Annotated in this window: 53 protein-coding genes (2 of these 53 running past the window's edge); 24 read left to right on the top strand and 29 right to left on the bottom strand. The window is 66.2% G+C overall.

Translation table 11 applies throughout. The features are described from left to right. The 3 genes from epsC to Herbaro_RS15155 all read right to left on the bottom strand — a co-directional run. Window positions 1-447, bottom strand: the 5' portion of a protein-coding gene (gene epsC / locus Herbaro_RS15165) for a serine O-acetyltransferase EpsC (RefSeq protein ID WP_275010449.1). 492 nt of this gene lie to the left of the window's left edge; the window shows 447 of its 939 coding nt (coding positions 1-447); the start codon lies at window positions 445-447; the stop codon falls past the left edge of the window. A 99-nt stretch (window positions 448-546) separates the two neighbouring features. Further along, window positions 547-774 carry a DUF4148 domain-containing protein gene (locus Herbaro_RS15160; protein ID WP_275010448.1) on the bottom strand — a complete coding sequence of 76 codons (228 nt, stop codon included), beginning with the start codon at window positions 772-774 and terminating at the stop codon, window positions 547-549. Between the two features lie 62 nt (window positions 775-836). Next, window positions 837-1595: an SDR family oxidoreductase gene (locus Herbaro_RS15155; protein ID WP_275010447.1), complete on the bottom strand. Its 759-nt coding sequence runs from the start codon at window positions 1593-1595 to the stop codon at window positions 837-839. A 291-nt stretch (window positions 1596-1886) separates the two neighbouring features. Between Herbaro_RS15155 and Herbaro_RS15150 the strand changes: the two genes are divergently transcribed. The 4 genes from Herbaro_RS15150 (at window position 1887) to Herbaro_RS15135 (ending at window position 4754) form a co-directional block, all read left to right on the top strand. Then, window positions 1887-2861 (top strand): GlxA family transcriptional regulator, encoded by a 975-nt coding sequence (locus Herbaro_RS15150; protein WP_275010446.1) that lies wholly within the window; start codon window positions 1887-1889, stop codon window positions 2859-2861. A 470-nt stretch (window positions 2862-3331) separates the two neighbouring features. After that, a complete protein-coding gene (locus Herbaro_RS15145) occupies window positions 3332-3829 on the top strand; it encodes a Csu type fimbrial protein (protein ID WP_275010445.1) in 498 nt (165 codons plus the stop codon). A 217-nt stretch (window positions 3830-4046) separates the two neighbouring features. Further along, window positions 4047-4367 (top strand): hypothetical protein, encoded by a 321-nt coding sequence (locus Herbaro_RS15140; RefSeq protein ID WP_275010444.1) that lies wholly within the window; start codon window positions 4047-4049, stop codon window positions 4365-4367. 150 nt (window positions 4368-4517) lie between these two features. Next, complete coding sequence (locus tag Herbaro_RS15135) at window positions 4518-4754, top strand: hypothetical protein (RefSeq protein WP_275010443.1); 237 nt, start codon at window positions 4518-4520, stop codon at window positions 4752-4754. 24 nt (window positions 4755-4778) lie between these two features. Here the strand turns inward: Herbaro_RS15135 and Herbaro_RS15130 are convergent, their stop codons facing one another. From Herbaro_RS15130 to Herbaro_RS15120, 3 genes are all read right to left on the bottom strand, one after another. Beyond that, window positions 4779-6509, bottom strand: coding sequence for a chloride channel protein (locus Herbaro_RS15130; protein ID WP_275010442.1), 1731 nt, complete (start codon window positions 6507-6509; stop codon window positions 4779-4781). A 536-nt stretch (window positions 6510-7045) separates the two neighbouring features. Then, a complete protein-coding gene (locus tag Herbaro_RS15125) occupies window positions 7046-8782 on the bottom strand; it encodes an acid phosphatase (protein WP_275010441.1) in 1737 nt (578 codons plus the stop codon). Window positions 8783-8903: 121 nt separating this feature from the next. After that, entirely contained in the window at window positions 8904-9620 is a 717-nt protein-coding gene (locus Herbaro_RS15120) for a Pr6Pr family membrane protein (protein ID WP_275010440.1), read from the bottom strand. An 805-nt stretch (window positions 9621-10425) separates the two neighbouring features. Here Herbaro_RS15120 and Herbaro_RS15115 point away from each other — a divergent pair. Both Herbaro_RS15115 and purU read left to right on the top strand, forming a co-directional pair. Then, window positions 10426-10950 carry a bactofilin family protein gene (locus Herbaro_RS15115; protein ID WP_275010439.1) on the top strand — a complete coding sequence of 175 codons (525 nt, stop codon included), beginning with the start codon at window positions 10426-10428 and terminating at the stop codon, window positions 10948-10950. A 274-nt stretch (window positions 10951-11224) separates the two neighbouring features. Continuing rightward, entirely contained in the window at window positions 11225-12094 is an 870-nt protein-coding gene (gene purU / locus Herbaro_RS15110) for a formyltetrahydrofolate deformylase (protein ID WP_275010438.1), read from the top strand. A gap of 203 nt (window positions 12095-12297) precedes the next feature. Here purU and Herbaro_RS15105 read toward each other — a convergent pair whose 3' ends face one another. From Herbaro_RS15105 to Herbaro_RS15075, 7 genes are all read right to left on the bottom strand, one after another. Then, the gene (locus tag Herbaro_RS15105) at window positions 12298-12582 is read right to left on the bottom strand and encodes a GIY-YIG nuclease family protein (RefSeq protein ID WP_275010437.1); all 285 of its coding nucleotides are present in this window, start codon (window positions 12580-12582) and stop codon (window positions 12298-12300) included. Between the two features lie 214 nt (window positions 12583-12796). Beyond that, window positions 12797-14434, bottom strand: a complete 1638-nt coding sequence (locus tag Herbaro_RS15100) for a fatty acid--CoA ligase (RefSeq protein WP_275010436.1) — start codon at window positions 14432-14434, stop codon at window positions 12797-12799. Between the two features lie 145 nt (window positions 14435-14579). After that, window positions 14580-14894, bottom strand: a complete 315-nt coding sequence (locus tag Herbaro_RS15095; protein ID WP_275010435.1) for a copper-binding protein — start codon at window positions 14892-14894, stop codon at window positions 14580-14582. Window positions 14895-14933: 39 nt separating this feature from the next. Further along, window positions 14934-16271 carry a multicopper oxidase family protein gene (locus Herbaro_RS15090; RefSeq protein WP_275010434.1) on the bottom strand — a complete coding sequence of 446 codons (1338 nt, stop codon included), beginning with the start codon at window positions 16269-16271 and terminating at the stop codon, window positions 14934-14936. Then, window positions 16268-17653: a TolC family protein gene (locus Herbaro_RS15085; protein WP_275010433.1), complete on the bottom strand. Its 1386-nt coding sequence runs from the start codon at window positions 17651-17653 to the stop codon at window positions 16268-16270. Before Herbaro_RS15085 ends, Herbaro_RS15090 begins: the two co-directional genes overlap by 4 nt. Window positions 17654-17744: 91 nt before the next feature. Next, window positions 17745-18158 carry a DUF2946 family protein gene (locus Herbaro_RS15080; protein ID WP_275010432.1) on the bottom strand — a complete coding sequence of 138 codons (414 nt, stop codon included), beginning with the start codon at window positions 18156-18158 and terminating at the stop codon, window positions 17745-17747. Between the two features lie 13 nt (window positions 18159-18171). Further along, window positions 18172-20496: a heavy metal translocating P-type ATPase gene (locus tag Herbaro_RS15075; RefSeq protein WP_275010431.1), complete on the bottom strand. Its 2325-nt coding sequence runs from the start codon at window positions 20494-20496 to the stop codon at window positions 18172-18174. An 85-nt stretch (window positions 20497-20581) separates the two neighbouring features. Here Herbaro_RS15075 and cadR point away from each other — a divergent pair, with 85 nt between their 5' ends. After that, window positions 20582-21034 (top strand): Cd(II)/Pb(II)-responsive transcriptional regulator, encoded by a 453-nt coding sequence (gene cadR, locus Herbaro_RS15070; protein WP_275010430.1) that lies wholly within the window; start codon window positions 20582-20584, stop codon window positions 21032-21034. 16 nt (window positions 21035-21050) lie between these two features. Here the strand turns inward: cadR and Herbaro_RS15065 are convergent, their stop codons facing one another. From Herbaro_RS15065 to Herbaro_RS15050, 4 genes are all read right to left on the bottom strand, one after another. Further along, entirely contained in the window at window positions 21051-21947 is an 897-nt protein-coding gene (locus Herbaro_RS15065) for an alpha/beta fold hydrolase (protein WP_275010429.1), read from the bottom strand. 140 nt (window positions 21948-22087) lie between these two features. Further along, window positions 22088-23065 carry a Gfo/Idh/MocA family protein gene (locus Herbaro_RS15060; RefSeq protein WP_275010428.1) on the bottom strand — a complete coding sequence of 326 codons (978 nt, stop codon included), beginning with the start codon at window positions 23063-23065 and terminating at the stop codon, window positions 22088-22090. Beyond that, on the bottom strand, window positions 23062-23487 hold the full coding sequence (gene cueR / locus Herbaro_RS15055; protein ID WP_275010427.1) for a Cu(I)-responsive transcriptional regulator: 426 nt from the start codon (window positions 23485-23487) through the stop codon (window positions 23062-23064). The genes Herbaro_RS15060 and cueR overlap by 4 nt, the downstream gene beginning before the upstream one ends. Before the next feature lies 1 nt (window position 23488). After that, window positions 23489-25951 (bottom strand): heavy metal translocating P-type ATPase, encoded by a 2463-nt coding sequence (locus Herbaro_RS15050; RefSeq protein ID WP_275010426.1) that lies wholly within the window; start codon window positions 25949-25951, stop codon window positions 23489-23491. Window positions 25952-26123: 172 nt separating this feature from the next. Between Herbaro_RS15050 and Herbaro_RS15045 the strand changes: the two genes are divergently transcribed. Further along, window positions 26124-26324 carry a heavy-metal-associated domain-containing protein gene (locus tag Herbaro_RS15045; RefSeq protein WP_275010425.1) on the top strand — a complete coding sequence of 67 codons (201 nt, stop codon included), beginning with the start codon at window positions 26124-26126 and terminating at the stop codon, window positions 26322-26324. 451 nt (window positions 26325-26775) lie between these two features. On the opposite strand, the gene Herbaro_RS15040 is transcribed toward Herbaro_RS15045, so the two are convergent. From Herbaro_RS15040 to Herbaro_RS15030, 3 genes are read right to left on the bottom strand one after another with little or no spacing between them, the layout of a single operon-like run. Further along, a complete protein-coding gene (locus Herbaro_RS15040; RefSeq protein ID WP_275010424.1) occupies window positions 26776-27945 on the bottom strand; it encodes a vWA domain-containing protein in 1170 nt (389 codons plus the stop codon). A gap of 22 nt (window positions 27946-27967) precedes the next feature. Next, the gene (locus Herbaro_RS15035) at window positions 27968-28555 is read right to left on the bottom strand and encodes a GNAT family N-acetyltransferase (protein ID WP_275010423.1); all 588 of its coding nucleotides are present in this window, start codon (window positions 28553-28555) and stop codon (window positions 27968-27970) included. 50 nt (window positions 28556-28605) lie between these two features. Then, window positions 28606-29472 (bottom strand): AAA family ATPase, encoded by an 867-nt coding sequence (locus Herbaro_RS15030; protein ID WP_275010422.1) that lies wholly within the window; start codon window positions 29470-29472, stop codon window positions 28606-28608. Between the two features lie 259 nt (window positions 29473-29731). Between Herbaro_RS15030 and Herbaro_RS15025 the strand changes: the two genes are divergently transcribed. The 3 genes from Herbaro_RS15025 to Herbaro_RS15015 all read left to right on the top strand — a co-directional run bounded on the left by Herbaro_RS15025 (window position 29732) and on the right by Herbaro_RS15015 (window position 32940). Then, complete coding sequence (locus Herbaro_RS15025; protein ID WP_275010421.1) at window positions 29732-31921, top strand: transporter-like protein; 2190 nt, start codon at window positions 29732-29734, stop codon at window positions 31919-31921. Between the two features lie 328 nt (window positions 31922-32249). Then, a complete protein-coding gene (locus Herbaro_RS15020; RefSeq protein WP_275014033.1) occupies window positions 32250-32570 on the top strand; it encodes a c-type cytochrome in 321 nt (106 codons plus the stop codon). 13 nt (window positions 32571-32583) lie between these two features. Continuing rightward, on the top strand, window positions 32584-32940 hold the full coding sequence (locus Herbaro_RS15015; RefSeq protein ID WP_275010420.1) for a c-type cytochrome: 357 nt from the start codon (window positions 32584-32586) through the stop codon (window positions 32938-32940). Window positions 32941-33012: 72 nt separating this feature from the next. Here the strand turns inward: Herbaro_RS15015 and Herbaro_RS15010 are convergent, their stop codons facing one another. Beyond that, window positions 33013-33444, bottom strand: coding sequence for a DUF1841 family protein (locus Herbaro_RS15010; protein WP_275010419.1), 432 nt, complete (start codon window positions 33442-33444; stop codon window positions 33013-33015). Window positions 33445-33697: 253 nt separating this feature from the next. Here Herbaro_RS15010 and Herbaro_RS15005 point away from each other — a divergent pair, with 253 nt between their 5' ends. Beyond that, window positions 33698-34942 (top strand): branched-chain amino acid ABC transporter substrate-binding protein, encoded by a 1245-nt coding sequence (locus Herbaro_RS15005; RefSeq protein WP_275010418.1) that lies wholly within the window; start codon window positions 33698-33700, stop codon window positions 34940-34942. Between the two features lie 39 nt (window positions 34943-34981). Here Herbaro_RS15005 and nth read toward each other — a convergent pair whose 3' ends face one another. Both nth and rsxB read right to left on the bottom strand, forming a co-directional pair. Then, the gene (nth, locus tag Herbaro_RS15000) at window positions 34982-35632 is read right to left on the bottom strand and encodes an endonuclease III (protein ID WP_275010417.1); all 651 of its coding nucleotides are present in this window, start codon (window positions 35630-35632) and stop codon (window positions 34982-34984) included. A gap of 36 nt (window positions 35633-35668) precedes the next feature. After that, window positions 35669-36382 (bottom strand): electron transport complex subunit RsxB, encoded by a 714-nt coding sequence (rsxB, locus tag Herbaro_RS14995; protein WP_275014032.1) that lies wholly within the window; start codon window positions 36380-36382, stop codon window positions 35669-35671. A gap of 225 nt (window positions 36383-36607) precedes the next feature. Here rsxB and Herbaro_RS14990 point away from each other — a divergent pair, with 225 nt between their 5' ends. Next, complete coding sequence (locus tag Herbaro_RS14990) at window positions 36608-37747, top strand: OpgC domain-containing protein (RefSeq protein WP_275010416.1); 1140 nt, start codon at window positions 36608-36610, stop codon at window positions 37745-37747. A 75-nt stretch (window positions 37748-37822) separates the two neighbouring features. Here Herbaro_RS14990 and Herbaro_RS14985 read toward each other — a convergent pair whose 3' ends face one another. From Herbaro_RS14985 to fdxA, 3 genes are all read right to left on the bottom strand, one after another. Next, window positions 37823-39058, bottom strand: coding sequence for a polyhydroxyalkanoate depolymerase (locus Herbaro_RS14985; protein ID WP_275010415.1), 1236 nt, complete (start codon window positions 39056-39058; stop codon window positions 37823-37825). A 352-nt stretch (window positions 39059-39410) separates the two neighbouring features. Beyond that, window positions 39411-40484, bottom strand: coding sequence for an NAD(P)/FAD-dependent oxidoreductase (locus tag Herbaro_RS14980; RefSeq protein WP_275010414.1), 1074 nt, complete (start codon window positions 40482-40484; stop codon window positions 39411-39413). Window positions 40485-40774: 290 nt separating this feature from the next. Beyond that, window positions 40775-41098: a ferredoxin FdxA gene (fdxA, locus tag Herbaro_RS14975; RefSeq protein WP_079214266.1), complete on the bottom strand. Its 324-nt coding sequence runs from the start codon at window positions 41096-41098 to the stop codon at window positions 40775-40777. A gap of 363 nt (window positions 41099-41461) precedes the next feature. Here fdxA and Herbaro_RS14970 point away from each other — a divergent pair, with 363 nt between their 5' ends. From Herbaro_RS14970 to Herbaro_RS14955, 4 genes are all read left to right on the top strand, one after another. Continuing rightward, window positions 41462-42706, top strand: a complete 1245-nt coding sequence (locus tag Herbaro_RS14970) for an ABC transporter substrate-binding protein (protein WP_446719274.1) — start codon at window positions 41462-41464, stop codon at window positions 42704-42706. Window positions 42707-42854: 148 nt separating this feature from the next. Continuing rightward, the gene (gene pncB, locus Herbaro_RS14965) at window positions 42855-44030 is read left to right on the top strand and encodes a nicotinate phosphoribosyltransferase (RefSeq protein WP_275010413.1); all 1176 of its coding nucleotides are present in this window, start codon (window positions 42855-42857) and stop codon (window positions 44028-44030) included. A gap of 228 nt (window positions 44031-44258) precedes the next feature. Beyond that, complete coding sequence (locus Herbaro_RS14960; protein ID WP_275014030.1) at window positions 44259-45608, top strand: sodium:proton antiporter; 1350 nt, start codon at window positions 44259-44261, stop codon at window positions 45606-45608. Between the two features lie 77 nt (window positions 45609-45685). Next, window positions 45686-46666: a 2-hydroxyacid dehydrogenase gene (locus tag Herbaro_RS14955; protein WP_275010412.1), complete on the top strand. Its 981-nt coding sequence runs from the start codon at window positions 45686-45688 to the stop codon at window positions 46664-46666. A 74-nt stretch (window positions 46667-46740) separates the two neighbouring features. Here the strand turns inward: Herbaro_RS14955 and Herbaro_RS14950 are convergent, their stop codons facing one another. Together Herbaro_RS14950 and Herbaro_RS14945 are read right to left on the bottom strand one after the other, a co-directional pair. After that, window positions 46741-46998: an acyl-CoA-binding protein gene (locus tag Herbaro_RS14950; protein WP_275010411.1), complete on the bottom strand. Its 258-nt coding sequence runs from the start codon at window positions 46996-46998 to the stop codon at window positions 46741-46743. Between the two features lie 20 nt (window positions 46999-47018). After that, complete coding sequence (locus Herbaro_RS14945) at window positions 47019-47375, bottom strand: FKBP-type peptidyl-prolyl cis-trans isomerase (RefSeq protein WP_275010410.1); 357 nt, start codon at window positions 47373-47375, stop codon at window positions 47019-47021. Between the two features lie 385 nt (window positions 47376-47760). Between Herbaro_RS14945 and Herbaro_RS14940 the strand changes: the two genes are divergently transcribed. The 5 genes from Herbaro_RS14940 (at window position 47761) to Herbaro_RS14920 (ending at window position 52359) form a co-directional block, all read left to right on the top strand. Next, window positions 47761-48702: a YncE family protein gene (locus Herbaro_RS14940; protein WP_275010409.1), complete on the top strand. Its 942-nt coding sequence runs from the start codon at window positions 47761-47763 to the stop codon at window positions 48700-48702. Between the two features lie 21 nt (window positions 48703-48723). Continuing rightward, complete coding sequence (locus tag Herbaro_RS14935) at window positions 48724-49539, top strand: polysaccharide deacetylase family protein (protein ID WP_275014029.1); 816 nt, start codon at window positions 48724-48726, stop codon at window positions 49537-49539. A gap of 80 nt (window positions 49540-49619) precedes the next feature. Next, a complete protein-coding gene (locus Herbaro_RS14930) occupies window positions 49620-50609 on the top strand; it encodes a sterol desaturase family protein (protein ID WP_275010408.1) in 990 nt (329 codons plus the stop codon). Continuing rightward, window positions 50609-51463 (top strand): EI24 domain-containing protein, encoded by an 855-nt coding sequence (locus Herbaro_RS14925; RefSeq protein WP_275010407.1) that lies wholly within the window; start codon window positions 50609-50611, stop codon window positions 51461-51463. The genes Herbaro_RS14930 and Herbaro_RS14925 overlap by 1 nt, the downstream gene beginning before the upstream one ends. Before the next feature lie 89 nt (window positions 51464-51552). Then, window positions 51553-52359, top strand: coding sequence for a competence/damage-inducible protein A (locus Herbaro_RS14920; RefSeq protein ID WP_275010406.1), 807 nt, complete (start codon window positions 51553-51555; stop codon window positions 52357-52359). 399 nt (window positions 52360-52758) lie between these two features. On the opposite strand, the gene Herbaro_RS14915 is transcribed toward Herbaro_RS14920, so the two are convergent. Continuing rightward, entirely contained in the window at window positions 52759-53325 is a 567-nt protein-coding gene (locus Herbaro_RS14915; RefSeq protein WP_275010405.1) for a phasin family protein, read from the bottom strand. A 411-nt stretch (window positions 53326-53736) separates the two neighbouring features. On the opposite strand from Herbaro_RS14915, the gene Herbaro_RS14910 reads away from it, so the two are divergent. Next, window positions 53737-54651, top strand: a complete 915-nt coding sequence (locus Herbaro_RS14910) for a histone deacetylase family protein (RefSeq protein ID WP_275010404.1) — start codon at window positions 53737-53739, stop codon at window positions 54649-54651. 42 nt (window positions 54652-54693) lie between these two features. Continuing rightward, window positions 54694-54783: the 5' end (the start) of a DMT family transporter gene (locus tag Herbaro_RS14905; protein ID WP_275010403.1), read on the top strand. It continues 810 nt past the right edge of the window; only the first 90 of its 900 coding nucleotides appear in the window; its start codon is at window positions 54694-54696; its stop codon lies off the right edge, out of view.

Here is a 54783-nt window from a genome sequence, read left to right as displayed (position 1 = left end):
GGCGGGGTCGCCGTGATAGGCGGCCTGGATGTCGCTGACCAGCACATCGCGGATGGCCGGCAACTGGTGCGCGAAATCGCGCGTGATGGCGGCGGCGCGCGCGTGCAGCTCGTCTTCGCTTTGCGGTTCGTCGGCGGCGAAGTACAGGCCGCGGCGCACTTGCTCCTTCAGCGTGCACAGCGCAGCGTTGAGCTGGCTGCCGACGAAGTAGTCGATGGTCTCGTCGGACAGGTCGGTATGGCCGTAGTGCGTCGGGAACAGCGCCGCCTGCAGGTTCTGCAGCAGCTTTTGCATCGCCTCGCGCGAGGGCAGTTCGCGGATCTCGCCGCGATGGCGGATCTTGTTGGTGACTTCACGCGAGGTGCGCAGCCCGGCCACGACGGCAGACAGGCCCAGCCCTGCGATATCGGCCAGGGCGCTCAGTTCGGGAGTGTTCGAGGTATCCATGTCGGCATGCTATCAAAAATGCGCGCACGGCGTCGGCGCCCACGTTAATGCGTTGCGGCAACTTCGCCGCCGGACGTTCCTTCTTCTCCCTTTTCCATCTTATTTTGCCGCGTCCTTGGCGGGCGCTTGCCGGCGTTCATTCCAGCTGCGCTCGAACACCGGGTAGTAGTCCGGCTTGTTGAGCTGGCCGGCGGCGCGCGCGGCTTGCATCTCGGCGATGACTTCGGCGCGGGTCTTGCCGGCCGGCTTGCCCGGGGCGGCGTCTTGGGCGTGGACCGCGGAGCAGGCGAGCGCGGCGGCGAGGGCGGCGATGTGGAGCAGTTTCATGATGGTTCCTTTCCTTGGGGATGAAAATGCCGGCCGCCCGGAGGGACGGCCGGCGCGCTTGCTCAGAGCTCGATCGGGTTGTCGACCAGCATCTGGTTGAATCCGTGCACCAGGCCGTGTTCCTTGGGGCCGGCGTTGTCGCGCAGCGGCCGCGCCGCTTCCACCACGGCTTCCTCGGCGTCGGTGGCCAGCGCCTGCATGGTTTGCTCGATGAACGGCGCCAGCGCCATGGCGCGCGGGTCGTCGGTCTTGCCGATCAGGTCGGTGTTGACCCAGGGCGGCGCGATTTCCTGCACCTTGACCGAGCTGTTGCGCAGCATGAAGCGCTGCGACAGCGAGTACGAGTGCAGCGCCGCCTTGCTGGCCGAATACACGGCTGAGGCCGCCAGCGGCGTGAAGGCCAGCACCGAGGTGTTGTTGACGATCACCGCGCGCGGTTGCCGCTTGAGGTGTTCGATCAGCGCCGAGCTCAGGCGGATCGGGCCGTACAGGTTGGTGTTGATGATGTTCTGCATCACGGCGTCGTCGATGGCGCCGGCGGCGTCGTCGAAGGGCATGATGCCGGCGTTGTTGACCAGCACGTTGAGAGTGGGGAACTCCTTGATCAACCAGTCGGCCACGGCGCGGATGTCCTGCGGATCGGCGATGTCCAGCTCCACGCTGCGCATGCCCGGGTTGGCGGCGGTGACTTCGTCCAGCAGCGCCTTGCGGCGGCCGGCGATGATCACCTGGTTGCCGAGCTTGTGGAAGGCCTCGGCCAGGCCGCGGCCGATGCCGGAGGCGCCGCCGGTGATGAAGATGGTGTTGTCGGTGAGTTGCATGACGGGTTCCTGTTCCTTTGGTCAGTGTCGGCGGCATGGTTCCCGGCCGCAGCCGTTTTGCGACGAAGCGCTCCGGCGGCGGCGTGAAACGCATGGCGGGTGTCCCGGCCCGGCGCGATAAAGGGATGCGCCGATGCCTTGAATCCATTCTGGGGATGGAGATGGATATCCGAAATGACCAATTTCCCTCGTTTTATGCCATTATTGCCGCAAGGCGCTTGCGGTGAGGGCGGCAGGCGCGCCAGACTGTCTCAATTAGCCAACATCCCTCGGAAAAGGACAGGTCTCGCCATGGCTCGCGAACATTCCAAACGCATTGCATTCGTCGTCTTCCCCGGTTTCCAGATCCTCGACCTGGCGGCCATGACGGTGTTCGAGATGGTCAACCTGGAGCTTGGGCGGGCGTATTACCAGGCGGAGCTGGTGTCGACGGCGGGCGGCATGGTGGCCTCGTCGGCAGGGGTGCGGGTGGAAACGCTGGCCATGGGCCGGCGCGCCTGGGACACCGTGCTGGTGGGCGGGGCGCTCGACGTGCCTGGCGGCATGCCTGAGCTGACCGCCCAGTTGCGGCGTGCGGCGGCGCAGGCGCGGCGCACCGCCAGCATCTGCACCGGCGCCTTCCTGCTGGCCGAGGCCGGCCTGCTGGACGGCCGGCGCGCCACCACGCACTGGGCGCACGCGCTGGAGCTGCAGAGCCGCCATCCGCAGGTGCAGGTGGACGAGGACCGGATCTTCGTCAACGACGGCGGCGTCTGGACCTCGGCCGGGATGACCGCCTGCATCGACCTGGCGCTGGCCCTGGTGGACGCCGACCTTGGCGTCGAGACCACCAGGACGGTGGCACGCAAGATGGTGGTCTATCACCGGCGCACCGGCGGCCAGTCGCAGTTCTCCACGCTCTCCGAACTGGAACCGGCTTCCGACCGCGTGCGCGACGCGCTGAGTTTCGCCAAGGAAAACCTGCGCGAGCCGCTCACCATCGAGCAACTGGCCGCCCAGGTGCACTGGAGCCCGCGCCATTTCAGCCGGGCCTTCCAGCTGCAGACCGGCTACTCGCCGGCCAAGGCGGTGGAAAAGTTGCGTCTGGAGGCGGCCAGGGCGCTGATCGAGGCCGGCCACAGCGGCATTGCGGCGATCGCAGCCGATACCGGTTTCGGCGACGAGGAGCGCATGCGGCGCGCCTTCCTGCGCGCCTTCGGGCGGCCGCCGCAGGCGATGGTGCGTGAGGTGCGGGCGCGGCAGGATGCGCTGGAGGAGCTGGCCTAGGATTGGCCGGCAGGAGGCGGATGCATGGCGACGGCGCCGGGACGATGTTCCGGCGCCGTTGTCTTTGCGGCAAGGGAGAAATGCGGAAGGGGAATTCGGGGGAGCGATTCGGCGGCGCCCAGTTCTATCTGAAAAGTGGCGCCGCGCGGGTGAATCGGCTCTGGAATGGACTTTATCGCGTGACCGGAAATTACGCCAATGCTGTTTGGAAATATCCATATGCGAAAGCGTGAAATGCCCTGAATGCCTTTATCCATCAGGGTTGTCGGCGAGCAGGCCGCCTGTGGTCGATGGGCGGCGCGTGTTGCATTTCAGCGTAACTAGGGAATTCCCTGAAGCGAATGGCCGAGGCCTCAGGAAGCTCCCGATACTTGACGAGACGGCAAAAAACTAAAGTACATCCATACCCGCTGCACACAGAAGTTCTCGCACAGGGCGAGGACAGCGCAGGGATCCCCAGGAGAATCAACATGTTTTTTGCCAAGAAAAATCGCTTCGTCTGCGCATCCATCGCCGCTGTCATGCTGGCTTCCTCGGCCCCGTCGCACGCGGCCACGGCCAGCGCCTCGCTGACGATCAGCGCCTCGGTGGTCGCCGCCTGCACGGTGGTCGGTTCGGCGATCGCCTTCGGCGCCTACACCCAGGCGCTGGTGAACCAGACCGGCAGCATCACGGTGCTGTGCACCAACGGCACCAGCTACAACGTCGGCCTTGACGCCGGCACCGGCAGCGGCTCGACGGTCAACAGCCGCAAGATGAGCGCCACCGGCGGCGGCACGCTGAACTACGCGCTGTACCGCGACTCGGGCCGCACCAACAACTGGGGTTCGACCATCGGCACCGACACCCAGACCGGCACCGGTTCGGGCCTGCTGCAAACGCTGACGGTGTACGGCCAGATCGCGGCCGCGCAGACGCCCCTGGCCGGCGCCTACTCGGACACTGTGACCGTCACGCTGACCTACTGAACGACTGATTTCTGGATGGAGAGGTGGCAACGTCCGCCTGCAGGACGCACGGCTTGATATCGTTTTGACCCGGAGGGGGGCTGCGGCGCACTTCGTTGAGAGGTGCGCCGCTTTTTTTGGTCGGGCTTGGCGTTGCGCGATGAACGAGGTTCGGGAATGATTCGGAAATCCGCCGGTCAGACCCGCATCCGACAATCATTCCAACAAAGGAGGAAACGTGACCCGACTGATCGCCCTGTGCGGCCTGTTCGCCTGCATCCTGCCGCTGGCTTGCCAGGCCCAGACCGCCGCCGCCCCGCCGCCCACGCCGGTGTCCAGCGACCTCACGCGCACCTGCACGGCCAATGGCGGTTGCGTGTTGACCTGCCTGAACCAGCAGGGCCAATCCATCCTGACCGAACAGGCCGCGCGCGCGGTGCGCATCATTTCGCTGAGCAACGGCAATACCGAATTCCGCATGGACAACGGCACCGCCGGCGTGAATGTGGTGTTGGTATCGAAGGACAACCTGGTCTGCAAACTGGCCGGCGGCGTCTGATTCCGGCGCTTTCGTTGGCAGGCCGGCAAGCTTCGGCGCGCGCTTCGATGTCGCCCTGACAAGGGCGGCGCATTTATCTTGCGCGGCGGTGTCTTGCCGCGTTCCATGGCGATTTTCGCGCCGTATAATGCTTGCTCGCGAAAGTTGCCCATGGAAAACAAGAAAATACATTCGCTCACCTACGCCGCGCAGTATCGGAACTTCGACATCAGCATCGTCGGCCTGCAGATGGTCGACGGCTGGCGCCTGTCCGTGCAGATCAACAAATGGGGGCGTCCGCCGATGGCCTTGTGGCGCGACGGGGACAACCTCTACCCCGATTTCAATTGCCTGCGCACCGCGGGCCTGCAGTGGTCCAAGGATTTCATCGACAACAGCATGCACTGAGCGCATGCAGGGCTGCAGCCGGCATTACCATCCCAGCAGTTTTTCCCTCACCGATTCCTCGTCCGCATGCGCCGCGCCGGCGCGCGCCAGGTCCGACAGCGAAACGATGCCGACCAGCTTCATGTGCCGGCGGTCGGCCACCACGGGCAGGCGCGCCGTGCCCAGCCGCGCCATCAGGCCGGCCGCGGCGCGCGCGTTCATCTGCGGCAATGCGATGGAGACGGCCGCCGCCTCGGCGCTCGCCAGCAGCGCGCCGCAAGACTGCCCGGGAGCAGCCTGCTCCAGCGCGCGCAAGGCCAGCATGCCTGCCAGCCGGCCCTGTTCCAGCACCGGATAGTAGCGATGCGCGTGCGCCGAGGCGCGGCACGCCGCCAGCGCCTCGGCGGCCGGCAGCGCCGCATCGAGCGTGTGCGGCGCACGCGTCATCAGCTCCTCCACATGCACGCGTTCGAGCGGATCGACGCCATATTCGCGGTGCACATGCAGGCCGCGTCGGGCGATCTTCTCGGTCATGATGGAGCGCTTCATCAACAGTACGTTGACGCCGTGCGCCACCGCCACGGTGGCCGTCAACGGCAGCAGCGCCTCGCCCGCGTGGGTGAGGCCGAAGGCGAACACGATGGCGGTCAGCGGCGCGCCCAGCACGCTGCCCAGCACGCCGGCCATGCACACCAGCGCCCACAGTTCGGGCGAGGCGCCCGGCAGCAGCGGGGACAGCAGCAGGCCCAGCCCGGCGCCCATCATCAGCAGCGGCGCCAGTACGCCGCCCGAGGTGCCCGAGCCCAGCGCCGCCAGCCAGATCACCGCCTTCACCGCCAGCAGCGCCAGCGCGGCCGAGAGCGCGAAGTGATGGTGCAGCAGGTCGCCGATCACGTCATAGCCCACTCCCAGCGCGCGCGGCTGCAGCAGGCCGCCGGCGCCGACCACCGCGCCGCCGATGGCGGGCCACCACATCCAGTGCAGCGGCAAGCGATGGAACCAGTCTTCCACGCGATACAGCGCCAGCGTCAGCACGGCCGCCAGGATGCCGCTGGCCAGGCCGGCGGCGAGGCAGGAGAGCAGGGCGGCGCTGGACGGCGCGGCGATCTCCAGCGGGAACAGCGGCCCGGCGTCGATCGCCAGCGGCCGCAGGAAGCCCGCCACCGCGCAAGCCAGCGCCACCGGCAACAGGCTGCGCGGTTTCAGTTCGAACAGCAGCAGCTCCACCGCGAGCAATACCGCCGCCACCGGCGTGCCGAACACCGCGGTCATGCCGGCGCAGGCCCCGGCCACCAGCAGCGTCTTGCGCTCGGCCGCGGTGAGGTGCAGGAACTGCGCCAGCAGCGAGCCCACCGAGCCGCCGGTCATGATGATCGGCCCTTCGGCGCCGAACGGCCCGCCGCTGCCGATCACGATGCCCGAGGACAGCGGCTTCAACACCGCCACCTTGGGCGACATGCGGCTCTTGCCGAACAGGATGGCCTCGATGGCTTCGGGGATGCCGTGGCCGCGGATCTTCTCGCTGCCGTAGCGCGCCATCAGGCCGACGATGAGGCCGCCGGCCACCGGCAGCAGCGCCGCGATCCAGCCCAGTGCATGCGTGGCCGGCGAGGCCGGCGCCACCGACAGGCGCTGGAAGTAGAACAGGTTGGTGAACAGCGCGATGAGCTTGAGCAGGATCCACGCCGCGCCGGTGGCCAGCGCGCCGATCGCCAGCGCCAACGCGGCGAGGAAGGGCAGGCGGCCGTCGGCCGTGTAGTCGCGTTTGTGTTTCATCGTAGAAGGGATGTGGGGCATCGTCCTGCCCGGTAAGGTGACGGCGGAACGATGCGCATAATGGGAAAGAAGGTGAATATATCACAATGTGATATAAATTGATGCGCGACCGGGAGTGATCCGGTCGCGCATCTTTGATGCCTTATTCACCTATCGATGGCCGCTGAACGACACTGGGTCCTGGCCTTCGTCAGGACGACAGTGAGGAAGTAGCGTGAACCTTCATCTGCTTGATTCACTAACTACTTGTCGCCCGGGCGCAGGCCGGAGCCCAGTGGCGTTTGTCGCGAATAGATGGTCGCTGAACGACACTGGGTCCTGACCTTCGTCAGGACGACAGTGAGGAGATAGCGAACCTTCACCTGCTTGATTCACTCACTACTTGTCGTCCCGGCGCAGGCCGGGACCCAGCGACGTTTGTCATGCCTCGATAGCGGTCGCACGATGCTGGGTCTGTGCGTACATGGAGCGGATAAAAAGAAAAACGCCGCCGCGATCAACTCGCGGCGGCGTTTTCATTCAGCGGCCAATAACGCTCAGGCCTTGAACTGCAGGGCGTTGGTCAGGTCGCCCATCGGCTTCTGGCCGCGCGCGATCATGGCGTCGTCGCGTTGCTTCATGCCGTCCAGCTTCTCCAGGCCGAAGGTGCGGGTGATCAGGCGCAGGATGGAGGCGGTGTCGTAGATCGTGTGGTCCACCGTGCCCTTGCGGGCGAAGGGCGACACCACCAGCGCCGGCACGCGCGTGCCCGGTCCCCAGCGATCGCCCTTGGGCGGGGCTACGTGATCCCACCAGCCGCCGTTCTCGTCCACGGTGATCACCACCACCATGTTCTTCCACTGCGGGCTGGCCTGCAGGCTCTTGACGATGTGCGCGATGTGGCGGTCGCCCGAGGCGACGTCAGCGTAGCCGGCATGCATGTTGAGGTTGCCCTGCGGCTTGTAGAAGGTCACCGGCGGCAGGCGGCCGGCTTCGACATCTGCCAGGAAGCGGTTGGTGCGCGCCTCGTCGCCCAGGCCGCCGTCGCGCAGGCGCTTGTTGCGCTCGGCGGGGTTTTCCGGACCCAGGTTCTTGAAGTAGTTGAACGGCTGGTGGTGATACTGGAAGTTGGGGATCTTGGGAATGCCCTTGGAGTCCTTGAACTCGTCCAGCGTGGCCTGCCAGGCGCCGGCGTACCAGGCCCATTCGATGTTCTTCTTGTTGAGCTTGTCGCCGATGTGCTCGTGCGTCTGCGGCACCAGCACGCTGGGCTGGTTCGGTTCGGAATAGGCCGGGTTGTTCTTGTCGCGGGCCCAGGTCGGCCAGTACGGCGGCGCCATGGTGTTGACCGCGTAGCCGTCGGGCGTGAGTGCGCTGGGGCCGAACTTGGGTGCGCCCTGCATGGCGCTGGCCGGGCTGTTCTCGGCCGGCACCAGTTCGGCCGACAGCGGGTCGTTATCCTTGGTCTTGGCCACCTGGGTGCGCGAGACCGAACTCATCACGTTGGGGTAGTAGCCCGGCGTGGCGGCGATCAGGTAGTGGTGGTTCATGAAGGAACCGCCGAAGGCGCCCTGGAAGAAGTTGTCGCACAGGACGTACTCGCGGGCGATGTCCCACAGGCGCAGGTTGTATTGGGTGTCGCCGTAGTTGCCCATCACCAGGCCGCCGGAGTCGGCCCAGGCGACGAACTTGTCGTTCTTGCCGCCGTTGATCTGCATCTGGTTCTGGTAGAACACGTGCCACAGGTCGCGCGTGACCAGGCCCAGCGGCAGCGCGTCCCCCTGCGGGCCCTTGAGCGCGAACGGGGCGTTCGGGCGGTTCGGGGTGTATTGGGTGCCGGCCGGGTAGGTCACGCCTTCGATCACCTGCTCCTGGCCGACGGTGCCGCTCCAGTCCTGCGGCAGCTGTTTCAACAGGCTGCCGTCGCGGTCGCGCTGCTGGTACTGCTCGGGCTTGAGCTTGGACAGCGGCTGTTCCACACCTGGGAAGTCGCCGAACAGGTTGTTGAAGCTGCGGTTCTCGGCATAGATGACGACGATGGTCTTGACGTTGTCGCGCAAGGCGCGGTCAAGCGCGGCGGAATCGGCGGGATTGCCCAGCGGGTAAGGCACGCCGCCGTCGGTGGCGCAGGCCGACAGCGTGCCGCCGGCGGCGCCCATGGCGGCCACGCCGCCCATGCTGCCAAGGAAGCGGCGGCGGCTGTTGCTCTGCGGGGCTGCATCATGCGTGGCGTCGCGTTCACGGTCGGGGGATGCGGGTTTGCCGCCACCGGCGGAGTCGTCGTGGATGCTCATGGATGATCTTTCCTGTCGGATATTGTTGTGGACGAGGGGCGCGGAACAGGAGGAGGATAGCGCGACCGTATGACAGGAATGTGTCTTTTTTTTCGAAGAAACGCGCTTTTTTCGCGCCCGCCTACTTGCGCAGGAAGGCCGGCTTGCCCGAGCGATTGACGGCCACGAACAGGATCATCAGCGCCAGGAAGCCGGCGAACAGCAGGCTGGCGTTGAGGATCACGCGAGGGTAGCCGAGCTTGTTGACGTCGATGAAGGGATAGGGATAGAAGCCCGACAGCGCGCCGCGCCACAGGGTGAGGAACAGGTAGCCCAGCGGGTAGGCCAGCCAGAGCAGGGATTTCCTGATCGAATGCTGGAACACCGGCACGAAGAAGATCCAGTACACCATCGCCAGCAGCGGCGTCACGGTATGCAGGCTTTCGTTGACCAGCGCGCGAAACCCGGTCGGCGCCCACAGCTGGCGCAGCAGCAGGTTGTAGGCGATGCCGACGAAGGCCAGGTAGGCCACCACCGCCGAGACCACCGAGGGCTGCCGGAAGAAGCGGCTCAGCGGCGTCTTCAGCGACAGCGCCAGCGAGGTGAAGCACAGCGCCGCCATCAGGATGGTCAGGTTGGTGAGGTACATGGTGAGGCGGTCGAGCCCATCGAGGATGCCGCCGCCGCGCGAAAGCAGGCGGTTGAGCGTGATGTCGGTCTGGGCCACGAAGGCGAACCAGCTGATGACGGCAATCGCGGCCGCCAGCGCGCGCGACGCGGCCGAGCCGCGCTCCGCGGGAAAGATGTTGGCGCCGAAGGAGTCCAGCGATTGCGGCGAAGGAATTTGTTCGTTGCTCATCGTGTGTACAGGCCAGGGTGGTGGATGCGCCGTGCGATGCCGGTCGTTGACGGCGGTGGACACATCATCATAAATCGGTTGCGCCGCGCGCGCAGCGGCGATGACATTCATTTGCACCGCTTACATGGCGTCACAACTGGCCGCGGCGGCGATGGTCTTCCATCGGCGGGGCGGTCGCCGATAGCGCCGGCGCGGTAGTTTCGCGCACCTGGAAAATGCTTGGCGCGATGACGGTGAACGAACCCCGCGAAAAAAAAGACGGTCTTCCGCAGGCCAGATCCGGCGCGCCTCTCCGGCCGATGCGTGTCGCCTGGCGGCGACGCTTCAGGACGCGCAACTGTTACATCTTTTTTAGTTACAAGCCGCGTGGAAATATAAATAATTTGTGCTGCGTTTCATGCGCGAATTTCGGTTGCGGACACCTGTGCGAGGCAGCGTCCTCCGCTCCATTTTTACCCGTTCGGTCATCGCCAGGCAGCAGCGAGGATGGTGGTCGCGAAGAGGATGTGGAAGCATGCGAAATCCGCGTTTCGCTGTTACAAAATTATCGTGAACTTTCGAATTGGCGTCCTGCCGAACCGCACAGGTTTCTTGCCTGGCAAGCTTTTGCGGCGTATCGCCGATGCCGGGACATCACTCGGACCTGTCGCTTCGCGACGCGTAACTGAATAGCCGGATCCGACCAGAAGATCCTCCGAATCCGCATGGTGTTTTTCCACCGCCCGCTGCCCGTTCGATTCACTGCGCGCCGCCTTATTTTTTCGTGCTTCCCGTTTTGCACGCTCTATCAATTTCAGGAGATCACATGCTTCGCTCAGAATCCCTCTTCGGCAAACGCGAAACCAACTCGAGCAATTCCCCCTTCAGCGCCAACAATGGCGTGTCCCAATCCACCGTCGGAGGCAGCGTGACCAGCGTGCAGAAACCCACCCAGTATCCTTCTTCCGTGCCGACCACGGCGCCGGCCGCAGGCGAAGAGACCGGCAGCAAGCTGACCGTCGGCCCCAACATCAAGGTCAAGGGCGAGATCGAGGACTGCGACACGCTGGTGGTCGAAGGCAAGGTGCAGGCCACCATCAACTGCCGCGTGGTGCAGATCGCGGAGCGCGGCGCCTTCAAGGGCTCGGCAGAGATCGACCTGGCCGAGATCCGCGGCGAGTTCGACGGCGACCTGACCGTGCGCCAGAAACTGGTGATCTATTCCAGCGGCAAGGTGACCGGCAAGATCCGCTACGGCAAGCTGGTGATCGAAGAGGGCGGCCAGCTCTCGGGCGACCTGCAGGTCGGCGGCGGCCACGAGCAGAAGGAACTGCTGCACAAGACCGCCTGACGCCGGCCCAGGCGCCGGGCCGAGGTAAGGGCGATTTCCGCGCGGGCCAGGGTTCGCGCGGAGTTTCATTGCCTGTATGGAATCTTGTGGCCGGTTTGGCATGCAAATGCTCGCCAACGGCGGCCAATGCCCGGGGAAAACGGGCCGGGTTTGTCCGCATGGCTCTGCCGTGCGACAATAGCGCCTTTCGTCTTTTGCCGGCGCGGGTTTGCGTCGGCGGCGGCTTGCCGGATCCTTCCGCGCCGCAGACGCTGGCGTTACTCGGTTCATTCTCATGGCTCACCCGGAATACATTCTTACCCTGTCCTGCCTGGACCAGCGCGGCATCGTGCATCGCGTCTCGGGCTTCCTGGCCGATCACGGCTGCAACATCATCGATTCCGCGCAGTTCGGCGACGGCCAGTCGAAGCTGTTCTTCATGCGCGTGCATTTCTCCTCGGAAGACGCAGCCGTCAGCGACGCGCAGCTGCGCGCCGATTTCGGCGTGCTGGGCGACGCCCTGCAGATGAACTGGCAGTTGAACGACGCCGGCAAGAAGCCGCGCGTGATGCTGATGGTGTCCAAGATCGGCCACTGCCTCAACGACCTGCTGTTCCGCTACAAGAGTGGCCTGCTGCCGGTGGAGATTCCGGCGATCGTGTCGAACCATACCGATTTTTATCAGTTGGCCGCGAGCTACAACATTCCCTTCCACCACCTGCCGCTGGCCACCGGCGCGCCGGCCGAGGCCAAGCGCGCGCAAGAGCAGCGCATCATGGAGATCGTCGACGCCAACCAGATCGACCTGGTGGTGCTGGCGCGCTACATGCAGATCCTGTCGCCGGAGATGTGCGAGGCCCTGCGCGGCCGCGCGATCAATATCCACCATTCCTTCCTGCCCAGCTTCAAGGGCGCCAAGCCTTACTACCAGGCGCATGATCGCGGCGTGAAGCTGATCGGCGCCACCGCTCACTTCGTGACCAGCGACCTGGATGAGGGTCCGATCATCGAGCAGGGCGTCGAGCGCGTGGATCACTCGATGGGGCCTGACACCTTGACGGCCATCGGCCGTGATATCGAATGCGTGGTGCTGGCGCGCGCAGTGAAGTGGTTCACGGAGCATCGCATTTTGCTGAATGGGCACAAGACGGTGATCTTCAACTGATTCGTCGTGATCAGCTCCCTCCAGAAAGCCGCCGGATGAAAGTCCGGCGGCTTTTTTGCTTGGAGACGGGAGGCTGAACGACGCCGGGCCGCTGCTTTCGCAGGAACGACAAGGGGGTGCTTGTTTCAGGCTCCGTCGCCCCTGCGAAAGCAGGGGCCCAGCGTCGTTGGTCGCGGACCGTATGGCGCATGCCAAGGCTGGATTCAAACGATCTGCTCATAGAGATCGTTCCAATAGGGATTGGCCTTCTCTATCAGCTCGATCTTCCAGCTCCGCTTCCACCTCTTCAGCTGCTTCTCCCGCTGTATGGCGCCATATGCGTCGTTCCCAGTCTCGAAGTAGACCAGCTTGTGTACGCGATAGGTTTTGGTGAAGCCCGGAGTCAACGCATTGCGGTGTTCCCATACCCGCCTGACGATGTCATTGCTCACGCCGATATAGAGCGTACCGTTGCGATCGCTGGCAAGGATGTAGACGTAGTACTGCATGCCGAGGATGGTATGCAGTTCGGGCGGGGCAACATATCGTCAGGGGCGGAGATTTGACCGCAAGAGCCATCGTTGGCGGATGTGATGGATCAGGAGCCGGTTGAACGACGCTGGGCCCCTGCTTTCGCAGGGGCGACGGAGATTGAATTGCAGGTTACCTGTCGTTCCTGCGAAAGCAGGAACCCAGCGTCGTTCGCCGTGCTTGGCGGAAGGGCTACTTGGCCGGATACTTCTCCCGCATCACCCGCTTGTTGAGCTTGCCCACGCTGGTGCGCGCCAGTTCGTCGACGAATTGCACCCGGTCCGGCACGCCGTAGCGCGAGATCTGTCCGCTCTCGGCCGCGGCCAGCACGTGCCGGCGGATGTCTTCTTCCGCCACGCCGGCGGCGTCCTTCTTCAGCACCACCAGCGCCAGCGGCCGCTCGCCCCATTTGCTGTCCTGGATGCCGATCACGGCGGTTTCAGCCACCGCCGGGTGGCGCGCGATGATGTCTTCGATCTGCAGCGAGGAGACCCATTCGCCGCCGGTCTTGATCACGTCCTTGATGCGGTCGGTGACTTGCAGGTAGCCGCGCCGGTCGATGTTGCCGATGTCCTGGGTGTGCAGCCAGCCGCCGCGCCAGAGCTCTTCGGAGGCCTCCGGCTGGTGCAGGTAGCCTTGCGTCAGCCAGGGTGCGCGCACCACCACCTCGCCGGTGCTCTTGCCGTCGCGCGGGCAGTCTTCCATCTCTTCATCCACTGTGCGGATGGCCACCAGCGGCAGCGGGCGGCCGGTCTTGACGCGGATGGCGGCGTCGGCCTCGGTGCCCAGCTCTTCCGTGGGTACGTGGGCCAGCGTCAGGATCGGGCAGGTCTCCGACATGCCGTAGCCGGTGAAGACGTCAATGCCGCGTTCGCGCGCCGCGCGGGCCAGGCTGCCGGTCATGGCCGAGCCGCCGATGATCATCTTCCAGCCGGACAGGTCGGCTTGCCTGGCCGCCTCGCAGTCCAGCACCATCTGCAGGATGGTCGGCACGCAGTGCGAGAAGCTGACCTTCTCGCGCACGACGAGCCGGCAGATGGTGTCGGGCACGTAACGGCCCGGGTAGACCTGCTTCAGGCCGGCCATGGTCGCCACGTATGGCAGGCCCCAGGCGTGTACGTGGAACATGGGCGTGAGCGGCATGTAGACGTCGTCGCGATGCAGGCGGCCCTGCTGCGGCGCCAGCGCCAGGCCGGCGGTGGCGCCCAGGGTGTGCAGCACCAGCTGGCGGTGGCTGAAGTAGACGCCCTTGGGCAGGCCGGTGGTGCCGGTGGTGTAGAAGGTGGTGGCGCGGGCGTTCTCGTCGAAGTCGGGGAAGTCGTAGGCAGGTTCGGCCTGCGCCAGCAGGTCTTCGTATTCGCCGGCAAAGCCCGGGCCCTGGGGGCAGGGCGTGGCGTCGTCGGTGAGCAGCACGCAGCGCGTGAGGGTGTTGAGCTCGCCGCGGATCTGCTTCAACACCGGCATGAAGTCGGAGTTCACCAGCAGCACATCGGCCTGGGCGTGATTGAGAGTGTAGGCGATCTGCTCGGGCGAGAGGCGCACGTTCACGGTCTGCAGCACGCAGCCCATCATCGGCACGGCGAAGAAGCACTCCAGGTAGCGATGGCTGTCCCAGTCCATCACGGCCACGGTATTGCCGGGCTGCAGGCCGATTTCGCCCAGCGCATTGGCCAGGCGCTGCACGCGCCGGTGGAACTCGGCATAGCTGTGGCGGCGGTCGCCGTAAACAATTTCCTGGTCCGCAGCGGTGGCCAGGGCGCTGTGCAGCAATTGCTTGATCAGCAGGGGATAGCCGTAGGCCGAGGGGGTGGTGCTGATGAGTTGGGGCATACCGTCTTCTCTCCTCTTGAGCGGTGTCATCGTGTCGTGACGCCTGTTATTGGTCAGCGTCAAATGATAACGCCAACGGTAGCCCCAAATTGTCTTGAAGGCGACGAAATTTACATACGGCAATGTCCGCCGACGTTGCCTTGGCTCATGGCCGTTCCTGCAAGGTGATGACGGTCAGGGCGCCGTCCACGCGGTCGGCGGTGAAGCTGATCCTTTCGCCTTCCCGGGCGCGGCCGAGCAGCTCGGGGGCGGCCCTGAACACCATGGTCATGGCCGTCATCTGCAGGTTGGGAATGTCGCCGTGGCGGATGGTGAGCTTGCCGGCGGCGACGTCGACCTTGCGGATCTCGCCGTCGACCTGCGGGCGCGGTTCCTGCGCCGATGCGGCGATGGCGGAGAGCGCCAGCGCGGCGCCGAGGAACAGGCGGGGGAAGTTGGTGATTGCGGTGCGCAGTGTCATGTCGTTCTTTCGTTCAGGGTGAATTCGGAGGGATCGTGCTCATGGATGTTCGTGATGGCCGCCCGGCGCGGCGTGCGCGGCCGGCGCCTCGCCGCGCCATTCGCGCGCCACGCTGCCGGCCGGCGCGCGGTACCAGCCGGGGTCGCGGTAGTCGTCGCGCGCCAGGTTGCGGCGCACCTTCACGGTGCTGAACATGCCGCCCATCTCGATGGCGCCGTAGGGGCCGCGGCCGCCCATCATCGGCAACGTGTTCTCGGGCAGGGGCATTTCCATGTCGCCCATGGCGCCGCCCTTGTCGCCCATGGCCATGTAGTCGGGAATGAGCCGGGCGATCTTGCCGGCCACCGCCGACTGGTCCACGCCGATCATGGTCGGCACGCCGTGGCCCATCGCGTTCATGGTGTGGTGCGCCTTGTGGCAATGCAGGGCCCAGTCGCCTTCCTCGGTGGCGTCGAACTCGATGGCGCGCATCTGGCCCACCGCGATATCGGCGGCGACCTCGGGCCAGCGCGCCGCCGGCGGCACCCAGCCGCCGTCGGTGCCGGTGACGTTGAATTCGTGACCGTGCAGGTGGATCGGGTGGTTGGTCATGGTCAGGTTGCCGATGCGGATGCGCACGCGGTCGTTCTGCCGCACCACCAACGGGTCGATGCCGGGGAAGGCGCGGCTGTTCCAGGTCCACAGGTTGAAGTCCAGCATGGTGTTGACCTTGGGCACGGCGGCGCCGGGCTCGATGTCGTAGGCGTTCATCAGGAACACGAAGTCGCGGTCCACGCGCATGAACTTGGGATCCCTGGGATGCGTGACCCAGAAGCCCATCATGCCCATCGCCATCTGCACCATCTCATCGGCGTGCGGGTGGTACATGAAGGTGCCGGCGCGGCGCGCGGTGAATTCGTAGACGAAGGTCTGGCCCGGCGGGATGCCTGGCTGCGTCAGGCCGGCGACGCCGTCCATGCCGTTGGGCAGGCGTTGGCCGTGCCAGTGCACCGAGGTCGCCTCGGGCAGCTTGTTGGTGACGAAGATGCGTACCCGGTCGCCCTCGACCACCTCGATGGTCGGGCCCGGGCTCTGGCCGTTGTAGCCCCACAGGTTGGCCTTCATGCCGGGCGCGATCTCGCGCACCACAGGTTCGGCCACGAGATGGAATTCCTTGACGCCGTTCTTCATGCGCCAGGGCAGGGTCCAGCCGTTGAGGGTCACCACCGGCTGGTAGGGCCGGCCGTTGGCGGGAGACAGCGGCGGCTGGGTCAGCGGGCTTTGCTGCAACGGCGCCTCGGGCAGGCCGGCGGCGCCGGCGCGGCTCGCCGCCGAAGCGGTCACGGCCAGGGCCGAGCCTTGCAGGAAGGCGCGGCGGCTGATGCTGGGTGGGTTCATGGTTGTGTTCCTTGTCGGTTCTCGGCGGCGGCAGGGCCGCCCAAGGCCAGTTGCAGGGCGGCGTCGGCGATCCAGAAATCGCGCCCGGCCTCGATGGCGGCGTTGACGGTGGCGGCCTGCTCGCGCGCATCGGCCAGCAGGTCGAAGACGCTGATGAGCATGCCGTTGTAGCGCAGCAGGTTTTCCTCGGACATGCGATGGCGCAGCGGCACGATGTCGTCGCGGTAGCGGCGCGCCAGTTCGTAGGCGTCCTGCCGCTCGCGCCAGGCCAGCCGCGCTTGCGCGCGCGCGTCCAGTGCGACGGCGGCCAGCCGGTTGGCGCCTTGCATGTAGATTGCCTCGGCCTTGGCCACGCGCGCCTGGCCCCAGTCGAACAGCGGGATCTCGATGTCGACCTGGTAGCCGGTCTCGGGCGCCTTGCCGCTCTCGCTGGTGCGCAGGGCGCCCAAGTCCAGCACATTGACCAGGCGGGTGGCGCGGGTCAGGCCCAGCGACAGGCGCAGGCCTTCCAGTTCGCTGCGCGCGGCCTGGATGTCGAGCCGCTGGGCGATGGCCTGGCGTTCGACGTCGGCCGCGTCGTCGATCTTCGCGGGCAGCTCGGGCAGGCGCTCAGGAAGGGTGAAGGCGGGCGCCATGCCCAGCAGGCGCGCCAGCGACTCCTTGTCCTGCTGCGCCTCGCGGCGCGCGCGCCGCAGGCGGGTTTGCGTCTCGGCGTAGAACAGCTGTTCGCGCGCCGCATCGAGGCGGCTGAAGTTGCCGCGCTCGGCCATTTTCGCGGCGAGTTCATGCGCGGCCTCGGCGGCTTGTTCCACCTGCTCCTGGTAAGCGAGTCCCTGCTGCGACGCGAGCGCCCTGTAATACGCCTGGCGCGTTTGCGCCGCCGTCGCCAGCACGCGCGTCGCCAGCTGCAGGCGCACCTGATCGAAGCGGCGCGCCTCGATGCGCGAGGCGGCCGGCATGGCGATCAGTTGCATCAGGCCCAGCGTCAGGCTGCGCTCGACCTTGACGTCGCCGCCGCTGTGGGTGCGGGCGAACGAGAAGCCGGGATTGGGCAGGCGCCCGGCCTGCACCAGGTCGGCCTCGGCCACGCCGAGTTCGGCGAAGGCGGCCTGCAGGTCGGGATTGTTGATGAGCGCAATCTGCACTGCGTCGTCGGCGGTGGCCAGGCGGCCTCCGGCCGGCAGCAGCTGCGCCACGCGCGCCTGGTTGCCGGCGGCTTCTTCGGGCGTGCGATGCCAGGCCGGCGCGGCGCCGGTCCTTTGCGCGACGATCTCGCGCAGCGGGCCGAAGCCGCCGTCCGGCGACAGTTGCGCGCAGCCGGCCAGCAGCGCGCAGGCGGCCAGCGCGCTCGCCCGCGAGGGGCGTGAAACAAGGGGAATCATGGAGTCCTCGTCTGATGATGAGCGTCGTCCGCCGCGCATGACCTTGCGGCGCGCGGCGGGGCAGGCGCACCTGGCGGTGCGCGGTCGTCGATCAGATCAGGGCAGGAGGGCGGTCGGGGTTTTCCGGCAGGTAGCCGACAAAGCCGGACGCCGGCGGCGCGATGAATTCGCGCGAGGGAAGATCGGGAGCGGGCGGCGCGTTCAGCGCCAGCGGGAAGACCGCGCCGGTGGTGCAGGCGGCGCAGTAGCTGCAGGAGGCGTTATTGTGTTGGGCGTGGTGCGACGCGTCGTGCGCGGGCGCGGCATCGTCGGCCTGCATGGCTTGCATCGCTTGCATGTCGTGGCCGGCGTGATGTTCATGTCCCTGCTGCTGCATCGCCGGTTGGGCGGGCGCGGCGCCGTGGACCATGGCCGGCGCGCAGGCCTGCAGCACGGCGGCGAAACCCTGGACGGGAATCGCCAGCGCCAGCAGCCACAGCAGGAGGATTTTTGCGCGCAGGATCATGGCCGGCAGTATATCAGCCTCGCGCCGGCACGCCCTTGACCAGCCGCAAGCCGTTGAACACCACGATCAGGCTGGCGCCCATGTCGGCGAACACCGCCATCCACAGCGAACTCTCGCCGGCCAGCGCCAGCGCCAGGAACACCGCCTTGATGCCCAGCGCAATGCCGATGTTCTGCACCAGCACCGCATGCGCCTTGCGGCTGAGGCGAATGAAGTCGGGGATCTTGCGCAGGTCGTCGTCCATCAGCGCGACGTCGGCGGTTTCCAGCGCGGTGTCGGTGCCGGCCGCGCCCATGGCGAAGCCGATCTGCGCGCGCGCCAGCGCCGGGGCGTCGTTGATGCCGTCGCCCACCATCCCGACCTCGCCGTGCGCCGCGCCCAGCGCCTCGATGGCCTTGAGCTTGTCGTCCGGCAGCTGGTCGCCGCGGGCGTCGGCGATGCCGGTCTGGGCGGCGATGGCTTGAGCGGTGTGGGCGTTGTCGCCGGTCAGCATGACCACGCTCACGCCCAGTTGCTTGAGCTCGGCCACCGCTTCGCGGCTGCTCGGACGCACCGTGTCGGCCACCGCCACCAGCAGTTCGGGACGGGCGCCGCGGCACAGCAGGGTGGTGGTCTTGCCCTGTTTTTCGAAGGCTTGCAGGCGCGCTTCCAGCTCGGGGCTGCACATGCCCAGTTCATGCGCCAGGCGGTGGTTGCCCAGGTGATAGGACTCGCCGTCGATCAGGCCCTTCACGCCGCGCCCGGCGAGCGCCTCGAACGCCGTCACCTCCCGCGCGACCACGCCTTCCTGCGCGGCGATGGCGCGCGAGACCGGGTGGTCGGAGCGGGTCGCCAGCGAGACGGCCAGCTGCAGCAGCGCGGGTTGGTCGACGCCGGCGTCCAGCGATATCACGTCGGTCACCACCGGCTTGCCGAAGGTGATGGTGCCGGTCTTGTCCAGCGCCAGCGCGCGCAGCTTGCGGCCCTGCTCCAGGTAGACGCCGCCCTTGATCAGGATGCCGTGGCGCGCCGCCGCCGCCAGGCCGCTGACGATGGTCACCGGCGTCGAGATCACCAGCGCGCAGGGGCAGGCGATCACCAGCAGCACCAGCGCCTTGTAGAGCCAGGGGTAGAAGGGCGCGCCCAGCAGCAGCGGCGGCAGCGCGGCCACCAGCAGCGCCATCGCCACCACCGCCGGGATGTACCAGCGCGCGAAGCTGTCGACAAAGCGCTGCGTGGGCGCGCGCTGGCCTTGCGCCTGCTGCACGCTCCTGACAATGCGCGAGAGCGTGGAGTCGCCCTGCGCGGCGGTGACGCGCAGCTCGATGGCGCCATGTTCGTTGATGGTGCCGGCGAACACGCCATCGCCGACCTGCTTGGTCACCGGGATGCTTTCGCCGGTGATCGGGGCCTGGTTGATGCTGGTGCTGCCGGCCGTCACCACCCCGTCCAGCGGCACGCGCTCGCCGGGCGCCACGCGCACCGCCGCGTCCACCGCCACCTCGCGCGCGGCCACGCTGCGCCATGCGCCGTCGGGGCCGCGCACCGTGGCCGTATCGGGGGACATCGCCATCAGCCCGGCGATGGCGTTGCGGGCGCGGTCCAGTGACAGCGCCTCGATCATCTCGGCCAGCGTGAACAGCACGATCACCACCGCCGCCTCGGGCCATTGGCCGATCGCGGCGGCGCCGATGACGGCCAGCGACATCAGGAAGTTCATGTTCAGCGAGAAATTGCGCAGCGCGATCCAGCCTTTCTTGAGCGTGCCCAGGCCGCCCAGCGCGATGCCCAGCAGCGCCAGCGCGATTACCGGCAGCGAGCGTTCGTCGCCGCTGCTCCAGGCCACGATCTCGGCGGCCAAGGCGGCTACGCCGGCCAGGCCCAGCAGCGCCCAGCGGCGCGCCGGGATGCGGTAGGCGGCGGCCTGGTCCACGGCCTCGCCGGCGGCGGCGTCCAGCGAATCGGACTTGACCGCCGGCAGCATGTCCAGCGCCTTCAGGGCGGCGACGATGGGGGCGATCGATGGCAACTGGTGCTGCACGGTCAGCTCGCGCTGGATCAGGTTGAATTCCAGCGCGCCCACGCCGTTCATCTGCGCCAGGCGCTCGCGGATCAGTTTTTCTTCGGTGGGGCAGTCCATCTTCTGGATGAAGAAGACCGCCTGTTCGGCCTCGCCCGCCAGGCGGCGCGGCGCCGGCATCGCGGCGGCGACGTCGCGATCGTGGCCGTGGCCGCCGCAGCAACCGGCGGCCGGCGCCGGCTCGTGACGGTGCGGGTGGTCGTGGGCATGGCTGTGATCATGATCGTGCGCGTGATCATGCTCGTGGCTGTGGGTATGTCCATGCTGGTGTTCGGCCATCGGGTTCTCCTCGGTACGGCAAATCGTTATCCGGGGTATATTAAAAACCCTGAAGTAGCTTTAAGGTCAAGCGAAGGAAATCGAGATGGACACATTAAAGATAGGCGAGCTGGCCGGTCGCGCCGATTGCCCGGTGGAAACCATACGTTATTACGAGAAGGAGGCGCTGTTGCCCGAACCCACGCGTTCGCAGGCCAACTACCGCCTGTACGGCGAGCGCCACGTGGAGCGCCTGCAATTTATCCGCCATTGCCGTTCGCTGGACATGACGCTGGACGAGGTGCGCGAACTGCTGCGCCTGCGTGACGCGCCCGAGCAGGATTGCGGCGAAGTCAACGCGCTGCTGGATAAGCACATCGGCCACGTGGCCGAGCGCATCGAGCAATTGAAGGGGTTGCAGCGGCAACTGCACGCCCTGCGCGCGCAGTGCGACGCCGAGCAGCCGGCGCGCGATTGCGGGATCCTGCAGGGTTTGGCCAACATGCCGGACGACAGCAGGCCATCGAATCTCGGGATCCATGGCGGCCCCGGCCTTTGAGCGGCGCGATCGGGCCTCAGCTTTCCAGCCAGGCCATCACTTCGGCAATGACTTCGTCGGATTTTTCCCGCTGCGGGAAATGTCCGGCGCCTTCGATCACCACGCGCTTGTAGCCGCCGCCGAAGAGCTTGTCCTTGCCTTCCGAGGTGGCGGGGTGATTGGCGCCGTCTTCGGCGCCGTGCAGCATCAGCGTGGGCACCATGATGCGCGGCGTCTGCGCCAGCCTGGCGTCCAGCTCCGCGTAGTCGGCGTCGCCCTCGGCGAAGCCCCAGCGGTGCCGGTAGGAGTGCAGGCAGATATCGGCCCAGTCCGGGTTGTCGAAGGAGGCCGCCGTGTTGCCGAATTCGCTGTCGGCGAAATTCCATGAAGGCGACCAGCTATTCCACATGAAGCGCGCGAAGGCGCGGCGGTCGCGCTTGAGTTCGGCCTCGCCGCGCGGAGTGGCGAAGAACCAGTGGTACCAGTAGTTGCGCGACTGCTGCAGCGACAGCTGCTGGTCCGGCGTGTTGGTGCCCCAGCCGACCGAGATGGCGATGCAATGGGCGATGCGCTGCGGCGTCTGCGAAGCCGCGATGTAGGCGGCGCGCGCGCCCCAGTCGTGGCCGATGACCGAGTAGCGCTGCAGGCCGAGGGCGTCGGCGAAGGCCATCAGGTCGGCGCCCAGCGCCGCCAGCTGGCCGCTGCGCGGCGTGGAATCGGAGAGGAAGCGGGTCGGTCCGTAGCCGCGCAGGAAGGGGCGGATCACGCGGTAGCCGGATGCGCGCAGGGGCTTGAGGAGCGGGTCCCAGGTGCGCACGTCGTCGGGCCAGCCGTGCACCAGCACCACGGCCGGGGCATCGGCCGGACCGCTCTCCTCAAAGCCGACCCGCAGCTTGTCGGTGTCGATGAAACTCAGGTGATTGGTCTGGGGCATGGCAGGCGGTCTCCGGTGGATACGGCAGGGCTTGCGGGGAAATTACGTTTTTACTTGACCATCATGGCAGCAGTGCCGCCCGGCCGCAACGGCAAAACGTGCGGCACGGACGAAAATCGCTCAGCTTCGCTCCCGCGCCTTCAGGCTCCGATCTTGCCGAGGATGCAATCCATCATCCACGCCGTATGCGCGGCGCTGTCGCCGCAGGAAGGATGGCGCGCGCCGCCGGCCAGGTGATCGCGCATGTTGGCCACGTGGTGCTGCTGGATATGTTCGGGGTTGGGGATGGCGAGGCTTTCCTCGCCCTCGGCCGTGGTCAGCCGCAGCGGGTGTTCATCGAAGACCGAGAAGACGATCTTGCCGGCGCTGCCGGTGATCTCGACGCGGTCGGCGCGCTCGAAGCCGCCGAAGTGCCAGCTGCCGCTGCCGGTCACGCCGCTGCGGTAGCGCCAGCTGGCGGCGACGGCGTCGCAGGCGGTATAGAGTCCTTGCTGGTTGGCGCTGCTGCCGGCGGCCTGCGCCGCCTCGCCGAAGAAGTGTGAGAACAGGTTCAGGCCGTGGCTGGCGAGGTCGTCGAAATATCCGCCCGGGGCGATGCGGGCATCGGTGCGCCAGCGATAGCGGCGGGCCAGGTCGTCGGCGCCGGGCGTGCGCGCCAGTTGCCAGTGGACATGGCGCGGCACGCCGATGCGGCCGTCGCCCAGCCAGCGGCGCACCTGCTCGAAGCGCGGCAGCGAGCGCCGGTAATAGGCGACGAACAGCGGCAAGCGAGCCTGCGCAAAGGCGTCCAGCATGGCCAGGCACTCGGCATGGCTGGGCGCCATCGGCTTTTCCACGCAGCAGGGCTTGCCGGCGGCTGCCACCTTGAGCGCATAGTGCAGGTGGGTGTCGGGCGGGGTGGCGACGTAGACGGCGTCGATGCCGGGGTCGGCAATGAGGGCGTCGGCGTCGTCGAACCAGCGCGGCACGCCGTGGCGTCGCGCATAGTCGGCCGCCAGCGCGCCGTCGCGCCGCATCACCGCCGCCAGCGTGAAGCCGGGCGTGCGCTGATAGGCCGGGCCGCTCTTGCGTTCGGTGACGGCGCCGCAGCCGAGGATGCCCCAGCGCAGCGCGCTCATGCGGAGGCGTCCGCAGGGCCGCAGCAACTGCCGGCACCGCCGCCCAGGGCATCGAGGATGGGGCAGTCGGAGCGGTGGTCGCCGCGGCATTCATGGGCCAGCCTTTCCAGCGTCGACTTCATGCCCTGCAGCTCGCGGATGCGTTGGTCGAGCTCGGCGATGTGACTCTCGGCCAGTTGCTTGACCTGCATGCTGGAGCGCGACTGGTCCAGCCACAGGCCCATCAGGTCGCCGATCTGCTTCATCGAGAAACCTAGCTGGCGCGACTGGCGGATGAAGCGCAGCAAGTGCACCTCGCGCTCGCCGTAGACGCGGTAGCCGGCGCCGGTGCGTACGGTTCTGGGGATCAGTCCCAGTTCCTCGTAGTGGCGGATCATCTTGGCCGATACGCCCGAGGCGGCGGCAGCATCTCCGATATTCATGTCATCGCTCCTTTGAGGTTGATAGTGCGCGCGGCCGCCAGCGGCTCAGCAGCAGGGCGTTGCCGACCACGCTGACGCTGGAGAAGGCCATCGCCGCGCCGGCCAGCATCGGGTTGAGCAGCCCGAAAGCCGCCAGCGGGATACCGACCAGGTTGTAGATGAACGCCCAGAAAAGGTTCTGGCGGATCTTCGCATAGGTGCGGCGCGATACGTCGATGGCGTCGGCCGCCAGGCCCGGGTCGCCGTGCATCAGCGTGATGCCGGCGGCCTGCATGGCGACGTCGGTGCCGGTGGACATGGCGATGCCGACGTCGGCCGCGGCCAGCGCCGGCGCATCGTTGATGCCGTCGCCGACCATCGCCACCACGGCCGGTGCGCCGTCGCTGCGGCGCAGCTGTTCGATGGCCCGCGCCTTGTCGGCCGGCAGCACCTCGGCGCGGAAATCGTCGATGCCGAGCTGCTGCGCCACCTGCTGGGCGGCGCCGCGGTTGTCGCCGGTCAGCATGATGCTGGCGATGCCGAGATCGCGCAGCGTGCGCACGGCTTGCGCTGCGCCCGGCTTGATCTCGTCGCCGAAGGCCAGCAGCCCGAGGATCCGGGCGCCGTTGCCACCGGCATCCTTGCGCGCCAGCCAGGACAGCGTGCGTCCTTGCTGTTCCAGTTCGCGGGCGCGGGCGGCCAGCGCGGGCGATTGCGCGCCCAGCTCCTGCATCCAGCGGCCGCTGCCCAGGCCATAGGCGAGGCCGTCGACAACGCCTTCGATGCCGCGCCCGGCGACGCTGCGCAACTCGCCGGCCTGCAGCCGCGGCAGGTCGGCGCGGGTGGCCGCCGCATCGGTCACCGCGCGCGCCAGCGGGTGCTCGCTGCCGGCCTGCAGCGCCGCCGACAGCGCCAGCAGGCGCGCCTGCCCGTCCTCATCGGCGGCCAACAGGTCGGTCAGGCGCGGGCGGCCCACGGTCAGGGTGCCAGTCTTGTCGAAGGCGATCACGTTGATGCGGTGGGCGATCTCCAGCGCCTGCGCGTCCTTGATCAGGATGCCATGGCGCGCCGCCACGCCGGTGCCGGCCATGATCGCGGTCGGCGTGGCCAGGCCCAGCGCGCAGGGGCAGGCGATCACCAGCACCGCCACGGCGTTGAGCACGGCCTGGGTCCAGTCGCCCGCGTACAGGCCCCAGCCGGCCAGCGTGACCAGCGAGAGCAGCAGTACCACCGGTACGAACACCGCGCTGACCTTGTCCACCAGTTGCTGGATCGGCGCCTTGGCGGCCTGCGCCTGTTCGACCATGCGCACGATGCGCGCCAGCACGGTTTCGCCGCCGATGGCAGTGGTCTCCACCAGCAGCACGCCCTCGGCGTTGATGGCGCCGGCCGCGACCTTGTCGCCGGGTTGCCTGGCTTGCGGACGGCTCTCGCCGGTCAGCATGGCTTCGTCCAGATGGCTGCGGCCTTCGCGCACCACGCCGTCGACCGGCACGCGCTCGCCGGCGCGCAGCACCACCAGGTCGCCCACGCGCACCTCGGCCAGGGCGACTTCCGCTTCCTGCCCTTCGCGGCGCACGCGGGCGCGGTCGGGACGCAAGGCATTGAGCGCGGCGATGGCGTCGGCGGTCTTGCGCTTGGCGCGGGTTTCCAGCCATTTGCCCAGCAACACCAGGGTGATCACCACGGCCGAGCTTTCGAAGTAGAGGTGAGGCGCGGCCATCTCGTGCCCTTCCATGGGGGGCGCGGCCAGCCACAGGTACAGCGACAGGCCGTAATCCGCACTGGTGCCCAGCGCCACCAGCAGGTCCATGTTGCCCGAGCGCGCCCGCAGCGCGCCCCAGCCGGCGCGATAGAAGCGCCAGCCAAGCCAGAACTGCACCGGCGTGGCCAGCAGCCATTGCCACAGCGGCGGCAGCTCGGGGACTTGGCCGAAAGGCATCAGCAGCATGGGCAGCGCCAGCGGCAGCGACAGGGCGGCGGCCAGCGCCACGGGCCACCAGGAAGGCAGGGCGGTCTTGGCGCGCGCCGGCGCGGCGCCGGCCGGCTGGTGGGGCCTGGCCTGGTAGCCGGCCTTCTCGACGGCGGCGATCAGCGTGGACAAGGGGACGGCGCCCAGCGTGTCGACGCTGGCGCGCTCGGTGGCGAGATTGACGCTGACGCCGGAGACGCCCGGCAGCTTCCTGAGCACCTTCTCGACCCGGCCGGAGCAGGAGGCGCAGGTCATGCCGGAGATATCCAGTTCGACGTGGCCGGCCTTGACGTGGTAGCCGGCCTTTTCCACCGCCGCCGCCAGCTGGCCGGCATCGACGCCGGCGCCGGCATGCGCGGTGGCGCGTTCGGTGGCCAGGTTGACGCTGGCGTCGGCCACCCCGGGAACGGCCCGCAAGGCCTTCTCCACGCGCGTGACGCAGGAGGCGCAGCTCATGCCCTCGATATCGAGGCTGAACTCGCGGGGCGGGGAAGCGGAAACGGCGGAAGTCATGGGAAAACGCTCCGGAATCTGATTGGACATGACCGCATCATCATCCTTCCCATGATGGCAAGGTCAAGGCCATTTTCGCACGAATGCGGCAAACGGGGGGCTTGACCTTGCTACGGTGGGAAGGTCTAAGCTTGTTCCATCTTCCCATTTTCATTTCCTGAAAGGAATGGCCATGAGCACCATCTTCACCGTCAACGACATGACCTGCGGCCATTGCGCCGGCGTCATCACCAAGGCCGTCAAGGATGTCGACGCCAATGCCAGGGTGGATATCGCCGTGGCCGACAAGCGCGTGGTGATCGACAGCGCGCTGCCGGCGCAGCAGTTTGCCGACGCCATCGAGGACGCCGGTTATACGCCGGTTGCGGCTTGAGCGACGCCGGGTCCTGCTCTTGCAGTTCGACCGCATACGCGCCGGCTTCGATACGCCGCTTCACGGCGACTCAGCCCGAACGGGGTTTATTGGCATGCAAGGGACGTCGCTGGGTCCCTGCTTTCGCAGGGACGACGGGTTGTGAGGTCGCTTGAGCGCACGCAGTTTATGCCAGCTTATCCATGTCGTCCCGGCGAAAGCCGGGATCCAGTGCCTTTCGTCGCGCTTCCCCCATCCTCCGTTCGGGCTGAGTAGCCGCCTTGCGGCGTATCGAAGCCTTCCTGTGTGCGGTCGGGCTGCCTTGGGCGGCCTGTTCTTGCAGTTCGACCGCATACGCGCTGGCTTCGATACGCCGTTTCACGGCGACTCAGCCCGAACGGAGTCTATTGATATGGGACGTTCGCCGCGCTCCTCGCTCCGGTGTTGACCTGATAGCCGTGCAGCAGCGTCGCTACTTGCTCAGCAAGCGCATCGCCCGTTCCAGCCCGTCGATGGTGAGCGGGAACATGCGCTCGTTCATCAGCTGGCGGATCAGCGCGATCGATTGGCGGTACTGCCACAGGCCTTCGGGCTCGGGGTTGAGCCAGGCGAAGTGGGGAAAGGTCGAGGTGAAGCGCTGCAACCATGCCGCGCCCGCCTCGGCGTTGTTGTACTCCACCGAGCCGCCCGGCTGCACGATCTCATAAGGGCTCATGGTGGCGTCGCCGACGAAGATCAGCTTGGTGTCCGGCGGGTACTTGCGCAGCAGGTCCCAGGTCGGGAAGCGCTCGGCGTGGCGGCGGCGGTTGTTCTTCCACAGGTAGTCGTAGACGCAGTTGTGGAAATAGAAGAACTCCATGTTCTTGAATTCGGTGCGCGCGGCCGAGAACAGCTCCTCGGTGCGGGCGATGTGGTCGTCCATTGAGCCGCCGACGTCGAACAGCATCAGCACCTTGATGTTGTTCTTGCGTTCCGGCTGCATGCGGATGTCGAGGTAGCCGGCGTTGCTGGCGGTGGCGCGGATGGTGTCGTCCAGCGCCAGTTCCTCTTCCAGCCCCTCGCGCGCGAAGCGGCGCAGGCGGCGCAGCGCGACCTTGATGTTGCGCGTGCCCAGCTCGCGCTCGCCGTCGTAGTCCTTGTACTCGCGCGCGTCCCACACCTTGACCGCGCTGCGCTTGCCGCCTTCGCCGCCGATGCGGATGCCTTCCGGGTTGTAGCCGCCGTGGCCGAACGGCGAGACGCCGCCGGTGCCTATCCATTTGCTGCCGCCTTCGTGGCGTTCCTTCTGCTCTGCCAGCAACTCCTTGAGGCGATCCATCAGCTTGTCGTAGCCGAACTTCTCGACGGCGGCCTTCTGCTCCGGCGTGAGGTCGCGCTGCAGCTTCTTCAACAGCCATTCGAGCGGGATCTCGGGCTTCTTCTCGAACAGCGTCTCGATGCCCTTGAAGTAGGCGCCGAAGGCGCGGTCGAACTTGTCGAAGTTGGCTTCGTCCTTGACCAGGGTCAGGCGCGAGAGGAAGTAGAACTCGTCCAGTGAAGGCGCGATGACCTGCTTGTCCATCGCTTCGAGCAGCGTCAGGAATTCCTTGATCGAGGCCGGCACGCCGGCGTCTTTCACGGTGTAGAAGAAGTCGATCAGCATAGGGTGGAGGCGGCGCCGGGCGTCAGCGTCCCAGCTTGAACTGGAGATGGCGGCGCACCGCCGGCCATTCGGATTCGATGATGGAGAACACCACGGTGTCGCGCAGCGAGCCGTCGGGCATGCGCTGGTGGTTGCGCAAGATGCCGTCCTGCTTGGCGCCCAGGCGCGCGATGGCTGCGCGCGACTGCTGGTTCATCCAGTGGGTGCGGAACTCGACGGCGATGCAGTGCATGTCCTCGAAGGCGTGCGTGAGCATCATCAGCTTGCACTCGGTGTTGATGCCGGTGCGCTGGGCGCTGGCGGCGTACCAGGTGGAGCCGATCTCGACGCGGCGATGGGCGGCGTCGGCGTTCATGTAGGTGGTCATGCCGCACAGCGCGCCGGTGTCGTTGCGCCGGATCACGAAGGGCAGCATGCTGCCTTGCTGTTGCAGCTGCAGGCGGCGCTCGATCTCGGCGCGCATGTTCTCCGGCTTGGGGATCGCGGTGTACCAGAGCTTCCACAGCTTGCCGTCGGAGACCGCGGCGATCAGCGCGTCATGGTGCTCGTGATGCAGCGGCTCGACGTTGGCGAACTGGCCTTTGAGCGTGATCGGCGAGAGGAATTGCATGGCGGTCTCCCTGGGCGCGGCGGGTGGAGGAGCGATGGGGCAGTGCTAAATCAGCGATTGTTGCGCGACATGAACACCAGCCGCTCGAACAGGTGCACGTCCTGCTCGTTCTTGAGCAGCGCGCCATGCAGCGGCGGCACGACGGCCTTGTTGTCCTTGCTGTGCAGCGCCTCGGGGCCGATGTCTTCGGCCATCAGCAACTTGAGCCAGTCCAGCAGCTCCGAGGTCGAGGGCTTCTTCTTCAGGCCGGCCACGTCGCGCACCTCATAGAAGGTCTGCAGCGCCTGCGCCAGCAGCTCGCGCTTGATGTGGGGAAAGTGCACGTCGACGATCTTCTGCATCGTCTCCTTGTCGGGGAACCTGATGTAGTGGAAGAAGCAGCGGCGCAGGAAGGCGTCCGGCAGTTCCTTCTCGTTGTTGGAGGTGATCACCACCAGCGGGCGGTGCCTGGCCCTGACCAGTTCGCGCGTCTCGTAGACGTAGAACTCCATGCGGTCGATCTCGCGCAGCAGGTCGTTGGGGAACTCGATGTCGGCCTTGTCGATCTCGTCGATCAGCAGCACCACCGGTTCGTCGGCGGTGAAGGCTTGCCACAGCACGCCCTTGACGATGTAGTTGTGGATGTCCTTGATCCGTTCGTCGCCCAGTTGCGAATCGCGCAGGCGCGAGACCGCGTCGTATTCGTACAGGCCCTGCTGCGCCTTGGTGGTGGACTTGATGTGCCATTGCAGCAGCGGGCGCCCGAGCGCGGCGGCCACTTCCTCGGCCAGCATGGTCTTGCCGGTGCCGGGCTCGCCCTTGATGAGCAGCGGGCGCTGCAGCGTCAGCGCGGCATTGACCGCCAGCTTCAGGTCATCGGTGGCGACGTAGTTCTCGGAACCACTGAAACGTTCGGGGCGTGCGGAGAAATCGGGCATGGAGCGCGGTCCTTGGTGATGGTGCCTCAATGGAGCAGCCGCTGCGCCTTACCGGGACGGAGGCTGCGGCCATCTTGTTGTATGCGAAGGAGCGGACTGCGCCGATATTGCGGCGCACGACATGCCCCTGTCAATTTCAACGAGTATAAGGGAAATCCCCCGCCGTCTCAGGGCGCTCCGCGAACCGGGTCGGGCAACGGTTGAAAACCGTGGAATCGACCCTATATGGGGAATTCCGCATGCATAACACTACAGAGACATGAAATACCTGTTTTTCAAGATGCTGGTGGTGTGGAGACGAATGCGGCACGGCATGCAGGCGCGCTATATGGATCGCCACGATGTCGGCCGGCAACTCGATACGCTGATGCGTCGCGTCGATCCCGCCGCGGACTGGCATGAACGGGCCAACTGGATGATCGACGTCGCCGAGTGGCTGCGCCACCGGCCGGCGGTGTCGCTGCTGGATCGCCAGGCCTGGCACCAGGTGCGCCGCCAGCGCCTGGAGATCATGCTGGACTGGCTCGACCAGCATCGCGATGTGCGACGCAACGTGCAGAACGCGCTGCAAAAGACGCTGCGCGAGGCCACCGGCCCCGAACTCTTTTCCACCACCGGCCTGCCGCACGAGCCCGGCTTCTTCGGCGAGCTGGCCGAACGCCTGGCGCGCATGGTGCTGCCGCGCCACCTTTCCCCGACCGATCTGTCCTCGTTGTTTACGGCGATGTTCCCCGACCCGGACGATGCCGCCTGGCTGCTGGAGCTCGACAATGAGCTGCTGGCGCGCCTGTGGAAACTGCTGGCCGACGACGGCATCTCGCACATGTACTGGCAGCAAGTGGAGGAGGCGATCACCTACCTGACCACCACCGTGATCGCCGACGGCATCAGCCCGGCCTTTCGCCAGCGCCTGGAGCCCAAGATGCCGATGCGCGCCACGCCTTTCCTGGCGCTGCGGCGCGAGATGGAGGCCTGGCTGCGCGCCAACCCTTACGACCAGGGCGCGCTGCGCAGCGTGCGCATGCTGGTGGCGGTTTGCCACGCGCAGACCGACCGCATCTATGCCCACCTGGACGAATACGGTGTCTCGGTCAGCCTGGTGTACCGGGTCGAGCGCATGCGCGCCCACCTGCAACGCATCGGCCGCCTGATCGACGTGCGCGCCGCCGTGCCCGGGGAGCCGGGCGCGGGGCGCGTGCAGCTCTTGCTGGCCGACCTGATTTCGGCCCACCACAACCGCGGCTCGGTGCGCGGGCTGATGCGGCGCAGCTTCGCGCTGCTGGCGCGCAAGATGGTCGAACGCAATGCCGACCATGGCGACCCCGCCATCGCGCGCGATCGCGCCGGCTATCGCAAGGTGCTGGCGGGCGCGTTGCTGGGCGGCGCGGTGATGGCCGGCACGGCGCTGCTGAAGGTATCGCTGGCCAAGCTGGGCATGGTGCATTTCTTCGAAGGGGCGGCGGCGTCGCTGAACTATGCCGTGAGCTTCCTGCTGATCGCCGCCGTGGGCGGTGTGCTGGCCACGCGCCAACCGGCCGTGACCGCGCCGGCGCTGGCCTCGCGCATGGGCGAGCTGGACGCGGAGGGCATGCGCGGCTTGCTGGACGAATCCGGGCGGCTGCTGCGGTCGCAGTCGGCCGGCATCTTCGGCAACCTGCTGGCGGTGGCGCCGGTAACCCTGGGACTGTGCGCGCTCGGTTGGTTCGCGCTGGGCGCCGCGCCGATGACGGCGGAACAGGCGCGCGGCGCGGTGGCGTCGTTGTCGCTGGTCGGCCCGACCCCGCTGTACGCGGCGCTGACCGGCGTGCTGCTGTGGCTGGCCAGCCTGGCGGCAGGTTTTGCCGACAACTGGTTCGCCTTGCGCCGCGTGCGCGAGGTGGTGTCCTGCAATCGCCGCCTGGTGCACGCGCTGGGGCAGTTGCGCGCCGAGCGCTGCGCGGCGTGGCTGGAGCGCAACGTCGCCACCATCGCCGGCAGCCTGGCGCTGGCCCTGCTGCTGGGCATGGCGCCGGTGCTGGCCGCTTTCTTCAGCCTGCCGCTGGATATCCGTCAGGTCACGCTGGCGGCCGGCACGCTGGCCGCGGCCGGGTTCAGCCTGGGCTGGCAGGCGCTGGCCACGCCTGAGTTCTGGCTGGCCGCGGGCGGGGTGGCGATCACCGCGTTGTTGTCGGTGGCGGTGGCCTTCGCCTGCGCCCTGGCGCTGGCGCTGCGCTCACGCGACCTGCCGCGCCGCGTGCGCCGCTTCGCCATGCGCGCGGTGTTGCGCCGTTTCGTCGTGGCGCCCGGCTTCTTCATGCTGCCCGAGGCGCGCGATGCGGCGGCGCACGATGAGGATGAGGACGGCCCCGAGGATGAGGGTGAGGACGGCGGCGACACCCCCGAGCCGGCCGGAGAGGCCGCCCCAGCCGCTGGCGACGCGCTCCCGCAAGCATCGCGGCGGCGCGCCTAGGGCTTGGGCAGCGCGTGATGCAATACCGGTAATATTGCAGCGCATATAATTGTCCGGATTCCCGGCGGCCCGCTACCGGCGGGCTGTTGCGGCCGATTTCGGGGTGTTCCCCACAGGGATGACTGCGCCGAGTTTATTGGGTTAGAATCAAACGGTTTTTTGCGTAAGCAGGGGGAGTGGAAGAGACAAGCTTAAGCCGAAACAACGGTTGAGCCATAGCAGAACAGCCAAACCTGCCGACCCAGAAGCAAGCGAACGAGCACGACAAATTTGCCGCTGGCAGCAAAAAATCGGTTTCGTCCAAGTCCAATTTACCTACCCTGCTCACATGAAAAAACACCTCGTGTTTCTTGCATTGGCTGGCGTCGTCGGCTGCGCGTCCGCGGCGGACATCGTCGGCAATGCCAAGGCTGCTGAAAACAAAGTCTCCATGTGCATCGGCTGCCACGGCATCCCGGGCTACAAAGCCACCTTCCCCGAGGTCTACCAGGTTCCCCTGTTGGGCGGCCAATCTGCCAAGTACATCGAAGACGCATTGCGCGCCTACCAGAAGGGCGAGCGCAAGCATCCTTCGATGATGGGCATCGCAGGCAGCCTGTCGGACCAGGATATCGCCGACCTGGCCGCCTATTATTCGCAGCAGAAGTAAGGGAGGACACGAGATGAAAAAGATTCTGACCCGACGGGCGGCGTTGCTGGCCGTCCTGTGCGCGATATCCCTGTCGGCCGGCGCGGCCGACCTGGTCGCCGGCGAGGTGGCGCTGAAAAAATACAATTGCGCCTCCTGCCACGGCGCCGACTTCAATTCGCCCACCGAGCCCGGCTATCCCCGGCTGGCCGGCCAGCACCAGGACTACCTGAAGCATGCGCTGACGGCCTATCGCCGCGGCGACACGGCAATGAACGGACGCACCAACGCGGTCATGAGCCTGCAGGCCAAGCCCCTGTCCGACCAGGACATCAACAACATCGCCGCCTACCTGCATAGCCTGCCGGGTTCGCTGGTGCTGCGGAAGTGATGCCAAGCGGCGACCATGAAAAAAGCCACGCGCGTGCGTGGCTTTTTTTTCGGCGATGGGCGGCGTTGCGGTTCAGCCCTGCGCGCGTCGCCTGACGCTTTCGATGTAGGCCGCGCCGTCGGGCGGCAGGCCGCTGCGCTGCGCGTTCCAGATCATCTCGCCCAGGCATTCCATGATTTCATGGTGGGCCTCGTGCTCGGAGCCGCGGCGTTGCGCCAGCAACTGGAAGGCGCCGCGGATGCCGGGCGGCTGGTCGATCGAGATCTGCTCGGTGATCGACAGGTGCATCGACAGGTGCAGGAAAGGGTTGGTCTGGCCGCGCTCGACCGAATAGTCGGCGGCCAGCGCTTCTTCGACGTCGCGCAGGTCGTCCTGGTATTCGGGGTGCTGCATGATCCAGTCGCGCGCGATGGCCTCGATCGGGGTCAGGATTTCATGGCCTTTGTGCTTGCGGTAGGCATCGCAGAAGAAACGGCGGACATCGTGCTGGGACGGGGTGAACATGGCGCTGCGGGACAGAATCCCAAAACTCGGTGAAGCCTCTATTCTACGCCGCCTCGGCGTCGGCTTCAGGGCGACGAGGGCGTGGCGGGCATCCGGCGCGCAATATCGCGCGCCGGTATGTCACAGCGTGCTTGTCTTGCAGTAATATCATTTCCCGGAGACAAGTTTCACGCCAATCGGCCATAAGCAAAACCCGCTTGCGCAGGCCTGCCGCAAGGCTCGCGCAGGAACGGGCAAAAAGAAGGAGGACCGCATGCGTCCTGCAGGAAGCAATCCGCTTCATCCCCGCCGCCATTGGCGCGCCATGCTGGTTTTGCTGGCCACGGCCTGCTGCCTGGCAGGCCACGCGCAGGCGCGCTCGCCCGCACGGGCGGGCCCGGTTGCGGCGCCGTCCGTGGCCGCCGGCGCCGCGACCGAGGATGCCGACACCTTGCTGATCGGCTTCGCCGGCCCGCTTTCCGGGCATTCGTCCGGCGTGGGCAAGAGCATGCAGAACGCGGTGCAGCTGGCGCTGGACGAGGCCAACCGCAAGGGCGTGCGCGTGGCGGGCAAGAACTACCGCTTCAAGCTGGCGGCCCAGGACGACCGCGCCGACGCCGGCACCGCCGAATATGTGGCGCGCTACCTGGTCAGCCAGAAGGTGCTGGCCGTGGTGGGGCACTGGAACAGCAGCGCCACGCTGGCGGCGGCTCCGGTCTATCATGCCGCCGGCGTGATCCAGGTGTCGCCGGCCAGCATGAGCCGCCGTTTCACGGAAATGTCGTATCCGGCGGTGTTTCGCACCATTCCCAACAACGTCAGCGTGGGCCGGCTCTCGGCCGAGTTCGCCGTGCGCAAGCTGGGCGTGAAGACGCTGGCCACCATCGACGACCGCACCCCGTTCGGTCGCGGCCTGGCCGAACAGGTCGCGCGCACCGCGCGCGACCAGGGCGTGGAGGTGGTCGGCAGCTATTCGGTCAGCGACAAGACATCGGACTTCAACAGCCCGTTGAAGCAGATACGCCAGCGCAATCCCGACCTGATCTTCTTCGGCGGGATGGATTGGCAGGCGGGCCTGATTGCCAAGGCGATCAAGCGCCTGAAGATAAACAGCCGGTTGATGGGCTCGCCCGGCACGGTCGGACTGCCGTTCCTGATGCAGGCGTCCGCCGACGGCAACGGCATGCTGGTGCTGGAGCCCGGCGCCGCGCCGGACAAGATGGCCGGCTGGAAATCCTTCCGCCAGCGCTACAGCGAGAACTTCGACACCAACGTCGACCTCTACGCGATCTTCGCCTACGATGCGGCCCAGGCGCTGGTCAACGCCGTGCGCCAGGCCAACAGCATCGACCCGGCCGGCGTGGCGCGCGAGATGCACAGGCTGCGCTTCGCCGGCGTGAGCGGCACCATCGCCTTCAACGAGGAAGGCGACCTGCTGCAGCCGACCTTCACCATGTATGAGGTGCAGGACCAGCGCTGGATGCCGCTGTTCCAGGTCGACGGCGGCACGCTGCGCTGAGGCCGGCGATCGCGACGGCGCGGCTGGGAGAGGGCGGGTTCAGACGCCCTTTTGCGGCAGCGGCGTCTTCTGTTTGAACTCGCACAGGTCGGCGATCACGCAGTTCCAGCATTGCGGCTTGCGGGCGATGCAGGTGTAGCGGCCGTGCAGGATCAGCCAATGGTGCGCATCCTGCAGGAACTCGGGCGCGACGAACTTCATCAGCTTGCGCTCGACCTCATCCACATCCTTGCCTGGCGCCAGGCCGGTGCGGTTGGAGACGCGGAAGATATGCGTGTCCACCGCGATGGTGGGATGGCCGAAGGCGGTGTTCAGGACCACGTTGGCGGTCTTGCGGCCCACTCCCGGAAGGGCTTCCAGTTCTTCCCGCGATTGCGGCACCTGGCCGCCGTGCCGCTCGACCAGCATGCGGCAGGTCTCGATGGTGTTCTTGGCCTTGGTGCGGAACAGGCCGATGGTCTGGATGTAGGGAATCAGGCCGTCCACCCCCAGCCGGTAGATCTGCTCAGGCGTATTGGCCACCGGGTAGAGCTTGCGCGTGGCCTTGTTGACCGAGACGTCGGTAGCCTGGGCCGAGAGCAGCACCGCGATCAGCAGTTCGAAGGGCGTGGTGTATTCCAGCTCGGTGCGCGGGCTTGGGTTGGCCTGGCGCAGGCGCTCGAAGATTTCGCGGCGTTTGGTCGGGTTCATGGGCGGTGAGGTTCTGGTGGGGCGGCGTGGATGAGCTCAGGAGCCGGAGGGGTTGTCCTGCGATGCCAGTTTCTTCAGCCGCGCGCGCTCCATGGCGGCCTGGATGATGGCTTTCTTGCGCGCGTTTTCGGCCTGCTCCTCGGGCGTGCCGGCTTCGGCGGCTTCCACTTCCCTGAGCTTGGCGGCGGCCTTGGCGGCCAGCCTGGCGTCGTTCTCCTGCTTGTCGCGCTTCAGGCGCACGGCGCGCCAGTCGTGGCGCGCGCGGGCGGCGTCGGCTTGCGGCTGCGACCACGCCTGCCAGCCGGAGCGTCCCGGCGTGGCCTCCACCAGCGCGATGCAATCCACCGGGCAGGGCGCCACGCATAGCTCGCAGCCGGTGCACAGCGCGTCGATCACGGTATGCATCTGCTTGGCCGCGCCGGCGATGGCGTCCACCGGGCAGGCCTGGATGCACAGGGTGCAGCCGATGCAGGCCTGTTCATCGATCACCGCCAGCAAGCGCGGCTGTTCCCGGCCATGGACCGGGTTCAGCGGGATCACCGCGCGGCCCAGCAGCTGCGACAGGCGCGCGACGCCCTCGGCGCCGCCGGGCGGACACTGGTTGTGGGCGGCGCGGCCCTCGGCGATGGCTTCGGCATACGGACGGCAGGCCGGATAGCCGCACTTGGTGCACTGGGTTTGCGGCAGCAGGTCTTCGATCCGGTCGGCGAGGGTGGGCGGGGCGGTCGATGTGGTGGCGGATGGCGGCACGTCGGTAGGGCAGGTCAACAATGCAAAGGCGACATTATCCGGGGAAATCGGGGCGAAGTCATGCCGTCCGACAGCGCGCCGCCTGCGCCAGCGCAAGCAATCGTCCTTAGAACCGCTCGTTATGAGAGGCAATCCGGCTGAACTTCAGGCTTTTTGCGCCATCCATCGAGAAGCACCGGATGCGAGGCGTCCGGATCCCTTACCGGAACCGCGCGAAAGAGCACCATGATCAAGTTCCCAGGACCCGCCGCCGGCGGGCGCTCCCTCGAAGTCGACTTCTTTCGCGGCGTGGTGCTGCTGATGATCGTGGTGGACCATATCTCGGGCAGCATGCTCGGCCAGTTCACGCTGCAGCGTTTCGCCATCTTCGACGCCACCGAGGTCTTCGTCTTCCTGGCCGGCTACGCCACCGCCGCCGCTTATACCGCCATCGCCGACCAGAAGGGCAACGACGTGGCGCGCTGGCGCTTCCTGCAGCGCGGCTGGCAGCTGTACCGTTCCTTCCTGCTGACGGTGGCGCTGATGCTGGCGATGGGGCTGCTGTTCACCGCGCTGCGCCTGCACGCGCCGACGCTGGAATACACCGACATCGGCACCTTCATCGACGAGCCGCTGCAGATCGGGGCCGAGATGCTGCGCCTGGCGCGCCAGCCCTACCTGTCGAGCATCCTGCCGATGTACATGCTGTTCGCGCTGGCTTCGCCGGTGATCGTGCCCGCGGTGCGCCGCCGTCCTTGGCTGGCGGTAGCGGGCAGCCTTGCCGTTTGGGGCCTGGCGCCGCTGCTGGCGCGTTTCCTGCCGACGGTGACGCCGGCAGGCTGGACCTTCAATCCCTTCGCCTGGCAACTGCTGTTCGTCATCGGCGCGGTGTGCCGGCTGCATCCGCTCAAGAGCTACCAGCGCGAGGATGCCGACGCCGCGCTGCGCCGGCGCAAGCTCACGCGCATCGCCGCCGCGGTGGCGATCGGCTTCCTCTGCATGCGCATGTTCGTCGAGTTCGATCCCGGCCCGGTGTTCAAGCAAAACCTGTCCTCGCTGCGCGTGGGCAGCTTCATGGCGGTGCTGTGGCTGGTGGCGATGATGGTGCGCCAGGGCTGGATCCGGCAGCTGGCCGACCGCCTGTCGCTGGTGGTCACGGTCGGCAAGAACGGCCTGGTGTGCTTCGTCTCGGGAACGATGATCTCGCTCCTGGCCGACATCCTGCTCTACCTTGCCACGGATGGCCGGCCCGGGCGCTGGGCCGGCTTGCTGGCCGACATGGCCGCCATTGCCTCCATGCTCGCCATCGGCGTGCTGGCGCAGGCGTGGGCGGAGCATCGCAAGCGCAACAGGGAGCGGCGCGCGCGACCTGCACACGCCCACTGAGCGCGGCAAGCGGACGAAAAAAATCCGGCGCCCGGAGAACCGGTGCGCCGGATTTCTCATTTCATACTGTCGCGCTTACGCCTTGCTGCGGATGAACTCGGCGATCTTTGGACAGACGATCTCGCGCCAGCGGCGGCCCGAGAAGATGCCGTAGTGGCCGGCCTTGGGCACCGTGAAGTGCTGCTTGCGCGCTTTCGGGATGCCGCTGCATAGATCCTGCGCTGCTTCGGTCTGGCCCGAGCCGGAGATGTCGTCCAGCTCGCCCTCGATGGTGAACAGCGCCACCGACTTGATGTCCTGCGGGCGCACCGGCTTGCCTTCGATTTCCCAGGCGACGCGCGCCAGGTCGAAGTCCTGGAACACGATCTTGATGGTTTCGAGGTAAAACTCGGCCGGCATGTCCAGCACCGCGTTGTACTCGTCATAGAACTTCCGATGCTCCTCGGCGGAGGCGTCGTCGCCGTCCCGCAGGTGCATGTAGAAATCCCAGTGGCTCTGCGCATGGCGGCGCGGGTTCATCGCCACGAAGCCGGCGTGCTGCAGGAAGCCGGGGTAGACCTTGCGGCCGAAGCCGGGATAGTTGGCCGGCACGCTGTAGATCACGGTGTTCTCGAACCAGGCGTAAGGCTTTTCGGTGGCCAGGTCGTTGACCGAGGTCGGCGACTTGCGGGCGTCGATCGGGCCGCCCATCATGGTCATCGACTTGGGCAGCTTGGGATCGTTGGCGCTGGCCATCAGCGCGATGGCGGCCAGCACCGGCACGGTCGGCTGGCACACCGAGATCACGTGCACGTCCGGGCCCAGCGCGCGGATGAAGTCCTGCACGTAGTAGACGTAGTCATGCAGGTGGAAGTCGCCTTGCTCGACGGGCACCATGCGCGCGTCGGTCCAGTCGGTGATGTAGACGTCGTGCTGCTGCAGCAGCGAGCGCACGGTCTCGCGCAGCAGCGTCGAGTGGTGGCCTGACAAGGGCGCCACCAGCAGTACGGCAGGTTGTTTCAGCGCCGCGATCTGGCGCGCCGGCAGATCCTTCTTGAAATGGATCAGGCGGCAGAAGGGCTTGGTCTCGACGACCTCTTCCACGATGCCGGTGACCTTGCCGTCGACTTCCACTTCATGGATGTTGAATTGCGGCTTTTCGTATTCCTTGGACAGGCGATACAGCAGCTCGTAGCCGGCGGCGATGCGCTGGGAGAAGGGGGTGTGGGCAAGCGGGGAAACCGGATCCGAGAACAGCTTGGCGGACGTTTCCGCCCACTGCATCATCGGGTTCAGGAACGCGCGGTTGAGTTCGTGCAATTGATAAAGCATGGCTGACCTTTATACAGACGCCGGCGGGCGTCCCGGTTGCGGGCGGGGCTTTTGGCCCGGCCGGACGACGGGTGCGCCGGACTGGCATGTGCATCAAACGTTTGGCGATGGTTGTTGGCTGACAAATCATAAATATTGCAATTTGTCAACATCTTCCGTGTTGCGACGCAATAGGATAGCACGCTTTAGGAAACCTCCCTGAGGCTGGTAAGACCAAAGACAGAAATCCGCACCCAAAGTTTGGGGCACCGCGACACTTTGTCAGGGCGGCAACGAAAAAGCCCCTGCAGGGCAGGGGCTTGAGGTCATGCAGCCAGGTCGACGCCGATGAGCTTGGCGGCGGCCGGCGGGTTCAGTCGAACACCGGGCTTTCCACGCCCAGGATCTTGTGCAGCTTGGGCGAGGTGGTGGTGTACTGCATGTGGATCTTCTTTTCCGGGAAGATGTAGGGCGCGGCGCCGAAAGCGGCCAGCGCGGCTTCGTGGAAGCCCGACAGGATCAGCTTCTTCTTGCCCGGGTAGGTGTTGATGTCGCCCACGGCGAAGATGCCCGGGACGTTGGTCTCGAACTTCTCGGTGTCCATCACCTTCAGCTGCTTGCGCTCGATGTCCAGGCCCCATTCGGCGATCGGGCCCAGCTTCGGCGACAGGCCGAAGAACACCAGCAGCATGTCCAGCGGCAGGCGGCGGGTGACGCCGTCGGCGCCGGTGACCTTGACTTCTTTCAGCTTGCCGTCGGCGATCTCGGTGCCGGTGACCTGGCCGACCAGGAATTGCATCTCGTACTGTTCGCACAGTTCCTTCATCTTGGCCACCGAGGCGGGGGCCGCGCGGAATTCCTCGCGACGGTGCAGCAGGATCACCGATTCGGCCTTGCCGACGAAGTTCAGCGCCCAGTCCAGCGCGGAGTCGCCGCCGCCGCAGATGACGATGTTCTTGCCTTCGAACTGCGCCGGATCCTTGACGCGGTAGAACACCTGCGAGCCGTCGAACTGCTCGATGCCGCCGACCTTCAGCGTGCGCGGCTGGAACGAACCGACGCCGGCGGCGATGAAGATGGTCTTGGTGATGAACCTGGTGCCGGTCGAGGTCTCGAGGTCGAAGCGGCCGTCTTCGCGCTTCTGCACCACGGTCACTTCCTGGCCCAGGTGGAAGGTGGGCGAGAAGGGCTCGATCTGCTTCAACAGGTTGTCGGTCAGTTCCTGGCCGGTGCACACGGGCACGGCCGGGATGTCATAGATGGGCTTGTCGGGGTACAGCTCGACGCATTGGCCGCCGACTACCGGCAGCGAATCGATCACGTGCGCCTTGATCTCCAGCAAACCGAGTTCGAACACCTGAAAGAGGCCGACCGGGCCGGCGCCGATGATGACGGCATCGGCTTCGATGGTGCCTTCTGCCACTGCGCCCTTGACGTTGTTTTCCATGATTTCTTGATATTCCTGTTTCAGTTTCAGTTGAGAGGTTTTTTCACACTCAATTGGCTAGAGGCGGACGCCGGTTTGCTGTGAGGTCAGTCCGCGGCGGCCGGGCCGCGAAAAAGGCGGGGCGCCGCGTCGGTGAAAATTCGGGAAGACCTGGTCTTCCGCATGGCCTTGCCCGGCGGGCAAAACGCAAACGGCTGCGCATCTGGCTGGGACGGTGGAGCTGCCTGGCTGGATGCGCAACCGCAATTCTGAGGGTATTGCCTGGGACGAGTCTTGATATGCCGCAGCGATCAGCGCTGCAGGTATTGCAGCTTGTCGGTCTTGTCCTTCCATTCCTCGGCTTCGGCCAGCGGGGCCTTGGTCTTGGTGATGGAGGGCCAGTTGCGGGCCAGCTGCGCGTTCAGGTCGATGTATTGCTGCTGGTCGGCCGGCACGTCTTCTTCCGCGTAGATGGCGTTGACCGGGCATTCCGCGACGCACACCGCGCAGTCGATGCATTCGTCCGGATCGATCGCCAGGAAATTCGGGCCTTCGCGGAAGCAATCCACCGGGCAAACATCCACGCAATCCGTGTAGCGGCAACGGACGCAGGAATCGGTGACAACGTGGGTCATAACTGTCCTATCTGTAAATTTTCTTAAAACCGATGGCTAACTGCGCCGCAATTGATGGCAATATGGCACGGTTAAAATCATTTTGCGGCTGGCCTGCGCCATTCTGCGACATTTTTCCGCCGTCTTTCCCCGCCCTTCGGCGGCCCCGGAAACACGCTGCGCAACCCGCTGCAAAGCCTTGTATTTTAAGGTAATTCGATTTTTCCCACAAATGAGGCTTATACAGATTACGTATAAGTAAATAAATAACTCAGCGATAGGACCCGCCGCCGACCAAGCCTGCCAGGATGCCGCAACAGCGCATGGGGCTTGGCGTGGCAGCCTGCTGACGAACCGCCAGATTCAGGAAAAGGATGTCCCGGCGTGAACGCTGAACAGCCCAAACAAGCATATCGTTTCCCCCTTCGTTTCTTGCTGGCCGCGGCCGGCCTGGCCTTCGCGCTGGGTGGTTCGCCGGCGGCCGGCGCCGCCGACGCCATCCGCATCGGCGAGATCAACAGCCACAACAGCCTGTCGCCGGTCGGGCAGTCCTACCGCAACGGCCTGGCGCTGGCGCTGGAAGAGATCAACGCCGCCGGCGGCGTGCACGGACGCCCGCTGGAACTGGTGGCGCGCGACGACGACGGCGACGCCGAGCAGGCCGCGCGCAATGCGCGCGAGCTGGTGACCAGGGAACATGTCGAGGTGCTGACCGGCACCATGCTCTCCAATGTGGCGCTGGCGGTGGCGCGCGAGGCCGCGCGCGGCAAGACCGTCTTCGTGGTGGGCGACGCGCTGTCGGACGCCATCACGCTCGACAAGGGCAATCGCTATACCTTCCGGGTACGGCCTTCGACCTACATGCAGGCCGCCATGCTGGCCGAGCAGGCCGCGCGCATGCCGGGCCGCCGCTGGGCCGTGGTGGCGCCCAACTACGAATACGGCCAGAGCGCCGCGGCCAGCTTCAAGCAGATCCTGAAGCAGGCGCGCCCGGACGTCGAATTCGTCGCCGAGCAGTGGCCGGCGCTGGGCAAGATCAAGGGCGACGAGGTCGCGCGCGTGTTGCGCCAGGCGCGCCCGGACGGCATCTTCAATGCCACCTTCGGCGAGGACCTGCAGAAGTTCGTGCAGGCCGGCAATCGCCAGCAATTGTTCGCCGGCGTGCGCGTGGTGTCGATGGCGTCGGCCGGCGGGCAGAGCCTGGATCCGGCGCAAAGCGATGCGATCCGCGACTGGGTCTCGATCGGCTATCCCTGGGACCAGATCGCCACGCCCGAGCACCAGCGCTTCCTTGAGGCCTACCTGAAGAAATTCAGCCAGCGGCCGCAGCTGGCGGCGATCTTCGGCTACACCACGATGAAGGCGATTGCCGCCGGCCTGAAGAAGGCGGACGGCGCCGACGGCGATGCGCTGGTGGAGGCCATGCGCGGCCTGCAGCTGGATTCGCCGCTGGGGCCGATCGCCTTTCGCGCGCTCGACCAGCAGGCGTCCATGGGCGCCTTCGTCGGGCTGGTGTCGCAGAAGGACGGCCGCAGCAGCATGAGCAACTGGCGCTATCTCGACGGCGCCGGCTACCTGCCCAGCGCCACCTATGTCCGCGGACGCCGTCCGGCCTCGGCGATGAAATAGGCGCCGGGCCGCCTCGCTTCCCCATAAAGCCCCCTCGATGCAGGGGGCTTTGCTTTTTTCGATCCGGGTTAAGATAGCGGCCACGGCGCACCGGCGCCGCGAAGCTACATCAACACGGCAGCATGCGGCCAGGCCGCATCCGGAATTCATGATCATCACATCCCTACTCGATACCGATCTGTACAAGTTCACGATGATGCAGGTGGTGTTGCATCATTTCCCCGGCGCCCAGGTCGAATACAAGTTCAAGTGCCGCAACGAAGGCGTGGACCTGACGCCTTACGTGGACGAGATCCGCGCCGAGATCGCAGCCATGTGCCGGCTGCGCTTCAAGGAGGACGAACTCGCCTACCTCAGCGGCCTGCGCTTCATCAAGAGCGACTTCGTCGACTTCCTCGAGCTGTTCCACCTCAACGAGAAGTACATCACCGTGCAGCCGGCGGCGTCGGGCAACGGTGAGATCGAGATCAGCGTCAAGGGGCCGTGGCTGCACACCATCATGTTCGAAGTGCCGGTGCTGGCCATCGTCAATGAAGTCTACTTCCGCGACACCCAGCGCGCGCCCGACCTGCAAGAGGGCCGCGCGCGCCTGCGCAAGAAGATCGCGGTGATCACCGACGATCCAGAGCTGGCCGGCTGCAACATCGCCGACTACGGCACGCGCCGCCGCTTCTCGCGCAGCTGGCATGCCGAGGTGATCGACGAGATGAAGCAGCACATGGGCACGCATTTCGCCGGCACCTCCAACGTCATGTACGCCATGCAGCACGGCTTGACGCCCCTGGGCACGATGGCCCACGAATACCTGCAGGCCTGCCAGGCGCTCGGCCCGCGCCTGCGCGACTCGCAGACCTTCGCCTTCGAGATGTGGGCGCGCGAGTACCGCGGCGACCTCGGCATCACGCTCTCCGACGTCTATGGCATGGACGCCTTCCTGCGCGACTACGACATGTATTTCTGCAAGCTGTTCGACGGCGCCCGCCACGATTCGGGCGATCCGTTCGAATGGGGCGAGCGCCTGATCCAGCACTACCGCGACAACCGCGTCGATCCGTCCTCCAAGGTGCTGGTGTTCTCCGACAGCCTGGACTTCGACAAGGTGCGCGCGCTCTACCTGCGCTTCAAGGATCGCGCCAAGGTCGCCTTCGGCGTGGGCACCAACCTGACCAACGACCTCGGCTACACGCCGCTGCAGGTGGTCATGAAAATGGTCCGCTGCAACGGCCAGCCGGTGGCCAAGCTGTCCGACACGCCCTCCAAGAACATGTGCGACGACCTGGCCTACGTGAACTACCTGCGCCAGGTGTTCCAGATCAAGGGCTGACGGCGGGGCCGGCCCCGTCCCGCCGCCCGCCGCCCGGCGGCAAGAATCGGCAACTGTTGAAAGTTTTTCGCGCCGGCCAGGTTTGCCCCGTGGCCGGCGATGCTGCTGCTATAGTGGCGTCCTCCCCGCTTCTGCGTCACATTGCCACCCGCCGGGACGACCTTGCACACCAGAGCCATCACGACCGCCATTGCCTGTTTCGCCGCGTGCGCCTTCCCTTCGGCGGGGATGGCCGGTGAGCTCGATGGCGCCGGACTTCCCGTGCTGTGGGCCTTGCCGTTCGCCGGCGTGCTCTTGTCGATCGCCTTGCTGCCGTTGCTGGCGCCGGCGCTGTGGCACCGGCATTTCGGCAAGATCGCCGGTTTCTGGGCATTGGCCTTCCTGCTGCCGTTCGCGGCGCGGGAGGGGGCGCACGCCGCGCTGGCCGTCGCCGCGCATGCGCTGCTGGCGGAATACCTTCCCTTCATCATCCTGCTCACCGCCTTGTTCACCGTGGCCGGCGGCATCTGCGTGCGCGGCAACCTGCGCGGCACCCCGGCGTTGAATACCGGGCTGCTGGCGCTGGGCACGCTGCTGGCCAGCGTGATGGGCACCACCGGCGCGGCCATGCTGCTGATCCGTCCGCTGATCCGCGCCAATGACGACCGCCGGCATGCGACGCACATCGTGGTGTTCTTCATCTTCCTGGTGGCCAATGCCGGCGGATCGCTCACGCCGCTGGGAGATCCGCCGCTGTTCCTCGGTTTCCTCAAGGGGGTGGATTTCTTCTGGACCGCCCGTCATGTGCTGCTGCCGATGCTGTTCCTTTGCGGATCCTTGCTGGCCATCTTCTATCTGCTCGACCGCCATTACTGGAGACGGCGCGAGGAGCGCCGCCCGCTCGATCCCACGCCGGATGCGCCGCTGCGCTTCGAGGGCGGTGTCAACTTCCTCCTGCTGGGCGCCGTGGTGGCGCTGGTGCTGATGAGCGGGCTGTGGAAGCCGGGGACGGCGTTCGAGCTGATGGGGGCGCCGCTGGAATGGCAGAACCTGGCGCGCGACCTGGCGCTCCTGGCGGTGATCCTGCTGTCGCTGAAGATGACGCCGGCGGCGGCGCGCGCCGGCAACGATTTCAGCTGGGGGCCGATGCTGGAGGTGGCCAAGCTGTTTGCCGCGATCTTCCTGACCATCGTGCCTGTCATCGCCATGCTGCGCGCGGGCGAGCAGGGCGCCTTCGTCGCCGTGGTGCGCGCCGTGACCGGGCCGGACGGCCGTCCCGACGATGCGATGTATTTCTGGATGACGGGCCTGTTGTCGTCCTTCCTCGACAACGCGCCGACCTACCTGGTGTTCTTCAACACGGCCTCGGGCGACGCGGCCGAACTGATGGGGCCGCTGGCCTCGACGCTGGCGGCGATTTCCGCCGGCGCCGTGTTCATGGGCGCCAACAGCTACATCGGCAACGCGCCCAACATGATGGTCAAGGCGATCGCCGAGGAACGCGGCGTGCGCATGCCGTCCTTCTTCGGTTACATGGCGTGGTCCGGCTGCATCCTGGTGCCGTTGTTCGTCGCCATGAGCTTCATCTTCTTCAAGTAGGGCAGAATGGCGGCACCGGCCATTCCAGCCTGTTCATCCACAAGGCAAGCAAGGCAAACGAGAGCAAAGAGACAGCCATGAAACAAAAGATTTTCGTATCCCGCGCCATCTTCCCGGAAGTCCTGGCGCGCCTGGAGCAGCATTTCGAGGTCGAGTCCAACCAGGAAGACCGCATCTACCCGGCCGACGAACTGCTGGCCAAGGCCCGCGGCAAGGACGGTCTCTTCACCACGCCCAGCGAACCGGTGACGGCGGCGCTGTTCGCCGCCAACCCGCAATTGAAGGCGGTGTGCAACATGGCGGTGGGCTACAACAACATCGACATCGCCGCCGCCACCGCGGCCGGCGTGATGGCCACCAACACGCCCGACGTGCTGAATGAGACCACCGCCGACTTCGGCTGGGCGCTGATGATGGCGACCGCGCGCCGCATCACCGAGTCCGAGCATTTCCTGCGCGCCGGAAAGTGGAAGAAGTGGAGCTACGACAGCTTCGTCGGTCCCGACGTGCACGGCGCCACGCTGGGCATCATCGGCATGGGCCGCATCGGCCAGGCGATCGCGCGCCGCTCGCTGGGCTTCGACATGCAGGTGCTGTACCACAACCGCTCGCGCCTCAATCCCGAACAGGAAGCGCGCGCCAACAACGCGCAGTACGTGGGCAAGGAGGAGTTGCTCAAGCGCGCCGACCACGTGGTGCTGGTGCTGCCCTATTCGAAGGACACCCACCACACCATCGCCGCGGCCGAACTGGCGCTGATGAAGCCGACCGCGACGCTGACCAATATCGCGCGCGGCGGCATCGTCGACGACGCCGCGCTGATCGAGGCGCTGCGCGCCGGGCGTATCGCCGCCGCCGGGGTGGACGTGTTCGAGAACGAGCCGGCCTTCAAGCCCGAATTCCTGCAGCTGTCCAACGTGGTGCTCACGCCCCACATCGCCAGCGCATCGACGCCCACGCGCCTGGCCATGGCCAATTGCGCGGCCGACAACCTGATCGCCGCCTTGTCGGGCCAGGCGCCGCCGAACTTGCTGAACAAGGACGTCGCGAAAGCCTGAATCGCCGCAACATGAAAAAAGGGCGCGCCTGCATGGCGCGCCCTTTTTTTTCCGGCCGGCTTGCGCCGTCCGCTTCAACCCTTGAGGTCGTTGAACAGGTCGATGTACTGCTGCTGCGCATCGGCCTGCGCGGTGCCCTTGTTGGCGGCCCAGGCGTCGTACTTGGCGCGCGCCACGAAGTCGGTCATGCCGGGGCGCTCGCCCTGCACGTCGCCGCTGCTGCCTTGCTTGTACAGGCCGTACATCTTCAGCAGCGTCAGGTTGTCGGGACGTTCCGGCAGCGTCTTGGACTCCGCGACCGCGGCCTCGAATTGCTCTTGCAGGGTGCTCATCGTGCTCTCCTGTGGGCGGCTCAGACTGCCAGCAGTTCGACTTCGAAGATCAAAGTGGCGTTGGGCGGAATCACGCCGCCCGCGCCGCGCGCGCCGTAGCCCAGCTCGGCCGGGATGATGAGCTTGCGCACGCCGCCCACCTTCATGCCCTGCACGCCTTCGTCCCAGCCGCGGATCACATGGCCGGCGCCCAGCGGGAAGGCGAACGGGTCGTTGCGATCCTTGCTGGAGTCGAACTTGCTGCCGGCGCTGCCGTCGGCGTTCTGCAGCCAGCCGGTGTAGTGCACGGTGACATGGCTGCCGGCCTTGGCTTCGTCGCCCGCGCCGACGTTGATTTCTTCATATTGCAGCCCGGAAGCTGTGGTGATCGTGGACATCGTGTTCCTTTCAGATGGAGGAGAGTGTTGCGGTCGTCGCAGCCAGCGGCCGTCCAGGCAAAAACGGCCACGACCTGCGCTTCGATACGGCGGAAGAACATGCTTTCGGGAAATTTTTGCGGCGGACGATGCAGCCCTTTTTCCTTGTTCTGGTGGGGCTGCAGGCCGCCCCGGCTGCGGGATGCGACCGGGACGGCAGGCAGTGTAAACCAAAACGGCGGAATTTTTGCAGAATGCGTCAGCGCCTTGTCAGCCGGATCGCGTTGACATGCGTTAAGGTGCCAGGACGTGCCTACCGCACGGTGAGATCAGGCCCTTTTGTGTAAAGTTCGTCATGTTGCGTCGATTCAGCCAACTTTTTTCCCTTTCCGTTCGCGCGACCTGCATGTCGGCTGTGCTGGCCGCTGCGGCTGTCTCAGCCCATGCGAATGTGGTCGTGGTGCTCAACTCGGGCGACGCCTCGGTGTCCTTGCTGGACCAGGCCGGTCACAAGGAGCTCTCCACGTTCTCGGTCGGCAAGGAGCCGCACCACCTGATGGCCACGCCGGACAATAAGTCCCTCATCGTCGCCAGCGCCACCGGCAACCAGCTGCTGTTCCTCGATCCCAAGACCGGTGAAGTCCAGCGCCGCCTGCGCGACATCATCGATCCCTACCAGATCGGTTTCACCCCCGACCAGAAATGGTTCGTGGCCACCGGCCTGCGCCTGGACCGCGTCGACGTCTACAGCTACGACGGCACCAACCTGAAGCTGTCGCGCCGCATCCCGCTGGCCCGCACGCCGAGCCACATCGCCTTCGACAACGCCAGCACCACCGCCTTCATCACCCAGCAGGGCAGCGACCAGGTCAGCGCCATCGACCTCGCCACCCAGCAGGTGAAATGGACCATTCCGGTCGGCAAGCTGCCGGCCGGCATCATGATGACGCCCGACAACAAATACCTGCTGGTGGGCATCATGGGCAGCGACTACGTGCAGGTGATCGACTGGCGCACCCAGAAGATCGTCAAGCAGATCAAGACCGGCAACGGCGCGCACAACTTCCGCGCCCAGGGCGACAAGCGCTTCGTGTACGTTTCCAACCGCGTGGCCAACACCATCAGCGTGGTTGACATGCAGACCCTGGAAAACGTCGGCACCATCAAGGTGCCGGGCGGCCCGGACTGCATGGAAGTGACCGAAGACGGCAAGACCATGTGGGTCACGCTGCGCTGGGTCAAGAAGGTGGCGGTGATCGACCTGGCCAGCCGCTCGGTCAGCAAGGTGATCCCGGTCGGCCGCTCGCCTCACGGCATCTATCTCTACAACCGCGCGCCGGACGTCTGAGGCGCAAGGGCGATGGGGGCAATGAGGCGGCGGTTTTCACACAGGCAACTGCGCGGCCTGGCCCTGTGCGCCATCCTGGTCGCCGGCCAGGCCGTGGCGCAGGCGACGCCGGCCGCGGCCTGCAAGGGCACCCTTTACCTGACCTTCGACACCGGCAGCCAGTCCCAGGCCGAATTGATCGAGCAGACCCTGCTGCGTCACCATATCAAGGCCACCTTCTTCCTGGCCAACGAAAAGACCATCCACGGCGACTATTCGCTGGACCCGGGCTGGCAGCCGCTGTGGAAGCGGCTGGCGGCGCAAGGGCATGCCTTCGGCACCCATACCTTCGACCACGTCTACGCGCTGCGCGACCTGCCCGGCGGCAAGATCGAGGTGCGCCCGCAGTTCGGCGCCCAGGCCGGCAAGAAGCAGCAATGGACCCCGGCGCAATATTGCGAGGAAATGACGCGCGTCGACCGGCGTTTCCAAGAACTCACCGGGCGCAAGCTCGACCCGCTGTGGCGCGCGCCCGGCGGCAAGCTCACGCCCAACCTGCTCAAGGCCGGCCAGGCCTGCGGCTATGCGCACGCCGCCTGGGCGCCGGCGGGATTCTCGGGCGACGAGTTGTCGAGCGATAAATTCCCCAATGAGGCGCTGCTGAAAAAGGCGCTCGACGGCCTGCGGGATGGCGATATCTTCCTGGCCCATATGGGCATCTGGTCGCGCCAGGATCCATGGGCGCCGGCGGTGCTGGAGCCGCTGATCGCCGGCCTGGAGCAGAAGGGTTTCTGCTTCGCCACGCTGCGCGACCATCCGGCCTACCGCCATTTGTTTGCCGGAGCCAAGGAACGCTGAGGCGGGGCCTCAGTCGAAGCGGGGCGGCGGGCTGTCGAGGGGCAGCGGCCGCGGGGCAAGACCAGAACCAAGAGCCATTCATGATCCAAACCATTTCAGACCTGTTTGCCGCCGTCCAGGGCTGGCTGTTCGAGACCCTCGTGCAGCCGCTGGTGTTCTTCATCGGCATGGGGGAGTTCATCGAGGAAGCGTTCACCGGCACTGAGTGGGTGCTGGTGGGTATGTGCGAACTGGTCATCCTGTTCCTGATCCTGCGTCCGCTGGAGTCCCTGATCCCGGTCCACAAGATCACCGATCCGCGGGCGCGCTGGAACGATTTCATCTACACCGTGCTGCAGCGCCTGGGCGTGATCCCCATCCTCGCCTTCCTGCTGCTGGATCCGGCCTTGTCGTATCTCTCCGAGGCGCTGCACCTGGAAGGCTGGGGCACCTGGAACCTGGACCAGGTCTGGCCGGGAGTGACCGACCTAGCGCTGGTCAGCTTCCTGCTCTACATGGTGGCGCTGGACCTGTGCGAGTACGCCTATCACTGGGCGCAGCACAACGTGCGCTGGATGTGGGCGCTGCACAGCCTGCACCACAGCCAGGAGAACATGAACCTGTGGAGCGACGACCGCAACCACGTGCTGGACGACCTGGTGCACGACATCTTCCTGGGCCTGGTGGCGCTGCTGATCGGCGTCGAGCCGTCGCAGTTCATCTTGCTGGTGTCGCTGTCGCGCATGCTGCAAAGCCTGCAGCACGCCAACGTGCGCATCCACTTCGGCCGCATCGGCGAATACCTCTTGGTGTCGCCGCGCTTCCACCGCACCCATCATGCGATCGGCATCGGCCACGAGAGCCGCGGCCGCAATTCGCTGGGCGGCCACAACTTCGCCGTGCTGTTCCCGATCTGGGACGTGCTGTTTCGCACCGCCCACTTCAGCCAGGGCTTCGCCATGACCGGCGTGCGCGACCAGCTGCCGCCGCCGGCCGGCCGTGGCCGCGATTACGGCCGCGGCTTCTGGACGCAGCAGTGGCTGGGCATCAAGCGCCTGGTCGAGTTCTCGCGCCGGAAGAAGGCGCCCTGATGCGCTTGTTCCTGGCTTCGTTCGGGCGCGCGCTGCTCTCGCAGCTGCATATCCGCATGCTGCTGCTGACCTTGCTGCCCTTCGTGTTCTCGGTCGGCATCTGGGGCATATGCCTGTGGCTGGGGCTGCAGCCGATGATCGACTGGCTGCAGGATTATTTCATCGTCCACAGCGTCTTCGGCATCGCCGGCACGGTGCTCAACTGGTTCGGCATGGGCGCGCTGAAGACCGTGATTGTGCCGATGCTGGCGATGTGGGCGCTGCTGCCGCTGATGATCCTGACCGCGCTGGTGTTCGTCGGCCTGTTCACCATCCCGGCGGTGGCGCGTCATATCGGCACGCGCCACTACCCGATGCTGGAGCAGCGCCACGGCGGCAGCCTGTGGGGCAGCGTGTGGACCTCGCTGTGGTGCTTCGCGGTGTTCACCGTGCTGTGGTTGGCCACGCTGCCGGTGTCGCTGATCCCGCCGCTGAGCTTCATCGTCCATCCTCTGCTGTGGGGCTGGCTGACCTATCGCGTGATGGCCTACGACACGCTGGCCGACTACGCCAGTGCGCAGGAGCGCCGTACGGTGCTGCGCCTGCACCGCTGGCCGCTCCTGGCCATCGGCACCATCGCCGGCGCGATGGGCGCGGCGCCGACCTTGCTGTGGCTGGGCGGCGCGCTGTCGGTGATCTTCTTCCCGCTGCTGGCGGCCGGCGCGATCTGGCTGTACGTGCTGGTGTTCGTGTTCACCGGCCTGTGGTTCCAGTACTACTGCCTGGAGGCGCTGCTGCGCCACCGCACCGGACAGCCGCCGGACGCAGATCCGCTCAAGCCCGCCGCCGATATCATCGACGCCGGCCCACGCTGAGCGCCGATGCCGCTTGCGCCGTCGGCGGGAGCGGGGCGAATCGGGCATAATCGACGGAGTTTGACCAACCTCACCGGCAGAGCAGACCCATGGCATTCGGACTCATCATCATCGGCGACGAAATCCTTTCCGGCCGCCGCATCGACAAGCATTTTCCCAAGGTGCTCGAACTCCTCTCCGAGCGTGGACTGCAGCTTTCCTGGGCAGAGTACGTAGGCGACGAACCAGAGCGCATCACCGCCGCGCTGAAGCGCACGCTGGCCGGCGGCGACACCGTATTTTGCACCGGCGGCATCGGCGCCACCCCGGACGACCATACGCGCCAATGCGCGGCGGCCGCGCTGGGCGTGCCGCTGGCCCTGCATCCCGACGCGAAGGAAAAGATCCGCGAGCGCATCGCCGACACCGCGCGCGAAGCCGGCATCACGCCCGACTACGATGCGCCGGAAAACCTGCATCGCCTGAAGATGGGCGAATTCCCGCAGGGCGCGGCCATCATTCCCAACCCGTACAACAAAATTCCCGGTTTCTCGGTGCGCAACACCAGCGGCCAGGGCGCGCATTATTTTGCGCCGGGCTTTCCGGTAATGGCTTGGCCGATGTTCGAATGGGTGCTGGAGACGCACTACGCCGACCTGTTCCACCGCCGCGCCTGGGCCGAGCGCTCGATGCTGGTGTTCGAGTCGGCGGAGTCGACGCTCACGCCGCTGATGGAGCTGATCGAGGCGCAGTATCCGCTGGTCAAGGTGTTCAGCCTGCCGCACGTGGGCGACGAGAACACCCGGCGCCACATCGACCTGGGCGTGAAGGGCGACCCGGGCCAGGTCGAGCCGGCCTTCGAGAAGATGCAGGCAGGCTTGCGCCAGCTGAAGGCCGAGTTCCAGATCAACGGCTGAGCAGGGAGGTCGGCCGCGCCGGAATAAAAAAATGCCCCGGCGTCGCCGAGGCATTTAACGGTATCGTAGGAGGAATCGGATACCGAGGAGACAATCTTTTCACGCAAACCGTCGCGCGCTCGCGGCGCACGACAGCCCGTTCACGTTGCCGGCGGGCGGCAATGCGGCGGAGCAGATTGGTTTGCCGTATCGGCCATCCCCTGGCCACGGCATGCATCGCCTCGATCCGGACGCGCCGGCAGGCAATGTGGAATGCATCCCCGAACGCCCGTGCCGACCTGTCGGGCTGGGCGCAAAAGCGAACCGGGAAGCTTCATCATAGACAATAATTTTCGACCCGGCTCGCATTTTTTTCGCGCAGGGGACAGCGGCATCGGCAGCGTCCCCCGATCAGGCGCGTTATTTCCTGGAGGAAGCCTTGGTGGCCTTGGTGGTCGCCTGCGACAGCTGGTCGACGGCGTTGCTGACATTGGCCTCCAGCACTTCGGCCGCCTGCTTGGCGCTCTTGGCGAACTGCTCGTAGCCGGCATTGAGGTTGCCGAAGGTCGACTTCAGGAAGGAGATGGCTTGCTCGGAGCCGGCGGGGGCGTTCTTCGAGGCTTCGTCGATCAGCGAGATCACCTTGCGGTTGACTTCGGCGATCTGGGCTTCGGTGGTCTTGGTCAGTTCGGCCTGGGTGCTGGAGAAGATGCCGCTCAAGTGGCGGCCGTAGGCCACCGACTTTTCCAGCGCCGGCTGGGCCTGGGCGGAGGACAGGGAGAAGAACTCCTGCGGATCCTTGGCCGAGAACAGTTTTTGCGCGGCAGCCTGGCTCTCTTCCAGTGAGGACTTGGCCGCCTTCAGGTTCAGGTCCACCAGTTTTTCCACGCCTTCGAAGGTCTTGCTCGCCAGCTGGGTGAACAGGGCGATCTGCGCTTCAGCGTTGGCCTTGGCGGCGGCGGAAAATTGCTCGGTGTAGGTCGTCATGTTGAAACATCCTTTGCTTTGATTGGTTGACGGAAAAGGAAGTGACTACGGGTGATTGCTTACGGGCCGATCTGAACCGACGAGGGGGATCTCCGATGTAATTTCTTATTGGATATGATGCGTTGCACAAAACGATTCTAGTTTAAAAAGACATAAAGTCAATGATTTTCAAACCACGAGAAACGTAAAATCAAGCATGTCTGTACTCACGTTTGTTCAGAGGTGTTACCTCTCTTGATGTCAGTCGAATTAATTCGAAATATTGCCTCGCTGTGAGCGTAAAAGTTACGTAACCGATTCTAAATTTTTGCTCAGGCGTCGGGCATTTCCCATGCCCGGGCGGTGCTACCATCCTGCATCGCGTCATTGCCGCGCCGGCATCGGATGCGGTTCATTGCCTTGTTGAAAGTCTTGCCCTTGAAAGCCTTCTACAGCGACCATTTCGTCCTGCCCCTGCCGCCCGGCCATCGTTTTCCGATGATCAAGTACCGCATGATCCGCGAAGGAGCGGCAGCCGCTGTGCCGGGCCTGGACTTCCATGAGGCGACCCCGGCCTCCGACGGCGAGCTGGCCCTGGCCCATCACCCCGACTACATCGGCCGCGCCAGCCGCGGCGAACTCAGCGCCGCCGAGCAGCGCGAGATCGGCTTTCCCTGGACGCCGCAGATGATCGAGCGCTCCCGGCGTTCCTCCGGCGCCACCATCGCTGCCTGCCGTGCCGCCTTCGACGACGGCGTGGCGGTCAACCTGGCCGGCGGCACGCACCATGCCTATGCCGGGCGCGGCGCCGGTTTCTGCGTCTTCAACGATTCGGCCGTCGCGGCGCGGCTGATGCAGGCCGAGCGTCGCGCCGCGCGCGTGGCCATCGTCGACCTCGACGTCCACCAGGGCAACGGCACCGCCTCCATCCTGGCGCGCGACGACTCGGTGTTTACGCTCTCGCTGCACGGCGAGAACAACTATCCGTTCGAGAAGGAACGCAGCGACCTCGATGTCGCCTTGCCGGACGGAGTAGGGGATGCCGACTATCTCGCCGCGCTGCGCGGCGCGCTGGAGCGCATGCAGGCGCTGTTCGCGCCGCAGCTGCTGATCTTCCTGGCCGGGGCCGATCCGCACGAGGGCGATCGTCTGGGAAAGATGAAGCTGAGCATGCAGGGGCTCGCCGCGCGCGACCAGGCGGTGTTCTCATTCGCGCGCCAGCATAAAATCCCGGTTGCGGTTACGATGGCGGGCGGTTACGGACGGGACATAGAACAGACCGTGGCCGTACATATACAAACGATAAGGCTCGCCAGCCTCCACGCCGACGGCTGGAGCAACGCCTGAGATGACCCTGGCCGCCTGCGCGGCCGCCCCCTGGAACAAGAAATGATGCAATCCGCCGCCGGCGCCGGCCGGCAACGCCAGCTCCTGATGAGCCTGGTTCCCCTGGTGTTCGTATTGATCTGGAGCACCGGC

Origin of the sequence: Herbaspirillum sp. WKF16 (assembly GCF_028993615.1) — a bacterium.
Taxonomy (GTDB): Bacteria; Pseudomonadota; Gammaproteobacteria; order Burkholderiales; family Burkholderiaceae_D; genus Herbaspirillum.
Note: the sequence above shows the minus strand (reverse complement) of the source record. Positions and strands in the feature narration are given on the sequence as shown.

Excerpts from the sequence above, each read along its gene's own strand:
- Herbaro_RS15045 (WP_275010425.1), top strand. The coding sequence starts at position 26,124 with ATGAGCACCATCTTCACCGTCAACGACATGACCTGCGGCCATTGCGCC.
- Herbaro_RS14925 (WP_275010407.1), top strand. The coding sequence starts at position 50,609 with ATGCGCTTGTTCCTGGCTTCGTTCGGGCGCGCGCTGCTCTCGCAGCTG.
- cadR (WP_275010430.1), top strand. The coding sequence starts at position 20,582 with ATGGACACATTAAAGATAGGCGAGCTGGCCGGTCGCGCCGATTGCCCG.
- Herbaro_RS15025 (WP_275010421.1), top strand. The coding sequence starts at position 29,732 with ATGAAATACCTGTTTTTCAAGATGCTGGTGGTGTGGAGACGAATGCGG.
- Herbaro_RS14955 (WP_275010412.1), top strand. The coding sequence starts at position 45,686 with ATGAAACAAAAGATTTTCGTATCCCGCGCCATCTTCCCGGAAGTCCTG.
- Herbaro_RS15100 (WP_275010436.1), bottom strand. The coding sequence starts at position 14,434 with ATGCCCCAACTCATCAGCACCACCCCCTCGGCCTACGGCTATCCCCTG.
- Herbaro_RS15125 (WP_275010441.1), bottom strand. The coding sequence starts at position 8,782 with ATGAGCATCCACGACGACTCCGCCGGTGGCGGCAAACCCGCATCCCCC.
- Herbaro_RS14950 (WP_275010411.1), bottom strand. The coding sequence starts at position 46,998 with ATGAGCACCCTGCAAGAGCAATTCGAGGCCGCGGTCGCGGAGTCCAAG.
- nth (WP_275010417.1), bottom strand. The coding sequence starts at position 35,632 with ATGAACCCGACCAAACGCCGCGAAATCTTCGAGCGCCTGCGCCAGGCC.
- Herbaro_RS15105 (WP_275010437.1), bottom strand. The coding sequence starts at position 12,582 with ATGCAGTACTACGTCTACATCCTTGCCAGCGATCGCAACGGTACGCTC.
- Herbaro_RS14935 (WP_275014029.1), top strand. The coding sequence starts at position 48,724 with ATGAGGCGGCGGTTTTCACACAGGCAACTGCGCGGCCTGGCCCTGTGC.
- Herbaro_RS15065 (WP_275010429.1), bottom strand. The coding sequence starts at position 21,947 with ATGCCCCAGACCAATCACCTGAGTTTCATCGACACCGACAAGCTGCGG.
- Herbaro_RS15040 (WP_275010424.1), bottom strand. The coding sequence starts at position 27,945 with ATGCTGATCGACTTCTTCTACACCGTGAAAGACGCCGGCGTGCCGGCC.
- pncB (WP_275010413.1), top strand. The coding sequence starts at position 42,855 with ATGATCATCACATCCCTACTCGATACCGATCTGTACAAGTTCACGATG.
- Herbaro_RS15050 (WP_275010426.1), bottom strand. The coding sequence starts at position 25,951 with ATGACTTCCGCCGTTTCCGCTTCCCCGCCCCGCGAGTTCAGCCTCGAT.
- Herbaro_RS15085 (WP_275010433.1), bottom strand. The coding sequence starts at position 17,653 with ATGATTCCCCTTGTTTCACGCCCCTCGCGGGCGAGCGCGCTGGCCGCC.
- Herbaro_RS15060 (WP_275010428.1), bottom strand. The coding sequence starts at position 23,065 with ATGAGCGCGCTGCGCTGGGGCATCCTCGGCTGCGGCGCCGTCACCGAA.
- Herbaro_RS14915 (WP_275010405.1), bottom strand. The coding sequence starts at position 53,325 with ATGACGACCTACACCGAGCAATTTTCCGCCGCCGCCAAGGCCAACGCT.
- Herbaro_RS14990 (WP_275010416.1), top strand. The coding sequence starts at position 36,608 with ATGATCAAGTTCCCAGGACCCGCCGCCGGCGGGCGCTCCCTCGAAGTC.
- Herbaro_RS14940 (WP_275010409.1), top strand. The coding sequence starts at position 47,761 with ATGTCGGCTGTGCTGGCCGCTGCGGCTGTCTCAGCCCATGCGAATGTG.
- fdxA (WP_079214266.1), bottom strand. The coding sequence starts at position 41,098 with ATGACCCACGTTGTCACCGATTCCTGCGTCCGTTGCCGCTACACGGAT.
- Herbaro_RS14930 (WP_275010408.1), top strand. The coding sequence starts at position 49,620 with ATGATCCAAACCATTTCAGACCTGTTTGCCGCCGTCCAGGGCTGGCTG.
- Herbaro_RS15030 (WP_275010422.1), bottom strand. The coding sequence starts at position 29,472 with ATGCCCGATTTCTCCGCACGCCCCGAACGTTTCAGTGGTTCCGAGAAC.
- Herbaro_RS15010 (WP_275010419.1), bottom strand. The coding sequence starts at position 33,444 with ATGTTCACCCCGTCCCAGCACGATGTCCGCCGTTTCTTCTGCGATGCC.
- Herbaro_RS15090 (WP_275010434.1), bottom strand. The coding sequence starts at position 16,271 with ATGAACCCACCCAGCATCAGCCGCCGCGCCTTCCTGCAAGGCTCGGCC.
- Herbaro_RS15035 (WP_275010423.1), bottom strand. The coding sequence starts at position 28,555 with ATGCAATTCCTCTCGCCGATCACGCTCAAAGGCCAGTTCGCCAACGTC.
- Herbaro_RS15145 (WP_275010445.1), top strand. The coding sequence starts at position 3,332 with ATGTTTTTTGCCAAGAAAAATCGCTTCGTCTGCGCATCCATCGCCGCT.
- Herbaro_RS15080 (WP_275010432.1), bottom strand. The coding sequence starts at position 18,158 with ATGATCCTGCGCGCAAAAATCCTCCTGCTGTGGCTGCTGGCGCTGGCG.
- Herbaro_RS15095 (WP_275010435.1), bottom strand. The coding sequence starts at position 14,894 with ATGACACTGCGCACCGCAATCACCAACTTCCCCCGCCTGTTCCTCGGC.
- Herbaro_RS15160 (WP_275010448.1), bottom strand. The coding sequence starts at position 774 with ATGAAACTGCTCCACATCGCCGCCCTCGCCGCCGCGCTCGCCTGCTCC.
- Herbaro_RS14945 (WP_275010410.1), bottom strand. The coding sequence starts at position 47,375 with ATGTCCACGATCACCACAGCTTCCGGGCTGCAATATGAAGAAATCAAC.
- Herbaro_RS15020 (WP_275014033.1), top strand. The coding sequence starts at position 32,250 with ATGAAAAAACACCTCGTGTTTCTTGCATTGGCTGGCGTCGTCGGCTGC.
- cueR (WP_275010427.1), bottom strand. The coding sequence starts at position 23,487 with ATGAATATCGGAGATGCTGCCGCCGCCTCGGGCGTATCGGCCAAGATG.
- Herbaro_RS14980 (WP_275010414.1), bottom strand. The coding sequence starts at position 40,484 with ATGGAAAACAACGTCAAGGGCGCAGTGGCAGAAGGCACCATCGAAGCC.
- Herbaro_RS15155 (WP_275010447.1), bottom strand. The coding sequence starts at position 1,595 with ATGCAACTCACCGACAACACCATCTTCATCACCGGCGGCGCCTCCGGC.
- Herbaro_RS15075 (WP_275010431.1), bottom strand. The coding sequence starts at position 20,496 with ATGGCCGAACACCAGCATGGACATACCCACAGCCACGAGCATGATCAC.
- Herbaro_RS15120 (WP_275010440.1), bottom strand. The coding sequence starts at position 9,620 with ATGAGCAACGAACAAATTCCTTCGCCGCAATCGCTGGACTCCTTCGGC.
- Herbaro_RS15150 (WP_275010446.1), top strand. The coding sequence starts at position 1,887 with ATGGCTCGCGAACATTCCAAACGCATTGCATTCGTCGTCTTCCCCGGT.
- Herbaro_RS15135 (WP_275010443.1), top strand. The coding sequence starts at position 4,518 with ATGGAAAACAAGAAAATACATTCGCTCACCTACGCCGCGCAGTATCGG.
- Herbaro_RS15005 (WP_275010418.1), top strand. The coding sequence starts at position 33,698 with ATGCGTCCTGCAGGAAGCAATCCGCTTCATCCCCGCCGCCATTGGCGC.
- Herbaro_RS15015 (WP_275010420.1), top strand. The coding sequence starts at position 32,584 with ATGAAAAAGATTCTGACCCGACGGGCGGCGTTGCTGGCCGTCCTGTGC.
- Herbaro_RS14985 (WP_275010415.1), bottom strand. The coding sequence starts at position 39,058 with ATGCTTTATCAATTGCACGAACTCAACCGCGCGTTCCTGAACCCGATG.
- purU (WP_275010438.1), top strand. The coding sequence starts at position 11,225 with ATGGCTCACCCGGAATACATTCTTACCCTGTCCTGCCTGGACCAGCGC.
- Herbaro_RS14920 (WP_275010406.1), top strand. The coding sequence starts at position 51,553 with ATGGCATTCGGACTCATCATCATCGGCGACGAAATCCTTTCCGGCCGC.
- Herbaro_RS14960 (WP_275014030.1), top strand. The coding sequence starts at position 44,259 with ATGGCCGGTGAGCTCGATGGCGCCGGACTTCCCGTGCTGTGGGCCTTG.
- Herbaro_RS15115 (WP_275010439.1), top strand. The coding sequence starts at position 10,426 with ATGCTTCGCTCAGAATCCCTCTTCGGCAAACGCGAAACCAACTCGAGC.
- Herbaro_RS15130 (WP_275010442.1), bottom strand. The coding sequence starts at position 6,509 with ATGAAACACAAACGCGACTACACGGCCGACGGCCGCCTGCCCTTCCTC.